The 57,671-nt window shown below is 64.8% G+C and carries 51 protein-coding genes, 1 tRNA gene, 1 other RNA gene and 1 pseudogene (1 of these 54 running past the window's edge); 15 read left to right on the top strand and 39 right to left on the bottom strand.

What is annotated here, in order from left to right; genetic code table 11:
• From K8I04_04300 to K8I04_04260, 9 genes and pseudogenes are all read right to left on the bottom strand, one after another.
• A protein-coding gene (locus K8I04_04300; protein ID MBZ0070934.1) for a DUF3683 domain-containing protein crosses the window boundary here: on the bottom strand, positions 1–3,362 show its 5' portion. Its footprint begins 487 nt before the window's first position; the window shows 3,362 of its 3,849 coding nt (coding positions 1–3,362); it begins with the start codon at positions 3,360–3,362; its stop codon lies beyond the left edge, outside the window.
• Between the two features lie 491 nt (positions 3,363–3,853).
• Positions 3,854–4,401: pseudogene (locus K8I04_04295) on the bottom strand (transposase).
• Positions 4,402–4,791: 390 nt separating this feature from the next.
• Complete coding sequence (locus K8I04_04290; protein ID MBZ0070933.1) at positions 4,792–5,838, bottom strand: porin; 1,047 nt, start codon at positions 5,836–5,838, stop codon at positions 4,792–4,794.
• Between the two features lie 717 nt (positions 5,839–6,555).
• Positions 6,556–6,689, bottom strand: a non-coding RNA gene (locus tag K8I04_04285) — RtT sRNA.
• A gap of 31 nt (positions 6,690–6,720) precedes the next feature.
• Positions 6,721–6,794, bottom strand: a tRNA-Gln gene (locus K8I04_04280).
• Positions 6,795–6,869: 75 nt separating this feature from the next.
• Positions 6,870–7,229, bottom strand: coding sequence for a four helix bundle protein (locus K8I04_04275; protein MBZ0070932.1), 360 nt, complete (start codon positions 7,227–7,229; stop codon positions 6,870–6,872).
• A 74-nt stretch (positions 7,230–7,303) separates the two neighbouring features.
• Positions 7,304–7,696, bottom strand: a complete 393-nt coding sequence (rpsI, locus tag K8I04_04270; protein MBZ0070931.1) for a 30S ribosomal protein S9 — start codon at positions 7,694–7,696, stop codon at positions 7,304–7,306.
• Positions 7,697–7,724: 28 nt separating this feature from the next.
• On the bottom strand, positions 7,725–8,153 hold the full coding sequence (gene rplM, locus K8I04_04265) for a 50S ribosomal protein L13 (protein MBZ0070930.1): 429 nt from the start codon (positions 8,151–8,153) through the stop codon (positions 7,725–7,727).
• Positions 8,154–8,991: 838 nt separating this feature from the next.
• Complete coding sequence (locus K8I04_04260; GenBank protein ID MBZ0070929.1) at positions 8,992–9,300, bottom strand: (2Fe-2S) ferredoxin domain-containing protein; 309 nt, start codon at positions 9,298–9,300, stop codon at positions 8,992–8,994.
• A gap of 316 nt (positions 9,301–9,616) precedes the next feature.
• Here K8I04_04260 and coq7 point away from each other — a divergent pair, with 316 nt between their 5' ends.
• Entirely contained in the window at positions 9,617–10,258 is a 642-nt protein-coding gene (gene coq7 / locus K8I04_04255; GenBank protein MBZ0070928.1) for a 2-polyprenyl-3-methyl-6-methoxy-1,4-benzoquinone monooxygenase, read from the top strand.
• 27 nt (positions 10,259–10,285) lie between these two features.
• Here coq7 and speD read toward each other — a convergent pair whose 3' ends face one another.
• Positions 10,286–11,098, bottom strand: a complete 813-nt coding sequence (speD, locus tag K8I04_04250; GenBank protein ID MBZ0070927.1) for an adenosylmethionine decarboxylase — start codon at positions 11,096–11,098, stop codon at positions 10,286–10,288.
• Between the two features lie 295 nt (positions 11,099–11,393).
• Positions 11,394–11,813, bottom strand: a complete 420-nt coding sequence (locus K8I04_04245) for an OsmC family protein (protein ID MBZ0070926.1) — start codon at positions 11,811–11,813, stop codon at positions 11,394–11,396.
• A gap of 125 nt (positions 11,814–11,938) precedes the next feature.
• On the opposite strand from K8I04_04245, the gene crp reads away from it, so the two are divergent.
• The gene (gene crp, locus K8I04_04240; protein ID MBZ0070925.1) at positions 11,939–12,577 is read left to right on the top strand and encodes a cAMP-activated global transcriptional regulator CRP; all 639 of its coding nucleotides are present in this window, start codon (positions 11,939–11,941) and stop codon (positions 12,575–12,577) included.
• Positions 12,578–12,880: 303 nt separating this feature from the next.
• On the opposite strand, the gene trpC is transcribed toward crp, so the two are convergent.
• The 6 genes from trpC to rpe all read right to left on the bottom strand — a co-directional run bounded on the left by trpC (position 12,881) and on the right by rpe (position 18,872).
• A complete protein-coding gene (gene trpC / locus K8I04_04235) occupies positions 12,881–13,678 on the bottom strand; it encodes an indole-3-glycerol phosphate synthase TrpC (protein MBZ0070924.1) in 798 nt (265 codons plus the stop codon).
• Between the two features lie 133 nt (positions 13,679–13,811).
• On the bottom strand, positions 13,812–14,828 hold the full coding sequence (trpD, locus tag K8I04_04230) for an anthranilate phosphoribosyltransferase (protein ID MBZ0070923.1): 1,017 nt from the start codon (positions 14,826–14,828) through the stop codon (positions 13,812–13,814).
• Positions 14,829–15,230: 402 nt separating this feature from the next.
• Entirely contained in the window at positions 15,231–15,815 is a 585-nt protein-coding gene (locus tag K8I04_04225; GenBank protein ID MBZ0070922.1) for an aminodeoxychorismate/anthranilate synthase component II, read from the bottom strand.
• Positions 15,806–17,305 (bottom strand): anthranilate synthase component I, encoded by a 1,500-nt coding sequence (gene trpE / locus K8I04_04220; protein ID MBZ0070921.1) that lies wholly within the window; start codon positions 17,303–17,305, stop codon positions 15,806–15,808. Before trpE ends, K8I04_04225 begins: the two co-directional genes overlap by 10 nt.
• A gap of 99 nt (positions 17,306–17,404) precedes the next feature.
• Positions 17,405–18,082 (bottom strand): phosphoglycolate phosphatase, encoded by a 678-nt coding sequence (locus K8I04_04215; protein ID MBZ0070920.1) that lies wholly within the window; start codon positions 18,080–18,082, stop codon positions 17,405–17,407.
• Positions 18,083–18,179: 97 nt separating this feature from the next.
• A complete protein-coding gene (rpe, locus tag K8I04_04210) occupies positions 18,180–18,872 on the bottom strand; it encodes a ribulose-phosphate 3-epimerase (protein MBZ0070919.1) in 693 nt (230 codons plus the stop codon).
• Positions 18,873–19,024: 152 nt separating this feature from the next.
• Between rpe and K8I04_04205 the strand changes: the two genes are divergently transcribed.
• Positions 19,025–19,888, top strand: coding sequence for an alpha/beta hydrolase family protein (locus K8I04_04205; protein MBZ0070918.1), 864 nt, complete (start codon positions 19,025–19,027; stop codon positions 19,886–19,888).
• A gap of 8 nt (positions 19,889–19,896) precedes the next feature.
• Positions 19,897–20,352, top strand: a complete 456-nt coding sequence (locus tag K8I04_04200; GenBank protein MBZ0070917.1) for a CopD family protein — start codon at positions 19,897–19,899, stop codon at positions 20,350–20,352.
• A 475-nt stretch (positions 20,353–20,827) separates the two neighbouring features.
• On the opposite strand, the gene djlA is transcribed toward K8I04_04200, so the two are convergent.
• Positions 20,828–21,658 (bottom strand): co-chaperone DjlA, encoded by an 831-nt coding sequence (djlA, locus tag K8I04_04195; protein ID MBZ0070916.1) that lies wholly within the window; start codon positions 21,656–21,658, stop codon positions 20,828–20,830.
• Between the two features lie 21 nt (positions 21,659–21,679).
• On the bottom strand, positions 21,680–22,330 hold the full coding sequence (locus tag K8I04_04190) for a MarC family protein (GenBank protein MBZ0070915.1): 651 nt from the start codon (positions 22,328–22,330) through the stop codon (positions 21,680–21,682).
• Positions 22,331–22,541: 211 nt separating this feature from the next.
• Here K8I04_04190 and K8I04_04185 point away from each other — a divergent pair, with 211 nt between their 5' ends.
• The 3 genes from K8I04_04185 (at position 22,542) to K8I04_04175 (ending at position 24,078) form a co-directional block, all read left to right on the top strand.
• Positions 22,542–22,838 carry a hypothetical protein gene (locus tag K8I04_04185; GenBank protein MBZ0070914.1) on the top strand — a complete coding sequence of 99 codons (297 nt, stop codon included), beginning with the start codon at positions 22,542–22,544 and terminating at the stop codon, positions 22,836–22,838.
• A 157-nt stretch (positions 22,839–22,995) separates the two neighbouring features.
• Positions 22,996–23,679 carry a deoxyribonuclease V gene (nfi, locus tag K8I04_04180; protein ID MBZ0070913.1) on the top strand — a complete coding sequence of 228 codons (684 nt, stop codon included), beginning with the start codon at positions 22,996–22,998 and terminating at the stop codon, positions 23,677–23,679.
• Between the two features lie 174 nt (positions 23,680–23,853).
• Positions 23,854–24,078: a hypothetical protein gene (locus K8I04_04175; protein MBZ0070912.1), complete on the top strand. Its 225-nt coding sequence runs from the start codon at positions 23,854–23,856 to the stop codon at positions 24,076–24,078.
• Positions 24,079–24,145: 67 nt separating this feature from the next.
• Here the strand turns inward: K8I04_04175 and K8I04_04170 are convergent, their stop codons facing one another.
• The 3 genes from K8I04_04170 to K8I04_04160 form a co-directional block, all read right to left on the bottom strand.
• Entirely contained in the window at positions 24,146–24,913 is a 768-nt protein-coding gene (locus K8I04_04170) for an ABC transporter permease (protein ID MBZ0070911.1), read from the bottom strand.
• Between the two features lie 55 nt (positions 24,914–24,968).
• The gene (locus K8I04_04165) at positions 24,969–25,709 is read right to left on the bottom strand and encodes an ABC transporter ATP-binding protein (GenBank protein MBZ0070910.1); all 741 of its coding nucleotides are present in this window, start codon (positions 25,707–25,709) and stop codon (positions 24,969–24,971) included.
• A 566-nt stretch (positions 25,710–26,275) separates the two neighbouring features.
• Entirely contained in the window at positions 26,276–31,045 is a 4,770-nt protein-coding gene (locus tag K8I04_04160; GenBank protein ID MBZ0070909.1) for an SUMF1/EgtB/PvdO family nonheme iron enzyme, read from the bottom strand.
• Positions 31,046–31,557: 512 nt separating this feature from the next.
• Here K8I04_04160 and K8I04_04155 point away from each other — a divergent pair.
• Positions 31,558–31,920, top strand: a complete 363-nt coding sequence (locus tag K8I04_04155; GenBank protein ID MBZ0070908.1) for an HU family DNA-binding protein — start codon at positions 31,558–31,560, stop codon at positions 31,918–31,920.
• 109 nt (positions 31,921–32,029) lie between these two features.
• Here K8I04_04155 and K8I04_04150 read toward each other — a convergent pair whose 3' ends face one another.
• From K8I04_04150 to K8I04_04130, 5 genes are all read right to left on the bottom strand, one after another.
• Entirely contained in the window at positions 32,030–32,494 is a 465-nt protein-coding gene (locus K8I04_04150) for a TerB family tellurite resistance protein (GenBank protein MBZ0070907.1), read from the bottom strand.
• Positions 32,495–32,657: 163 nt separating this feature from the next.
• Entirely contained in the window at positions 32,658–34,187 is a 1,530-nt protein-coding gene (locus K8I04_04145; GenBank protein ID MBZ0070906.1) for a S8 family peptidase, read from the bottom strand.
• A gap of 140 nt (positions 34,188–34,327) precedes the next feature.
• Entirely contained in the window at positions 34,328–35,023 is a 696-nt protein-coding gene (locus K8I04_04140) for a general secretion pathway protein GspB (GenBank protein ID MBZ0070905.1), read from the bottom strand.
• A 3-nt stretch (positions 35,024–35,026) separates the two neighbouring features.
• Positions 35,027–36,793: an AAA family ATPase gene (locus tag K8I04_04135; GenBank protein MBZ0070904.1), complete on the bottom strand. Its 1,767-nt coding sequence runs from the start codon at positions 36,791–36,793 to the stop codon at positions 35,027–35,029.
• Between the two features lie 303 nt (positions 36,794–37,096).
• Entirely contained in the window at positions 37,097–37,792 is a 696-nt protein-coding gene (locus K8I04_04130; protein ID MBZ0070903.1) for an alpha/beta fold hydrolase, read from the bottom strand.
• A gap of 296 nt (positions 37,793–38,088) precedes the next feature.
• On the opposite strand from K8I04_04130, the gene K8I04_04125 reads away from it, so the two are divergent.
• Entirely contained in the window at positions 38,089–38,907 is an 819-nt protein-coding gene (locus K8I04_04125; GenBank protein ID MBZ0070902.1) for an alpha/beta hydrolase family protein, read from the top strand.
• Between the two features lie 36 nt (positions 38,908–38,943).
• On the opposite strand, the gene K8I04_04120 is transcribed toward K8I04_04125, so the two are convergent.
• From K8I04_04120 to K8I04_04110, 3 genes are all read right to left on the bottom strand, one after another.
• Complete coding sequence (locus tag K8I04_04120; GenBank protein ID MBZ0070901.1) at positions 38,944–39,168, bottom strand: hypothetical protein; 225 nt, start codon at positions 39,166–39,168, stop codon at positions 38,944–38,946.
• Positions 39,169–39,286: 118 nt separating this feature from the next.
• A complete protein-coding gene (locus tag K8I04_04115) occupies positions 39,287–39,991 on the bottom strand; it encodes an NrdJb (GenBank protein MBZ0070900.1) in 705 nt (234 codons plus the stop codon).
• Between the two features lie 134 nt (positions 39,992–40,125).
• Positions 40,126–42,279: an adenosylcobalamin-dependent ribonucleoside-diphosphate reductase gene (locus K8I04_04110; GenBank protein MBZ0070899.1), complete on the bottom strand. Its 2,154-nt coding sequence runs from the start codon at positions 42,277–42,279 to the stop codon at positions 40,126–40,128.
• A 632-nt stretch (positions 42,280–42,911) separates the two neighbouring features.
• Here K8I04_04110 and K8I04_04105 point away from each other — a divergent pair.
• The 6 genes from K8I04_04105 (at position 42,912) to K8I04_04080 (ending at position 47,289) form a co-directional block, all read left to right on the top strand.
• A complete protein-coding gene (locus K8I04_04105) occupies positions 42,912–43,358 on the top strand; it encodes an Hsp20/alpha crystallin family protein (GenBank protein MBZ0070898.1) in 447 nt (148 codons plus the stop codon).
• Positions 43,359–43,424: 66 nt separating this feature from the next.
• Entirely contained in the window at positions 43,425–44,399 is a 975-nt protein-coding gene (locus tag K8I04_04100) for a DnaJ domain-containing protein (protein MBZ0070897.1), read from the top strand.
• Positions 44,386–44,709 carry a chaperone modulator CbpM gene (locus K8I04_04095; protein ID MBZ0070896.1) on the top strand — a complete coding sequence of 108 codons (324 nt, stop codon included), beginning with the start codon at positions 44,386–44,388 and terminating at the stop codon, positions 44,707–44,709. The genes K8I04_04100 and K8I04_04095 overlap by 14 nt, the downstream gene beginning before the upstream one ends.
• A gap of 68 nt (positions 44,710–44,777) precedes the next feature.
• Positions 44,778–45,290, top strand: a complete 513-nt coding sequence (locus K8I04_04090; protein ID MBZ0070895.1) for an Hsp20/alpha crystallin family protein — start codon at positions 44,778–44,780, stop codon at positions 45,288–45,290.
• Between the two features lie 26 nt (positions 45,291–45,316).
• Positions 45,317–46,699, top strand: a complete 1,383-nt coding sequence (locus K8I04_04085) for a DegQ family serine endoprotease (protein MBZ0070894.1) — start codon at positions 45,317–45,319, stop codon at positions 46,697–46,699.
• Between the two features lie 143 nt (positions 46,700–46,842).
• On the top strand, positions 46,843–47,289 hold the full coding sequence (locus K8I04_04080) for a ligand-binding protein SH3 (GenBank protein MBZ0070893.1): 447 nt from the start codon (positions 46,843–46,845) through the stop codon (positions 47,287–47,289).
• Positions 47,290–47,762: 473 nt separating this feature from the next.
• On the opposite strand, the gene K8I04_04075 is transcribed toward K8I04_04080, so the two are convergent.
• The 9 genes from K8I04_04075 to K8I04_04035 all read right to left on the bottom strand — a co-directional run bounded on the left by K8I04_04075 (position 47,763) and on the right by K8I04_04035 (position 57,584).
• Positions 47,763–48,527, bottom strand: a complete 765-nt coding sequence (locus tag K8I04_04075) for a hypothetical protein (GenBank protein ID MBZ0070892.1) — start codon at positions 48,525–48,527, stop codon at positions 47,763–47,765.
• 25 nt (positions 48,528–48,552) lie between these two features.
• Positions 48,553–49,950 carry a sigma-54 dependent transcriptional regulator gene (locus tag K8I04_04070; protein MBZ0070891.1) on the bottom strand — a complete coding sequence of 466 codons (1,398 nt, stop codon included), beginning with the start codon at positions 49,948–49,950 and terminating at the stop codon, positions 48,553–48,555.
• 193 nt (positions 49,951–50,143) lie between these two features.
• Positions 50,144–51,607, bottom strand: coding sequence for a PAS domain S-box protein (locus K8I04_04065; GenBank protein MBZ0070890.1), 1,464 nt, complete (start codon positions 51,605–51,607; stop codon positions 50,144–50,146).
• 104 nt (positions 51,608–51,711) lie between these two features.
• Positions 51,712–52,887 carry an OprO/OprP family phosphate-selective porin gene (locus K8I04_04060; protein ID MBZ0070889.1) on the bottom strand — a complete coding sequence of 392 codons (1,176 nt, stop codon included), beginning with the start codon at positions 52,885–52,887 and terminating at the stop codon, positions 51,712–51,714.
• 4 nt (positions 52,888–52,891) lie between these two features.
• Positions 52,892–53,455: a hypothetical protein gene (locus tag K8I04_04055; GenBank protein ID MBZ0070888.1), complete on the bottom strand. Its 564-nt coding sequence runs from the start codon at positions 53,453–53,455 to the stop codon at positions 52,892–52,894.
• Positions 53,456–53,480: 25 nt separating this feature from the next.
• A complete protein-coding gene (locus K8I04_04050; protein MBZ0070887.1) occupies positions 53,481–53,768 on the bottom strand; it encodes a hypothetical protein in 288 nt (95 codons plus the stop codon).
• A gap of 136 nt (positions 53,769–53,904) precedes the next feature.
• Positions 53,905–55,161 (bottom strand): cytochrome c family protein, encoded by a 1,257-nt coding sequence (locus K8I04_04045; GenBank protein MBZ0070886.1) that lies wholly within the window; start codon positions 55,159–55,161, stop codon positions 53,905–53,907.
• A 519-nt stretch (positions 55,162–55,680) separates the two neighbouring features.
• Complete coding sequence (locus K8I04_04040; GenBank protein MBZ0070885.1) at positions 55,681–57,000, bottom strand: sulfurtransferase; 1,320 nt, start codon at positions 56,998–57,000, stop codon at positions 55,681–55,683.
• Positions 57,001–57,371: 371 nt separating this feature from the next.
• Positions 57,372–57,584, bottom strand: a complete 213-nt coding sequence (locus tag K8I04_04035; GenBank protein ID MBZ0070884.1) for a hypothetical protein — start codon at positions 57,582–57,584, stop codon at positions 57,372–57,374.
• Positions 57,585–57,671 lie beyond the last annotated feature (87 nt).

Genomic DNA, 57,671 nt, shown 5'->3' with positions numbered 1-57,671 from the left:
GGGAAGATCCGCTCGAACTCGTAGCTCAGGAGCTGATCCATGCAGGTGCCGCACGACACGATCACGGTCTTGATGTCCATGTAGTTGAGCGTGTTCGCCACGCGATGGAACAGCACCCGGTTGTCGGTGCTGATCTTGCGGCCGCGCTCGATGTCGCCAGCGGCGTTCTGCGGATACCCGCAGCACAGATAACCCGGTGGCAGCACCGTCTGCGCGCCGACCTCGTAGAGCATGGCGAGCGTCGCCAGACCGATCTGGGAGAACAGCCGCTCCGAGCCGCAGCCCGGGAAATAAAAGACCGCGTCCGAGTCGTCCGCGACCTTGGCCGGGTCGCGCAGGATCGGCACCAGCTTGCTGTCCTCCACCCCGAGCAGCGCGCGCATGGTCCGGGTCGGCAGACCACCGGGCATGGGCCGCTTCACGAAGTTGATGACCTGCTCGCGGACCGGCATGGCGCCGGTGGTCGCGCGCGGCGGTGCGCCGCTGTCGGGCAGCAGACGGCGCGCGACCCGATAGGCCAGCCGCTGACCGGCATAGCCCCACTCGATCATCGCCTTGCGCATGAGCCGGATGCTGCGCGGGTCGGTGATGTTCAGAAACGCCATGGCCGCCCAGGTGACCGGGTTGGTGCGCTTCTGGCCGCGCTCGCGCAGGATGTGGCGCATGCGGATGGTCACGTCGCCGAAGTCGATGTTCACCGGGCAGGGATTGAGGCACTTGTGGCAGATGGTGCAATGATCGGCCACGTCGTTCATCTCATCGAAATGCCGTAGCGAGATGCCACGCCGGGTCTGCTCCTCGTAGAGGAAGGCCTCGATCATCAAGCCGGTGGCGAGGATCTTGTTACGCGGCGAATACAGCAGATTCGCCCGCGGCACGTGAGTGGTGCATACCGGCTTGCACTTGCCACAGCGCAGGCAGTTGCGGATGTCGTCGTTGAGCGCACCCAGCTCACTCTCCTCGAGCAGCAGCGCCTCCTGCTGCACCAGGCGCAGCGACGGGGTGTAGGCATTGTCCAGGCCCGAGCCGGCCAGCAGCTTGCCGGCGTTGAAGCGGTTGTCGGGGTCGACCTGACGCTTGTAGGCGGCGAAGGCCTCGATCACGGCCGGATCCAGATAGCGGATCTTGGTGATGCCGATGCCGTGCTCGCCCGAGATCACCCCACCCAGCGCGGTCGCCAGTGCCATCACCCGGTCGACGATGCGTTCGGCGGCGTGCAGCATCGGATAATCACTGGAGTTTACCGGGATGTTGGTGTGCACGTTGCCGTCGCCGGCGTGCATATGGGTGGCGACGAACAGGCGGCTGGAGCGGACACGCCGGTGGATGCCGTCCAACTGCGCCGCCACCCCGCCCCACTCGCGCCCGGCGAAGATCTGCTTCAGCGGCCGCTCGACCTCCTGCCGGTAGGAGATGCGCAGCTCGCGCGTGAGCAGCAGCGACAGCAGCGTCTCGTCCGGTGGCAGACGAGTGGCGAGCTCCTCCGGCAGCAGATCGGTATGCGCCGCCGCGGCCTGATCGAGGTGGTCAAGCAGGCGACTCCAGCGCCCCGCCACGGCACGCAGGTGCTCGCGCGCGGCCTCGGTCTTGGCGGCGACGATGGCGCGGTTCTCGGCGCTGTCCTCGTAATCGGTGCCGGTGCGCAACTCGGGCAGCCCACCGTCGAGGTACTCCAGCACCGCGGCGATCATGGCGAGCTTGTTCTGCGTGGAGTGCTCGATGTTGATGCGCTCGATGCCCTCTTCGTACTCGGCCAGGCGCTCCAGCGGGATCACCACGTCCTCGTTGATCTTGAAGGCGTTGGTATGGGCGGCGATGGCAGCGGTGCGGGCGCGGTCCAGCCAGAAGCGGCGCCGCGCCTCGGGGCTGACGGCAACGAAGCCCTCGGCACCACGCGCGTTGGCCAGGCGCACCACGGCCGAGCCTGCAGCGGCCACGGCATCCTCGTCGTCACCGGCGATGTCGATCAGCAGCACCATCTTCGGCAGCTCGCGCCGCGGCGCCTTGGTGCTGTAGTTCACTGCCTTGATGTAGCGTTCGTCCAGGTGTTCCAGACCGGCCAGCAGCACGTCGGTGCGGGCATCCAGATAGTCCTTGGTCTCGACGATGGCCGGCACGGCGCGCCGCAGATCGGCGCCGAAGAATTCCAGGCACAGGGTCCGCGTGAACTTCGGCATGCGGTGCAGCACGAACACCGCCGAGGTGATCAGGCCGTCGCAGCCCTCTTTCTGGATGCCGGGCAGGCCACCGAGAAATTTGTCGGTGACGTCCTTGCCCAGACCCTGCCGGCGCAGCGAGGCACCCGGCAGCTGCAGGATCTCCGGCTCGCCGACGCGGCTACGGCCGTCGCGCCCATAGCGGGTCACGCGAAACGTCACCGTCCGCTGTTCGTGGATCTTGCCCAGGTTGTGGCCGAGGCGCTCCACCTCCAGCCACTGGGCGTCGGGCGTGACCATGCGCCAGGACACGAGGTTGTCCAGCGTCGTCCCCCACAGCACCGCCTTCTTGCCGCCGGCGTTCATGGAGACGTTGCCGCCGATGGTCGAGGCGTCCTGGGAGGTGGGATCGACCGCGAAGACATAACCGGCCGCCGCGGCGCGCTCGCTGACGCGGCGGGTGACCACACCCGCGCCGGCGCGCAGCGTGGCGACCTCGCCGTCCACACCCTCCAGACGCCGCCGCTCCACCTGGCCCAGTGCCTCCAGCTTCTCGGTGTTGATCACCGCACTGTCGCCCGACAGCGGCACGGCACTGCCGGTGTAGCCGGTACCGCCGCCACGCGGGATGACGGTCAACCCCAGTTCGATGCAGGCCGCGACCACGGCGCAGACCTCCTCTTCGGTGTCGGGGCTGACGACCACGAAGGGCATCTCGACGCGCCAGTCGGTGGCATCGGTCGCGTGCGAGACGCGCGCCAGCCCGCCGAAGTCGATGTTGTCGGTGCGCGTCACCCGGCCCAGGCGACGGCGCACCTTGCGGCGCAGCTCACGGGTGCGGGGGAACCAGGCCTCGAAGTGCTGCACCGCCGCATGGGCCGCATCGGCCAGCTGCAGTGCCAGTGCATTGCCCTCGGCGCGCGCGACGATCTGATCCAGGCGCAGGCGCAGCGCTTGCGCCAGCGAGGCCCAGCGTTTCTGATTGTCGAGCAGGTCGTCCTGGATATAGGGGTTGCGGTCGATGACCCACATGTCGCCCAGTACCTCGAACAGCATGCGCGCTGAGCGCCCTGTCTTGCGCGAGCCACGCAGCCGGTTGAGCACGTCCCACATCTCCGCGCCGAGATAGCGGATCACGATCTCGCGGTCGGAGAACGAGGTGTAGTTGTAGGGGATCTCGCGGATGCGGGCGGTGGACTGGGTCATCGGGGGCGGTCGGGGCACGGCGTCGGGTAGCGACTGGGACGCGCTATTCTAGCACCAGCCGGGGCGCGGGATGGGCCACGGAATGCACGGGAAAACCAAGCTGGCCAGGGCGCGAGGGCCCAGGCAAAACCCGGCCACGGAAGGCACGGACAAAACCTTTTTGGCCACGGAAACACACGGAAGAACACGGAATGTAAAACCCGCCCGATCGCCGCCTCCCGTGTCTTTCCGTGTGTTGCCGTGGCCAGTTGCCTTTTGCAGTTTCGCCGCTGCGCCCTGCGTAGGGTGCGTCGAGGCGCAGCCTGACGCACCGTCCCGCGGCCGCCATGGTGCGTCGCTGCGCCGACGCACCCTACGCAACGGAGAATACAAGGCGCGTCGATGCCAGCAACGCAACCGGGGTGACGTCGCGACGGCAACGAAAAGCGAAGGTAGGGTGCGTCGAGGCGCAGCCTGACGCACCACGCCCTAGCACCGTAACGACCCGGGCATCACTCCCGCCCGACGTCGTCACCCAGGGGTGGTGCCGCCAGACCGCCCCAATCCGGCGGATAGCGTCCCGCCCGCACCCAGCGATGGAAGGTCGAATGCACCAGTCAGCCGGGGCCGCGCACAGCCCGTGTCTGACCGGGTTGTAGTGAATGTAATCCGCGTGCGCCGCGAAATCGCGCGCATCGCGGATGGTGTGCTCCCAGTAACGCCGCTGCCACAGACCGCGCTCCTGCCGCAGGCGATAGCTCGCCGACAACCTCCGCTCCGGAAGCTGCTCACGACAGGCCTTCGCCACCAGCATCTTGATCAGGCGCCAGCGCGTCGCGTAGTCCCGATCCAGACGGGGCAGGGTCCAGATACAATGCAGATGGTCCGGCAACAGCACCCAGGCATCGATCGCGAAGGGGTGCAGCCGTCGGGTGTTCGTGATCGCCGCACGCAAGGCCATGCGCGCCCACTCTTCATACAGCCACGGCCGACGTTCGAACGTCACGAGCGTGAAGAAGAAGGTACCACCCGCAATCCAATTGCGTCGGTAGTCAGACATATCCATTCCTTGGACAAGCCGCCAGTGCACATTGACTGTAATGCGCACCAGAGAACATCGCAAGCACGGCACACTGTAGGGTGCGTCGGCGCAAGCGACGCATCACGACGATACGGGATGGTCGCACGGCGGGATGGTGCGTCAGGCTGCGCCTCGACGCACCCTACGATTACGCCGACCGCACGCAAAAACTGCAATGCGCACCAGAGAGCATCGCAAGCACGGCACACCGTAGGGTGCGTCGGCGCAAGCGACGCACCACGACGATACGGATGACCGCACGGCGGGATGGTGCGTCAGGCTGTGCCTCGACGCACCCTACAGCGCCCACGAAACAAAAAACGGGGCCCGAAGGCCCCGTTCCCGGTTCAAATCCGTCTGGCGACGGGATTAGAACTTGTGGCGGATACCCAGACCGAAGTGGTCGGTGTCGCCGCAACCGGCGCAGTCTTCACTCACCTGCGTGTAACCGGCATAGGTCATGGTGCGCTTGCTGAAATTGTACATGCCAGCAATCGTCCAGGTGTCGTACTCGGTGTTGCCGACGGCATCGTCGTCGTCACCCTGGCCGTAGGCGCCATAAATCATGGCATTGCCCATGGTGTAGGACGCGGCCAGATGCCACACATCGGCACCTTCGTTATTGGCACCCGACGAGTCGCCCGGCACGCCGTTGGCGATCAGGCCACCGTCTTTCTCGTACTGACCGTAGACGGTGATGTCACCGAAGCCGTACTTGCCGCCGACCTTCCAGGCGTCGTCCGAGCCACCCTGATCGGAGGTCACGTAGTCGACGAACACCAGGGCCGGACCGTTCTTGTAACGGGCACCCAGGCTGTAGGAGTCGTCATCGGCGCAGGTCGCCGATACCGTACCGACGTCGCACTGATCGTCGAACGAGTAGGTGAGCGCACCGCTCAGACCGTTGAAGTCCGGGGTATCATAGCCGATGGCGTTGGTCGCGCGGCCTTCACCGTTGGCGCCGGCGCCCAGGTGCAGGTCGGACTGCAGGCCGTTCATACGACCCTGGAAGCTGGTGCGGTAGAAGGGGTCGATCATGGCACCCGAGGACTTGTAGGTGGTGCTCATGGTGCCGAAGCGGACCTTACCGAAGCCGCCCTGCAGGCCGACCCACTGGTCACGGCCGCCGAAGCCGCTGGCAGCGCTGTCGCTACCACTCGGATCGATCTGGTATTCCAGCAGGAAGATCGCCTTCAGACCGTTGCCCAGGTCCTCGGAACCCTTCACGCCGATGGCGGACTGGTTGGAGTTCATGTTGATGTCGTCGCCGACCAGGCCGGCAGGCATGTTATCGACGTCGAGGTAGTCGAGAGACAGGTCGACCTGACCGTACAGGGTCACGTCGGCGTTGGCCGCGAAGGCCATGGAGCCTGCCAGCGCACCGGCGATGGCAGCGGAAAGAATCTTCTGGTTCATTGCGTATTCCCCTTATCCAGGAATGGAGTGGTTTGAAGCAGTGGTGAATCTAGTCCACCCTCAACATGAATGCAACACCTATTCGCAAAAAAACTACAATCCGTTCAGATTGTAGTTTTTAGGCAACACCGCATGTAGTAGCGCCTGCGGCCAGCAACGGCCGCCACCCCCAGATCTTGAGGGGCCGGTCACAAAAAATATTTTTCGATATCCGGAGTGAAGCCATGAGGAAACCGGCCCAAGACCCGGATTGACCACGGATTGGCCATGGAAACACACGGAGCTACACGGACAAAGGCAAACCCGTTATGGCTGCGCCACACACGAAGCAAACCGACGCGGAGGGAACGCCCCGGGGCTCGCGGAGGCTGTTGGGTTTACGTCACGCCGCAGCCGCGGCCGGACGGGGGCGGCTCAAAGAGCCCATTCATTAAGGAACTGAGTAATTCGTCATTACGAGCGCAGCGAATAACCCCCAAGCTGTTGATCTGCCGTCGAAGGAGATTGCTTCGCTTCGCTCGCAATGACGGTACGATGAATTAATCAGAGGTTTCTCACATGTTTTCCTGGCAAAAAAGGTTTTGTCCGTGTAGTTCCGTGTAGTTCCGTGTAGTTCCGTGTAGTTCCGTGTAGTTCCGTGTAGTTCCGTGTGCTTCCGTGGCCAATTTTTCTTTTCCCAAACACAAAACCCGCCACAAGGGCGGGTTCCGTGTTTATTGGCTGGGGGACTAGGATTACTCGCCGCTGACGCGGCTCGCCCTGCGGGCCGCCTCCGCTGCGCTGCGGCGTTCAGGCTCGCTGCGCTCGCCTGTCGAACCTGAGGTTCTCATCCCAGTCCCCCATAAACACAAAACCCGCCACAAGGGCGGGTTCCGTGTTTATTGGCTGGGGGACTAGGATTCGAACCTAGATTAGAGGAGTCAGAGTCCTCTGTCCTGCCGTTAGACGATCCCCCAAAATCACGGCGCAGGCGTCGTGAAGATACGAGTTGCAAGCAGCAAGATGCAAGTATTCAGGGCGTCTTCGGTACCTCAGCTCTTGACTTCAACAGCTGCGATGCTTTTGATCAAGGCGTAGATCATGCGTGACAGCTCACAGGTCTCGCTGATGAAGCGCCTCGATTGGATCACATCCAGATAACCCAATCGACAACCGATATACAGCTGTGTGCGCAACTCGCCGCACGAGCCCTTGGCGATTCGCAGGAAGCGCATCAGCTCCCGCCGCGAATCCCGCTCATAGCCTTCCGCAATGTTGGAAGGCATTGATAGCGCGGCGCGCGTCACCTGGTCCTTGAAGCCCAGATCCTTGCAGCGGCTCAATGCGGCATACAATTCGACGCATAACCGCGAACTCCGCTTCCACACTTCGAGGTTCTCGAAGGCATCCATGCCCTCCCCTCCCAAAAGACAAGAACTTGTATCCTGCCTCTTGTATCTCGTCTCTGCGCGGCGCGCAGATGACCTCAACGCTTGCTGAACTGTACTCCGCGCCGCGCTTTCCGCAGCCCGACTTTCTTGCGCTCGACCTCGCGGGCGTCGCGGGTCACGAAGCCGGCCTTGCGCAGCGGCGAGCGCAGCATCTCGTCGTGCTTGATCAGGGCGCGGGTGATGCCGTGACGGATGGCGCCGGCCTGACCGGTGGTGCCGCCGCCGACGACGGTCACGTAGATGTCGAACTGGTCACCCAGGCTGGTCGTCTCCAGCGGCTGGCGCACGACCATGCGCGCGGTCTCGCGGCCGAAATAGACGTCGAGCGGCCGCTGGTTGACGGTGATCTGGCCGGTGCCCCGGCGCAGGAAGACCCGCGCGGTGGAGGTCTTGCGACGACCGGTGCTGTAGAGTTGTTGCTGCGCCATATACGCGTTCCCGTGAATTTGAATCGAGTTAGAAGTCGAGCGGCTTGGGCTGCTGGGCGGCATGCTGATGCGCCGGTCCCGCATACACCTTCAGCTTGCGGAACATCGCACGGCCCAGGGGATTCTTCGGCAGCATACCCTTGACGGCGTGTTCGATGATGCGCTCCGGTGCCTTGGCGCGCAGCTTGTCGAGGCTGATGGTCTTGAGGCTGCCGACATAGCCGGTGTGGTGATGGTAGAGCTTGTTCTGCTCCTTGCGACCGGTCACGGCGACCTTGTCGGCATTGACGACCACCAGATAGTCACCGGTATCGACGTGCGGGGTGTACTCCGCCTTATGTTTACCGCGCAGCCGGCGCGCCAGTTCGGTCGCCAAACGGCCCAGGGTTTTACCGGCGGCGTCGACGACGTACCAGTCGCGCTTGACGGTTTCCGGCTTGGCACTGTAGGTCTTCATGACAGACGTAACTCCACACACCGACACTTGAGAAGACGCGGAATGGTATAGAAGTCAGGGACGAGATTCAAGACCGGGGCGGCTGGACCACCCCTTTGCCACGGAAGATACGGATAAACGCCGACAAAACCCGGATCGCGGGCAAAAAAAAAGCGCGACAGGGGGGTGTCGCGCTGAAACCACCAAAGGAGGATGGAGGAGTACCTAAACTACCGGCGTTGTAGAGGGGGACCGGTAATTCAGTATGTGTGAATTGTCTAATACTCCAATATGCTTGTCAACCCCCTTCCCGGGGGTGATACACGAGGCCTGCACAGTGAGGCAGCGCAGGCGTGGGAAAGTTCCTGGCCCACCCGGTGGGAGCTCGTTGGAGGAGGCGTGGACGGTGAGGTATGGGCGGCGGGAGGAGTCGGTGCGCCGCTCCCGCCGAGGGTGACACGGAACCCGTGGCCAACCAGGCGGTGTCCGCAATAACCCTCTCTTAAACCCTTCTTGGCCACGGAAGCACACGGAAGTACACGGAAAAAAGCTGATTACCGAAAACCCGGAGACCCAAGCACGGGCCGATGATCCTGGAATTTACGGATTGGGTTCTTTCCGTGTTGTTCCGTGTGCTTCCGTGGCCATAAGGGGTTTGCTTGCGGCCGTTTGTTTCCGTGGCATTCGCCTGACGGGGTGCACCACGTAGGGTGCGTCGGCACAACGACACACCGAGGGCGACATGGAACCCGGTGCGTCAGGCTACGCCTCGACGCACCCTACATGCAGTGCTTTCGTCCGTGGGCTCCGTGGCCGAGTTTGATCTTTCCGGGTGCCCGCACCACCACCCGCCCCGCCGTCAGATCCTGAGGCGTTCGACCGGGCGTCCGTTGACCAGGTGTTCCTCGATGATCTCGTCGATGTCCTCCCGGTCGACGTAGCGGTACCAGACGCCTTCGGGATATACGACCACGACGGGGCCTTCGGCGCAGCGGTCCAGACAGCCGGCGGTGTTGATGCGCACCTTGCCGGGACCGGCCAGCCCCAGTTCCTTGGAGCGCTGCTTGGCGTACTCGCGCATGGCCTGGGCATCGAAGCGTTGACAGCAGGCGCGGCCGTCCTCGCGCAGGTTGGTGCAGAAGAAGACGTGGTGTTTGTAGTAGTTCATCGCGACCGCTCCTTTCGTCGGGAGACACGATACAAGAGGCGCGCCGGATAGGACATAGCATGCCTTCCCTTAAACCCTCTCTTGGCCACGGAAGCACACGGAACAACACGGAAAAAGGCTGATTGCCTGAAACCCGGAGACCCAACCACGGGTTGATGATCTTGGGGTTTACGAATTGAATTCTTTCCGTGTTGTTCCGTGTACTTCCGTGGCCATAAGGAGTTTGCCTGTGGCCGTGTGCTTCCGTGGCCATAACGCAGAGTCCACCCGGGCCACGCGCTTGTCTCCGGCGACCCGGCTCTTGTATCGTGCCGGCATGGACCGACACTACTCCCCCTTCGATCACCTGCTGATCAACTTCGACCAGGCTTTGCGCACGGTGTTCGGCCAGCCGCTGGGCACGGACCGCGCCAATCCCGCCGACGCCGCCCCGGAGGCGGAATTGAGCGCCCGGGAACGCACGGCGTCGGCGCGGATGATGCGCGTCAACCATACCGGCGAGGTCTGCGCCCAGGCCTTGTATCAGGGGCAGGCGCTCACCGCCCGGCTGGAGGCGGTCCGTGACGCCATGGCGCGGGCGGCGCAGGAGGAGAACGACCACCTCATCTGGTGCCAGCAGCGCGTCGAGGAACTGGGCAGCCATACCAGCTATCTGAACCCGCTGTTCTACGTCGGCTCGTTCAGCCTCGGTGCGCTGGCGGGGGCGGTCGGCGACCAATGGAGTCTGGGCTTCGTAGCGGAGACCGAGCGTCAGGTGGTCGAGCACCTCGATGGGCACCTGCGGCGCATGGCCAGCGCAGACCGGAAGAGCCGTGCCATCCTGGAACAGATGAAGATCGACGAACAGCGCCACGGCACTGCCGCCCTGGAGGCCGGCGGCGCGGCGCTGCCGTACCCGGTCAAGGGGCTGATGCGGGCGCTGTCGAAGGTAATGACGGGGACGACGTATTGGATCTGAGGTCCTAGCACCTAGGACCTAGGACCTTTATTTCAACCCACCCTTGAGATTGCGGCCGTAGAAGATCTCCGCCATCTCGCGCTGCAGGCGCGCGCGGACCAGCTTCTCTTCCTTGGCCGTCAGTTCGTCGGCGCCGGTCCCGAACAGGTAGTTGTCCAGGTCGAACTCCTTCAGAAGCATCTTGGTGTGAAAGATGTTTTCCTGGTACACGTTCACGTCGATCATCTGATAGTTCAGGCGCGTGTCCCGGGACAGGAAGTTCTGGATGGAGGTGATCTTGTGGTCGATGAAGTGCTTCTTGCCACGCACATCGCGGGTGAAGCCGCGCACGCGGTAGTCCATGATGACGATGTCGGACTCGAAGACGTGGATCAGATAGTTCAATGCGCGCAACGGCGAGATGCGCCCGCAGGTCGACACGTCGATGTCCGCCCGGAAGGTGCTGATGCCGTTGTCCGGGTGGCTTTCCGGATAGGTGTGCACGGTGATGTGGCTCTTGTCGAGGTGCGCGACCACGGAATCCGGCAGCGGGCCGGGGGCCTCGGAATTGGACAACTTCTCGGAGAGTTCCTCGGAAATCACCGGCTCCTCGGAGATGAGCATGGTGACGCTGGCGCCCTGTGGTTCGTAGTCCTGGTGGGCGATGTTGAGGATGTTCGCGCCGATGATGCTGGAGACCTCGGACAGGATCTGCGTCAGGCGCTCGGCGTTGTAGGCCTCGTCGATGTACTCGATATATTCCTTGCGGTGCCGGCGGGTCTTGGCATAGCAGATGTCATAGATGTTGAAGCTCAACGTCTTGGTCAGGTTGTTGAACCCGTGCAGCTTGATCTTTTTCATCGCGGTTTTTTTCACGTCGCAGTACACCCGTTATCGTCAGGGGCCGGCCGGCCCGTCATCCACCGCCATTCGTTGAACCCCCAGGCGCGGGGCGCGCGATTATCCCACATTCGCGGCGACGGGTGGGTGATAAATCATCCGCACCACCGTTCCCTCGGGCCCCTAGACCTCCTCGGAATCGGCGCAATAGAAGCTGCGGGCGCCGTCGTGGCGCAGCGCAGGATTCACCTTTCATCCTGAAAACCGAAGATCTGGGGTGGCGCGACAAGCAAGAGGGCGTGGCCGGGTGTCGCCCTCAGGGCGACTCGACTACCTTGAATTCATGGGTGATCTCGGCGGCCTTGCCGAGCATGATCGATGCCGAACAGTACTTCTCCGCCGACAGCCGCACGGCACGCTCGACCTGCTTTTCGCTCAAGCCGCGCCCGCTGACGATGAAGCGGACATGGATCTTGGTGAACACCTTGGGCGGTTCGGTGGCGCGCTCGGCCTCGAGTTCGACCACACAGTCCAACACCGGCTGGCGGGCACGTTTCAGGATATACACGACGTCGAAGGCCGTGCAGCCGCCCATACCGAGCAGCAGCATCTCCATCGGCCGGGGGCCGAGGTTGCGGCCACCGCTGTCCGGCGGCCCGTCCATCAGCAGCGCGTGGCCGCTGCCGGCTTCACCGATGAAGGCAGCATCCTCCACCCATTTCACCCGCGCTTTCATCGCCCCTCCGTGCCGTCGCGATTCCGGGGGAAGCCTAGCACAGATCATTCCCCCTGGACCTCGGGGCAATGGTATAGTATTTATTATCTTGGGTCCGCCAGAAGACCCGAGGCAACAGGATTGCCATGAGTATCATCAAAGCCAAAAACACCGGCAACCCGTCGATCGACCGCTTCCTGGAACACTGCCATCGACGGCGTTATCCGACCAAGAGCGTCATCATCTACGCCGGGGACGCACCCGATGTCCTCTATTACATCGTGGATGGCTCGGTCACCGTCCTGATCGAGGACGAGGAAGGGCGCGAGATCGTGCTCGCCTACCTCAACCGCGGCGATTTCTTCGGCGAGATGGGCCTGTTCGGCGAGAGCAGCAAGCGCAGCGCCTGGGTGCGCACACGCGCGGAGTGCGAACTCGCGGAAATCAGCTACGCCCGCTTCCGGCAGCTGGCCGAGGAAGACCCCACCATCCTGTTCGCCCTGGCCTCGCAGATGGCAGCACGCCTGCGCACCACCAGCCGCAAGGTCTCGGACCTGGCGTTTCTGGACGTGACCGGCCGCGTGGCCCGCACCCTGCTCGACCTCTGCAAACAGCCCGACGCCATGACCCACCCCGAAGGGATGCAGATCCGCATCACCCGCCAGGAGATCGGTCGCATCGTCGGCTGCTCGCGGGAGATGGTCGGCCGAGTGATGAAGAACCTCGAAGAACAGGGCCTGATCCGCGCCAAGGGCAAGACCGTCGTCGTGTTCGGGACGCGTTAGATCAGGTTCTAGGCTCTAGGTACTAGGTTCTAGGGAAAACCTTCTACCTCACCTTGGCCCTAGAACCTGGCACCTGGCACCTGGCACCTAGAGAACCTCTGCTTAATCCGTCGTAGCGTCATTGCGAGCGAAGCGAAGCAATCTCCTTCGACGGTAGATCAACGAGTTGGAGATTATTCGCTGCGCTCACCCCTGCGGGGCCGCCCTGCGGGCGTTCTGCGCTCGCAAGCTCGCTGGTGCCGCGTCGCTGCGCTCCTCGCAATAACGGATTAAGCAGCGGTTCCCTAGTACCTAGGATTTGGTCTACCCAAACAACTCCGCCAGCTTCTGCCCTGGATCGTCGGCTTTCATGAAGGCCTCGCCGACGAGGAAGGCGTGCACGCCGTGTGCGCGCATCAGGGCCACGTCCTCGCGGGTATGGATGCCGCTTTCCGTGACGATCAGGCGCCCCGGCGGGATCTTCGGCAACAGCTCCAGGGTCGTGTCCAGGCGCGTTTCAAAGGTCCGCAGGTTGCGGTTGTTGATGCCGATCATGCGGCAGGGCAGATGCAGGGCGCGGTCCAACTCCTCGGCATCATGCACCTCCACCAGCGCATCCATGCCCAGCTCAGCGGTCAACCCCGCCAGCTCCATCAGCAGGGCATCGCCCAGGGCCGCGACGATGAGCAGGATACAGTCGGCGCCCAGCGCGCGCGCCTCGTGGATCTGGTAGGGGTCTACCACAAAATCCTTGCGCAACACCGGCAGCCCGCCGGCCGCGCGGGCCTGACGCAAATCGTCGTCGGTGCCCTGAAAGAAATCGATGTCGGTGAGCACCGACAGGCAGGCGGCACCGCCCGCGGCGTAGCTGCGTGCAATCGCCGGTGGATCGAAGCGCTCGCGCAGCACCCCCTTGCTCGGTGAGGCCTTCTTGATCTCGGCGATGACGCCGGCCTGCCCCGCTGCGATGCGGTGTTCCAGCGCGGCGGCGAACCCGCGCGGTGCGTCCACCGCCGTGGTCTGCCGCCGGAGCTCGCTCAGTGGCACGCGCGCCGCACGTGCCGCGACCTCCTCGGCCTTGCGCGTGAGAATCTTCTGCAGAATGTCGGGGACGCCGGTCATGAATATCCTGAAATCGTAGTTGCCACGGAAGCACACAAAAACACACGGACGAGGTCACACGCCCCCTCAGACACCCGTACCGCCTGGAAGGGGGTGCACCCCCACGTAGGGTGCGTCGGCGCAGCGACGCACCCTACACGCGGTTGCTCACCCGCACCAGTGCCAGCAGTTTCTCGTACGCCGCACCGCTGTCGATCACGGCGGCGGCCTTCTCCACCCCGGCGGCCAGTGTATCGACCAGGTCCGCCGCATAGATCGCCGCGCCGGCGTTCAGTACCACGATATCGCGCGCCGGGCCCGGCCTGCCGGCCAGCACACCTTCGATGATCGCGAGGCTCGCCTGGGCATCGGCCACCTTGAGCGCCGTCATGTCGCCGCGCGGCAGGCCGAAATCCTCCGGCGCGATCTCATAGGTGACGATCCGTCCGTCCCTGAGTTCCGCAACCTCGGTCGGCGCCGCGACGCTGATCTCGTCCATGCCATCCCGCGAATGCACCACCAGCGCATGCACGCTGCCGAGCCGCTGCAGTACTGCGGCGATCGGCCGGACCCACTCGCTGCTGAACACGCCCAACACCTGATGCGCTGCGCCGGCCGGGTTGGTCAGCGGGCCGAGCAGATTGAACAGCGTGCGCACGGCCATTTCCTTGCGCGGCCCGACGGCGTGCCGCATGGCGGCGTGATGCATGGGCGCGAACATGAAGCCGACGCCTACTTCGTCGATGCAATGCCGCACCTGCTCCGGGTGCAGGTCGAGCCGCACGCCGGCCGCCTCGAGCAGATCGGCACTGCCGGACTTGCTGGAGACCGCGCGGTTGCCGTGCTTGGCGACCCGCCCCCCGGCCGCCGCCACCACGAAGGTGCTGGCGGTGGAGATGTTGAAGGTACTGCTGCCGTCGCCACCGGTGCCGACGATGTCGACCAGGTGCAGACCACCCATCTCGACCTTGAGCGCGAGTTCACGCATCACCGCCGCGGCGGCGGCCAGCTCATCGACCGTCTCCCCCTTCATGCGCATACCGAGCAGGAAGCCGCCGATCTGCGCCGGCGTCGCCTGCCCGGTCATGATGAGGCGCATGACAGCGGTCATCTCCGCATGACTCAGATCGCGACGCTCACTGATCGCGTGTATGGCTGACTGCATGTCCATCGTTGTCATTCTCTTGTTACCGCTATTACTGCTATTACCGCCAAGACACCAAGACTATGTTGGAACCGCCAAGGCGCCAAGACGCCAAGAAAATCTGTACGAACTGTAAAGGCGCGGCGATGCAGAAATCCTCAGTAGGCGCTGCTACCGCCACGACACCAAGATCATATTGGAACCGCCAAGGCGCCAAGACGCCAAGAAAACCTGTACGAACTGTAAAGGCGCGGCGATGTATAAATTTTCAGTAGGCGCTGTTACCGCCACGACGCCAAGATCATGTTGGAACCGCCAAGGCGCCAAGACGCCAAGGAATAATCGATACAAACCCATAACCAGCCTTTTTCATTTTTCTTGGCGTCTTGGCGCCTTGGCGGTTTTAAAACGGTCCTGGCGTCTTGGCGGTTAAACACGCCCCTCCAGGAAATTGCGCAGCAGGTCGTGGCCATGCCGGGTCAGGATCGACTCGGGGTGGAACTGCACGCCCTCCACTGCCACGGTCCGGTGGCGCACGCCCATGATCTCGTCGGGCTCGCCGTGCGCATCCTGGGTCCAGGCCGTGACCTCCAGACAATCCGGCAGACCTTCTCTGTCGATCACCAGGGAATGGTAGCGGGTCGCCTCGAAGGGGTTTTCCAGACCGTGGAAAACCCCGGTGTTCAGGTGATGGATCATGGAGGTCTTGCCGTGCATGATGGCGCGCGCGTGCACGATCCGCCCACCGAAGGCCTGGCCGATGCTCTGATGGCCGAGGCACACGCCGAGGATCGGGATCTTGCCGGCGAATGCGCGGATCACCGCCACCGACACCCCGGCCTCATTGGGTGTACACGGGCCTGGCGAGACGACGATGTGGTCGGGTTCGAGGGCAGCGATCTCGCCGATCGTAATCTGATCATTACGGTACACGCGCACGTCCTGCCCCAGCTCACCCAGGTATTGCACCAGGTTGTAGGTAAAGGAGTCGTAATTGTCGATCATCAGCAGCATGACACCACATCCAACCCGGCTTCGGCCATGGCCACCGCACGGAACATTGCGCGCCCCTTGTTCATGGTCTCGTTCCACTCATTACGCGGCACGGAATCACTGACGATACCGGCACCGGCCTGGATGTGCAGCTGACCATCCTTGATGACGGCGGTACGGATGGCGATGGCCGTGTCCATGTCGCCGTTCCAGGCCAGGTAGCCGACCGCGCCTGCGTAGACCCCGCGCCTGACCGGCTCCAGCTCGTCGATGATCTCCATGGCACGGATCTTCGGTGCGCCGCTCACCGTGCCGGCCGGGAAGGTCGCGCGCAACACGTCCAGCGCACTCATGCCCTCTTTGAGGACGCCGGTGACGTTGGAGACGATGTGCATCACGTGCGAATAGCGTTCGACGACCATCTTCTCGGTGAGCTGCACCGTGCCGGTCCTGGCGACGCGACCGACGTCGTTGCGGCCGAGATCGATGAGCATCAGATGTTCGGCGAGCTCCTTGGGATCGGCGAGCAGCTCGCGCTCCAGTGCCTGATCCTCGGCCTCGCTGGCGCCGCGCGGGCGGGTGCCGGCGATGGGGCGCACCGTGACCACGCCATCCTCGAGACGGGTGAGGATCTCCGGTGAGGAGCCGACGATATGAAAATCACCGAGATCCAGATAGAACATGTACGGCGAGGGATTCAGGCTGCGCAGGGCGCGATAGATGTCCAGCGGCCGTGAGCTGACCGGGATCGACAGCCGCTGCGACAGCACCACCTGCATGATGTCACCCTCGGCGATATAGTCCTTGCTGCGCACGACCGCGGCCTCGAAACCCGCCTGCGTGAAGCCCGAGACGAAATCGGCCTCGCCGACGCTGCTCGCCACCGGCTGCCCGTGCCGGGGCGCCGCACGGCGCAGCAGGTCGTCCAGACGATCGAGACGTGCCTCTGCCTGCACCAGGGCATCCGCTGCAGACGGATCGGCATGCACAACGATATAGAGCTTACCGCGCAGATTATCGAATACCACCACCTCGTCCGACACCATCAGCAGGATGTCCGGGGTGTCGAGTACATCGGGGAGCGGCTCGGGCCGGGCGCACTGCGCCAGGCGCGGCTCGATGTAGCGGATGGTGTCGTAGCCGAAATAGCCGACCAGACCGCCATTGAAGCGCGGCAGGCCTTCGATCTCGGCGACCCGGTAGCGTTGCTGGAAGTCCTCGATCCAGGCCAGCGGGTCCGCGACCTGATGTGATGCGGTGATCGCGCCATCCTGCAGCACGTCGATCTGCCGCCCGCGGACCCGCAGCACCGTGCGGCATGGCAGACCGATGATGGAGTAGCGCCCCCATTTCTCGCCACCCTGCACGGACTCGAACAGATAGGAGTACGGCCCGTCGGCCAGCTTCAAATAGGTACTGAGGGGGGTATCCAGGTCGGCGAGCACTTCGCGCGCGACCGGGATGCGGTTGTAGCCCTGGCGGGCCAAAGCGGAAAAACGCGTGGCATCCATGTAATCACCCTTGTGAATCGAAACCGGAACGAACGACAGCTGCGGCCTTCAGCCGCGCCATCGCCAGACCCGCATCGAATCGCTCAGGGTGCACATATCTCAAGCCGCCGCTTCGAGGAGCGGCTGGATCTCCGTCAGGGCGTCGAGCACCGCGTCCGGGTTGGACATGCGGATGTCTTCGCCGTGGTTGTAGCCATAACTCATACAGACGATCTGGAAGCCCGCGGCACGCGCGGCCTGCACGTCGCTGACCGAGTCGCCGATCATCAGTGCCTGCGCCGGATCGACGCCGAAGAACGCGGCGGCATGCAGCAGCGGCGCCGGATCGGGCTTCTTCTGCGGCAGGGTATCACCGCTGACGATGATGGAAAAGACGTCCGCCACGCCCAGCTCGGTCAGCAGTGGCACGGTGAACTGGGCGGCCTTGTTGGTCACGCAGCCGAGCCGGTAGCCCGCCGCCTGCAGATAATCCAGCCCCTCACGGACGCCGGGATACAGGCGGCTGCGCGTGGCGGTGTTGTCGGCGTACAGGTCCAGAAAGATCGGGTAGGCCCGCTGGAACTCGGCCGCGTCAGGCTCGCCATCGAGCTGATCGATGAGCGCGCGCGCCACCAGGCGCTCGACGCCGTTACCGACCCAGTCGCGCACCTTGGCCTCGCCACGGGCCGGCCGCCCGAGTGCGCGCATCATTTCGTCGACGCAGAACGTCAGGTCAGGCACGCTGTCCACCAGTGTGCCGTCCACGTCGATCAGGATCATGTGTGGTTTTTTCAGCATGAATCTCTGCACCCTGTAGACGCGGCCTTGGCCGCGAACAGGCTGACTCTCCGAATGTACTCGCGGCCAGGGCCGCTCCTACAGGGTATTGGGTTGTCTATTTGACGGCCTTCGCCAGCTCGTCGCGCATGGCCTTGACGACGCTGTCATAGCGGTTGGGATCCCCCTCTTTCGCGGCATTGAAGATGGCCGAGCCGGCGACGAAGGTATCGGCGCCCGCCGCCGCGATCTCGCGGATATTGTCGACCTTCACGCCGCCATCGATCTCCAGACGGATGTCGCGCCCGGAGAGGTCGATCAGCTTGCGTGCCTCGCGGAGCTTATCGAGGGTCGCCGGGATGAAGCTCTGGCCGCCGAAGCCCGGGTTGACCGACATCAGCAGGATCATGTCGACCTTGTCCATGACGTACTTCAGGTAGTCCAGCGGGGTGGCGGGGTTGAACACCAGGCCGGATTTGCAGCCTTCCGCCTTGATGAGCTGCAAGGTACGGTCGATGTGCTCGCTCGCCTCGGGATGAAAGGTGATATAGGTCGCGCCGGCCTTGGCGAAGTCGGGGATGATGCGATCGACCGGCTTGACCATCAGATGTACATCGATATCGGCCTTGATGCCGGCCTTGCGCAGGGCGTCGCACACCAGCGGCCCGATGGTGAGGTTGGGGACGTAGTGATTGTCCATCACATCGAAGTGCACGATGTCGGCACCGGCGTCCAGCACGTTCTTGACCTCTTCACCCAGACGCGCGAAGTCTGCCGAGAGGATGGAAGGGGCAATCTTGTAATCCGCCATGGTCTTGGCTCTCCGAATGCGTTGCCGGGGGCTCGTCCGAGCGCGTAAAGTTGCGCAATGTACCGTATCGCGGGCTGATTTTCAGCCTTCGTGCGCGACGGCCGGCAGTACCGGCCCGCACGCGGCGTGCGGGCCAGCGCAAGGGGACCACCATGAGACTGCAAAAACGCTTGAGCCTGCTTGTTTTTTTAGCGGCGATCACGGCGGCGGCCGGGGTCCGCGCCTCCGACACGGACAAGGAACAGCGCTGGGCCGATCAGATCGTCGATGCGCTGCTGGTCGGCGAGGCGGAATGGCTGGAGGCCGACGGCCACAAATTCCTCGCCATCTTTACGGAAGATCGGAGCGGCACCCCCAAGGGTGGCGCCATCATCCTGCACGGCATCGGCGTGCATCCCGACTGGGCGGAGGTCATCTACCCGCTGCGCACCGGGCTGCCGGACTATGGCTGGGCGACACTGTCCATCCAGATGCCGATCCTGCCCAACGAGGCCGGGGTACAGGACTATATCCCATTGATCGCCGAGGCGGGGCCGCGTATCCGGGCGGCACAAACCTTCCTGAAGACCAAGGGTATCGAGCCCGTTGCACTCATCGCCCACAGTCTGGGCGCCACCATGGCCAGCGCGACGCTGGCGGACCAGGGTGACCTGGGTCTGGGCGGTTTCGTCGCCATTGGCATGAGCGGCAGCGCGCTCGACCCACAGCTCGACACCACGGCTCAGCTCGCCAGGCTGGCACTGCCCATTCTGGACCTGTACGGTAGCCGGGACCTGGATACCGTGCTGACTGCGGTACCACCACGCGCCGCTGCCATGCGCAAGGCCGGCCATGGACGGTTCCGTCAGATCGAGGTCGAGGGCGCGGATCATTTCTTCGTCGGGCTGGACGATGAGCTGGTGCGCCGCGTGCGTGGCTGGCTGGAGCAGAACGTCACGGCCGGCGCCGGAAAGTCGCCCCGGAAACCGGCAAAACCCGCATCTCCTGCAAACGACAACGACAAGGCCGCACCATGAATAACCTCATGTCCCTGCTCTTCCCCTTGCATCTGCTGGCCGCCGTCGTCTGGGTCGGCGGCATGTTCTTCGCCTACATGGCGCTGCGCCCGGCAGCGGCGACCGTGCTGCCGCCGCCGCAGCGGCTGCCGTTGTGGACGCAGACCTTCCGGCGCTTCTTCCCGTGGGTGTGGATCACCGTCGTGCTGTTACCGGTCACCGGCTACGGGATGATCTTCGGCGCACTCGGCGGCATGGGTCAGGTCGGCCTGTACGTGCATCTCATGCAGGGCCTGGGGTGGCTGATGATCCTGCTCTACATGCACCTGTACTTCGCGCCGTTCCGGCGCCTGCAGCGCGCCGTGGTGATCGAGGACTGGCCGGCCGGCGGCGCCGAGCTCGCCCGTATCCGCCAGACCATCGGCATCAATCTCATCCTGGGACTGATCGTCGTCGCCATCGCCGGCGGCGGGCGGTATCTCTAAAAAGCGACTTCAACCGCAAAGGACGCAAAGGCGCGCAAAGGAAAATCATCAACGAGTACTGAACCCAAAACTTATTTCAGCCACGGAAGCACACGGAAATACACGGAATGCAAAACCCACTGCATCCCCATCTTCCGTGTATTTCCGTGTGTTTCCGTGGCAAATACGGGTTTTGGGTTTATTTCAGAATTTCCTTCGCGCGCCTTTGCGTTCTTTGCGGTGAAAATCCGGTTTTTGAATTCCTACCCGGCCTCAAACCCCAAACCCCACTTTTACCGCAAAGGACGCGAAGGGGCGCAAAGGTAGATCATCAACGACCGAAAGAAGCTCATTCCAACCACGGCGGCACATGGAAGGTGGGGACGTGGCAGATTTTGCATTCCGTGTCCTTCCGTGTGTTTCCGTGGCAAATCTGGTTTTTGGGTTCTTTAGCAGAATTTCCTTCGCGCACCTTCGCGTCCATTGCGGTAAAAAATCACCTGGTCCCGCGGGCCGCCTTGACGGTCTCATAGGCGGCCTTGATCTCCTGGGTCTTCTCGGTCGCCAGCGCGATCATCTCCTCGGGTAGCCCTTTGGCGACGAGCTTGTCGGGATGATGTTGATTCATCAGCCGCCGATAGGCCGTCTTGATCTCGGCGTCGGTGGCAGCGCGCCCTACGCCCAGCACCTGGTAGGCGTCGGCCAGGCGGTCGCGCGAGGGCGGCGCGCCGGGACGCGCCCCCCACGAACCGGCGCCGGCACCCGCGCCGGCACCCGTGAAGGTGCGTGCGGCGCGCACCAGCGCCTCCAGGTGGGCGAACTCCCGGGCGCTGAAGCCGAGCCGGTCGCAGATGTGCCGGAGCACACGGTCCTCCTCGGCATGGATGGCGCCGTCGGCGTAGCAGGCATGCAGTTGGATCTCGATGAACATCTGCAGGAGATGCCGCCGGCCGCGACATTCGCGGCGGAACTGGTCGAGTACGGCGTCCAGATCGAAGTCCGGCGCCTTGCCTTCGTCGAACAAGCGGATGGCGGTACGACGCATGTCGGCACCGAGCTGCATGCGCGCCATCACCGATTCGGCCAGCCGGATCTCGTCTTTCGTTATCTGCCCGTCGACCTTGGCGAGATGCCCCATTACGGCGAAGGTCGCAGTGAAGAAGGCCGTCTGCACCCGTTCCTGGTCGCCGGGATCGGCGCCGAGCAGACCGATGCGATCGATACCCTTGTCGAACCGCCGGCCCAGTGCCGCGCCCAGCAGCGCCCCCAGCGGACCACCCAGAAGAAAACCGAAAGCCCCACCCAGTGCAGTACCCCACCAACCCACGCTATGCTCCCCTCGCCGTTGTCAGCCGATGCCCGCGTCATGCAGCACGGCGATCACCCCATCGACCATGAATTGTACCGCCAGGGCCGCCAGCAGCAGTCCGAACAGACGGCCGACTACATTGGTCCCGGTCTCGCCCAGCAGACGCAGTAACCGTCCCGACAGCAGCAGCGCGAACCAGGTCATCACCAGCACCAGGCCCAGCATCGCCATGACCACGGCCAGTACGAGCGGCTCATCGCGGTGCCCGGACGACAGCAGCAGAATAGTGGTCAGTGCGCCGGGCCCGGCCAACAGCGGAAACGCCAACGGGAATACCGAGATGTCCTGGCGATGGCCCGCCTCATGCAATTCGACCCGGGTCGTCGACCGCAGCCCTGAACGGCGCGCGAATACCATCTCGACCGCCAGCAGAAAGAGCAGGCTGCCACCCGCAATGCGGAATGCCGGCAGCCCCACACCCAGGGCGACGAGCAGAGGATCGCCCACCAACGCAAACACCACCAGGATGGTGGCGGACAGCCACACGGCCCGGGTCGCGACACGCCGGCGCGTCGCGTCGGACAGGTTCGCCGCAAGCGTGCCGAATACCGGCGCGATACCGATCGGATCAATGGTGACGAACAGCAGCAGTAAACTGTTCACCCCCGTTTCGAGCAGCCCATTCATCATCTCACGTCCGCTTCAGCGCACCCCGTCCGACCATCGCGGCGGTGCCCTGTCGGAGCCGCCATTACTTCGACACGCAGTGTATTCCCTGCGCGGGATCATACGCTTGCAATCTACCTGGGAACAACGCACGGCATTGCTTGCCAAGGCCCGGCGATACCCCTATAACTACCCTGTCCGCTGGAGACGTTGGGCAGCGCAGGAGACTACCGACATGGCGACCGAATACGAACCGCGCATCGGGGATTGGTATCGCACGGCGACCGGCGACAACTTCGAAATCGTCGCGTTGGATATCGACGATGACACGGTGGATCTTCAGTATTTCGACGGTACGGTCGAGGAGATCGACCTGGACACCTGGTACGCACTCGATCTCGAGGCCATCGAACCGCCGGAGGACTGGTCCGGCTCGCTGGATATCGAGCGCGATGATTACGGCGTCGACCTGGAACTGCGCGGCAGCGACCAGCGGGGCAATCCACTGGACAGCTTCGACCGCGAAGAGTGAATCCGCCTTTGCCTCGTCGGGTTTGTGGTTGAGCCGCCATCACCTTGCCCGCCACCCTGCCCGCTATCCTGACAGGCATCTTCTATACTGAGACATGACCTCGCTACCGGCGCCGGATCGGACGTGTACCGTCGGCGGTGCCGCGAATGGATCGCCCATGAGAAACGAGCAGCTGGACAACCTGCATCCCTGGCATGTCACACCCGCCTACGCGCGTCTCATCCAGGCGGAACTGGCCCCCGAGGTCGAGCGCAAGGATCGTCTGGGCAGGATCCGGCATGTGGCCGGCGTCGACATCGGTTTCGAAGATGACGGTCGGACCACACGAGCCGCGGTGGTGATCCTGCGCCTGTCCGACCTGGCGCTGGTCGAACAACTCGTCGTACGCCGCCCGACCTCGTTCCCCTATGTCCCGGGCCTGCTATCGTTCCGCGAATTACCGGCGGCACTGCGGGCGCTGGCGCAGGCCCGGATCGATCCCGACCTGATCCTCTGCGACGCCCAGGGCTACGCCCACCCGCGGCGTTTCGGTCTGGCCTGCCACCTCGGCATTCTCGCCGATCGGCCGACCATCGGCGTGGCCAAGCGACGCCTGATCGGCGAGTTTCAGTCCCCGCCGCAGGTACGCGGCGCCTGGACGCCGCTGATCGACCACGACGAGATCATCGGTGCGGCGGTGCGCAGCCGTCCGGGGACAGGCCCCCTCTTCGTCTCGAGCGGCCACCGCGTCGGGCTGGAGACGGCCATCAAACTCGTCATGGCATGCGTCACGCGCTATCGCCAACCTGAAACCACACGCCGGGCCCACCACCTCGCCTCGCATCCGGAACGCGCCCACTGAAATTCCTTATGCCGGCATCAGGCACGGCGGATATACCGATTAAAAGGCTGTTTTTCAGCGTTGTTGCGCCATGATCAGGAGCAACTCCACACAGTGTTAAACGTTGCCCTGAGGGCGCCGCTACTCTAGGGTACGAGGTGAAGACGGCACTTCCGCCGTCACAGGAGGTGAACCATGGTGAAGGTCTACGATATGGTCACTTACGAGGTCGATACAGCGGGCGACGAGCTGTCTGTCATCCAGAACTCCCCGGCACGCAGTACCGGCCATACGGACCTGTGTCTGGCGATCGGTCTGTCGCCGTCGGGACACGCGCCCCCCCGGCGTGAAGACCCGTTACCGCCATCGATGCGGGGTGTCGACATCACGGCATTCCTGGCCGACATCGACGCGAGCTGACCTCCGCGACCCGACGTGACGCGCCTGCGGACCCCGGTCCGCAGGCGTTTTTGTGTCCGCGCAGGCGTCACTCGCCGATATGCAGCAGGGTCCCATGCCGGCGCGCGACCTGAAAGGCATAGAGAAACAACCCAATCCCGACCGAGATGTACAACAGGTTCAGGCCGATGGCCGCCGCCAGGTGATCGTAGCGGACCTGATGCTCCATCAGCACCGCCCGCATCCCCTCGAAGACATGGCTGGCCGGCAGCGCCCAGGCCACGGGGTGCAACCATTCCGGCAGGGTCGCGATCGGGTAATAGATCCCACTCACCGGCGCGAGCGCAAAGATCGCCACCCAGGCCAGTGCCTCGGCACCCAGCCCGTAGCGCAGCACCAGCGCCGCCACCATCAGACCGATGGCCCAGCCCATGACCAGCAGATTGAAGAAGAAGCCCAGCAGCGGCAGCCCCAGCGAGAAGATGGAAAACCCGAACAACGGTATCGCCAGGGCGGCGGCGGCACCGACACCCACGAGCGTGCGGATGAGGCTGATCACGAGCAGTGCACAGATCAGCTCATAGGGCCGCAGCGGGCTGACGAACAGATGGCCGAGGTTGCGTGAATACATCTCCTCGAAGAAGGCCAGCGACACACCCAGCTGACCACGGAACAGGACGTCCCACAGCAGCACCGCCGCCAACAGCACGCCGGAGGCCTGAGCCAGCCAGCTGCTGTTGGTGACGAAGAACTCGGTGATGAAACCCCACAGCACCAGTTGCACGGTCGGCCAGTAGAACAGCTCCAGCACCCGCGGGCCGGAACTCCGCAGCAGATAGAGATAGCGCAGCACCATCGCGCCGACCCGGCGCAGGGCGAACGACGTCGCTGTGGTGGTCAAACCCGAGCCCTCAGGCCACGCCCGCCGGGGCGCGGGCGATATCCAGAAACACCTCTTCCAGCGTGCCACGGCCGTAGCGCGCCAGCAGGCCCGCGGGCGTCCCGCGATCCACCAGGCGCCCGGCACGTAGCATGATCACATCGTCACAGATCCGCTCGACCTCGGGCATGTTGTGCGACGCGAGCAGCAGCGTCGCACCACTGCGGCGCTGATAGTCCAGCAGATAGCCGCGGATGCGGTCGGCGCTGTCCGGATCGAGCGATGCGGTCGGCTCGTCCAGCAGCAGCACCTCCGGCGTATTCAGCAACGCCTTGGCCAAGGACACGCGCGTGCGCTGACCCGCCGACAGTGTCCCGTACGGCCGTTTGAGGAACGCACCGATATCGAGGTCGTCAGCCAACTCGGCGAGCCGGCGGCGGACCCGCGGGATGCCGTAGAGGTGCGCGTACACAGACAGATTTTCGGCCACCGTCAGACGCTGCGGCAGATCGACATAGGGCGAGGAGAAATTCATGCGCCCCAGCACCCGATAGCGGTGCGCGAGCATGTCCTCACCAAGGATACGGATGCTGCCGGCCGACGGCGTCAACAGCCCCAGCAACATGGACAGCGTCGTGGTCTTGCCGGCGCCATTACCACCCAGCAGCGCGCAGGCCGAGCCGTATGGCACAGCAAACGTCAGGTCCTTGACCGCATGGATGTCGCCAAAGCGCTTGCTGAGATGTCCGACTTCAATGGCCTGCCGCTGCATGCCGGCAGCATGCCAGTCGCCGGGAGACGAGACAAGGTTCTTGGGGAGTGAGGGGTGAGGCGTGAGGCGTGAGGGGTGAGGAGTGAGGTGTGAGGTGTGAGGTGTGAGGTGTGAGGTGTGAGGCGTAAAAGACAAACCCTTATTGGCCACGGAAACACACGGAACAACACGGAAAAAATAATAATGTAAAAGCCCAGTGCTCAAACTGAGCGATCACTGGGCGGGGTCTGTCGATTAAATTCTGCTGTGTAATCCCGGTGCTCATTTGGGGCCTATGCCTTGGTGGGGCATCAAGATACTGCCTGCTGCACCGGGCCATTACCTTCGGCGCGTCGCGACGCCGCAGCACCATGTACCGGGGCTAAGGTGCGAGACCCGCATTATGGCCTTCCATGACCAGGGTTCTGTGCAAGGCTCCCAGAGGTCGCGTCCACAACTGTCACGTTTTACCCGCTGACTCCGAACGGGTTTTGCAATAGCATTTTTCCGTGTTATTCCGTGTGTTTCCGTGGCCAATAAGGGTTTTTCGCCTCACTCCTCACGCCTCACCCCTCACTCCTAACGCCTCACAGATCACGCGCGATCCGGAAACCGACATCATCCGCGGTCGCGGCGACCGAGCGTTGATCGCGCTTGCTGAAGTGCACGGAGGTGGCGGGGCTGTTGAAACCGCCGCCGCGGAGCACCCGGCCGGAACAGTCCGCCGACACCCACGCGCGGCCATCCGCAGGGGCCCCTTCGTAGTTTGCGTGATAGCAGTCCTGGATCCACTCGGCGACATTGCCGGCGGTATCGTAGAGGCCATAGGGATTGGGAGCGAAGCTGCCGACCGGCGCAGTGAAGCGCGCATCCCACGTGCTGCCGCAGTTGAAACAGTTGGCGTGCCCGTTGCCGCGCGGGTACGGGGTACTGCGGCCGCCCGCGGCGGCGTACTCCCATTCGGCCTCGGAGGGCAGGCGATAGCGCTTACCGGTCTGCTCGGACAACCAGTGGGCGTAGGCGGTGGCGTCCTCCCAGCTGACGTTGATCACCGGACGGTCGCCGCGACCCCAGCCTTCGTCATCCGACAGCATGCGCCCCGTGGCCCGCGCGAAGGTATCGTATTCATCAAATGTCGTCTCATAGCGTCCGATCGCGAAGCGCTGCAGCCGCACCTCATGCTGGGGACGCTCATCGAACTCCAGTGAACTGGCGCTGCCACCCATCGTGAAAGTCGCCGCCGCAATCTCCACCAGCACCGGTCCCGAACCACCGCTGAGGAACTCATCGCGGAAGGTCCGCACTATGGGTGGAGTCACCGCGGCGATCGGGTCGACCTGTGCCGGCTCCGCTACGGGCTCCGCTACGGGCTTCGGTACAGGCTTCGCTACGGGTTTCGTCACCGGCTTCGCCGCGGCCTTGATCTGCTCGTCTTCCACCGGCGCGGGCTGCGTCATCTTCTCTGCGGCCGGCGGCGGGGCGGCAACCGGCGGCTCAATGGCGACGATACCGGACAGCACATCCAGACCACCGCCATACCAGAACAGGCCGGCGGCACCCAGCAGGCCGATCAGCAGACCGACGGCCAGCCCGGCCCACAGACCACCACCTCGGGTGGGTTCCGGCCGGGCCGGCGGCACGCCGGGTGGAGACACCGTGAGCGATGGCCCGGTCTGAGCGCCCTGTGTACGCTGGTCCTCGATCTGCCGGCGCAGCCCGGACACCTCCTGCTGCGCTGCATCGCGCAACCGCAAGGCATCATCGATACGGACCTGTACATCCGCCAGCTGGATGCGCAGGGCATCGAGTTCGTCACTCGGGTCCGGTTGGGACTGGCCGGCTGCAAAGGCCTGCTCCCGCCATTGCTCGGCATCGCTGTGTGCGGAACTGGCCTCCTCGCGGGCCTCGTCGAGCAACATGCGCAGGCGGGACAGCTCATTGTCGGCGGAGGACTCCGCACGGGCCTTGCGCGCGATGTCGAGCTCTTCCTGCAACGACGCCATCTGCCGACGGGTGGCGTCGATATCGGCAGACGTCACCATCCGCAACTGCTCGAGTTCGGCGGTCAGCGCCTGGCGCTGCGTCTCTGCCTCGTCGCGCACGGCTGCAACGGTGTCCTCCAGCGCGCGCCGCTCCCTCTCGTTCTGTTCCAGACTGTGACGGGCGGCGTCGAGATCGGTCTGTACCCTGTCAAGCTCTTCTGCCGCCCGCACCAGCGCGGCATCCCGTTCGGACTGATCCGCTGCCGCGAGATTGTGTCGCAGGGACTGCTCACGGGCCAGGGCGGCCCGGGCACCATCCAGATCGGATTTGAGATCACGCAACTGTACCCCAAGCTCGGTACGCAGCCGCTCTTCGGCCTGCGTCACGGCCTGCTGCCGCTCCCGCTGCGCCTGCTCCAGCTGTGCCTGCGCCTCTTCGGCCGCCGCGGACATCTCCGCCAGTCGCGCCTCGATCTCGGTCCGGGCGGTGCCGGCTTCCTGGATGAGTTCCGCCTGACTCGCCAATTCCCCGTGCAGGCGGTCACGCTCCTCTTCGAGTGCCGTCAGTCGTGCCGCCTGCCCCGCCAGCTCGCCGGCAGCGGCCTGGGCGTCGTGGAGCGCCTGCTCCAACCCGGCAATGCGTGCTGTCTCCGCCGCTGCGTCCGCCAGCTGCCGCTCGTAGGCTGCAATCGCATCCTGCTGCGTGGCCCCCTGATCGGCCAGCGCCCGTGCATGCGCCGCCGCAGCCTCCGCCAGTTGCGCTTCGAGCTCTGCCCGAGCCGCTTCCAGGTCGGCACGGGCCACCTGTAGCTCGGCCTGTAGTGCCGCATGCTCGGCCTCCAGATCGGCACGTGCGCTGGCCCGGCCGGCCTCGGCGTCGGTAAGACCTGCCCGCTCCTCGGCCCATGCGGCCTGGGCCTGTTCGAATTCCACCCGGGCGGTGTCCAGCTCACGGCGTACCGCCTCCAGGCGGCCCTCGACAGCGTCGGCCTGGGCCTGCGCCGTCTCTTCCAGCTCGGCAATGCGCGCTGCGGACTCTACCTCCGCGTCCGCCAGACGCCGCTCGTAGGCCGCAATGGCGTCCTGCTGCGTGGCCTCCTGGTCGGCCAGCGCCCGTGCATGCGCCGCCGTGGCCTCCGCCAGCTGCGCTTCGAGCCCTGTCCGAGCCGCTTCCAGGTCGGCTCGGGCCACCTGCAGCTCGGCCTGCAGTGCGGCGTGCTCGGTCTCCAGGTCGGCGCGTGCGCTGGCCCGACCGGTCTCGGCGTCGGTAAGACCTGCCCGCTCCTCGGCCCATGCGGCCTGGGCCTGTTCGAATTCCACCCGGACGGTGTCCAGCTCACGGCGTACCGCCTCCAGGCGGCCCTCGGCAGCGTCGGTCTGGGCCTGCGTGGCCTGTTCCAGATCGACCACCCGAGCCTGGGCCGCGGCGGTCTCGGCCTGCAGCCGGACCAGGGTGTCCTGCAGCACCGAACGTTCCTGCTCGGTGGCCGCGACAGTGGCCCGCATGGTGTCCAATTCGGCGGCCAGCCGCTGCGCCTGCTCACCGCCATCGCTTGCCAGCTGCTGTGCGTGCCCTTGTGTCTCGGCGAGTGTCCGCTGCAGGGCGTGGTGATCCTCACGCAGCTGTGCCAGCTCGGTGGACGCCGTGGAGAGCTGCTCCTGTACCTCGCGCGCAGCCGCCTCGGCCGAGGCCTTGGCCTCTTCCAGCAACTCGCGCTCACTGCGCTGCGCCTGCAGCTGTTGTTCGAGGGGTTCGAGTGCGGCGATGCGCTCCCGGAGTGCTGCCAGTTCGGCAGCTGCGTCGGTGTGCGCCTGTTCATTTCCAGCGACAGCGGCCTCGAACTGTGCGCGCTGCTCGTGCAGCGCGCTGATCTCGGCGCGCAACGCCGTTTCGCGCTCACGCCGCTCCGCCACCTCGGCCTCGAGTGCCTCGGCCTGTTCACGGCTCGCCTTATCCGCCTGCCGGAAGCCACGCAGCTCCTCTTTGAGCCGCTGCATCTCGACCGACAGGGCGGTGCCTTCGGTGCGTGCCTCACTCAGTGTCTGCTCCAGCTCGAGCGTCTGTTCGCGGGCGGTCGTGCGCACCTGTTCCAGCTCGCCCTGCAGCTCGGCAAGCCGGGCCTGGGCTTGATCGCGCGCCGCCTCAGCGGCCGTCTGTGCGGCCTGGAGTGCCTCGATCCGTGCCTCCAGCTGGGTCGCGGTCTCGGCAGATGCCGCCGCACCTTCAGGTGGTGCTGGTGCCGGGGTCGGGACCGACCGCAGTGTCACGACCGGCGCGGGAGGCGTGTCCGGCAGTGCGCCGCCCGGTGTCGGTGCATCACCGATCTGGGCCTCCGGCGGTACGGAGGCGAATCCGTCTTCCAGCACGAACACGTCGAAACCGCGCTGCCCCAGGATGAAGGCGGCACTGGCACTGCGGCGGCCGGTATCACAACAAACGATGTACTTTCTGGTGCGCGCCAGCGAGTTCGCCTCCAGCCGCAGGGCCGACAGCGGGATATTGCGGCTGTCGGCGATGTGGAAGTTCTCGAACTCGCCGGGCAAGCGCACATCCAGCAGTTCCGCACCCTTGGTGAGCAGTGCTCGCGCTGCCTCAAACTTCACCTTGGCCAGCAGCGGTTCTTTCAGGAGCTCGTTGAAATTCGCTTTGGCCAGGCGCATGAGCACGCCGTCGGTCAGCATGGTGACAGTGGCATTGCGCTTGGCGTCCGAGACCAGGGCGTCCTCGCCGAAGGCGTCTCCATCCGTCAATTCCGCCAACTTCACCTCCTTGGCGTTCTGGGATGGTCGCCGGGTCACCATGCAGCGACCGGTCTTGATGATGTAGAAATAATCGCCCTCGCCCCCCTGCTGGATGACGATCTCGCCGGCGCGGACCGGCATGGACTCCACACTCATCAGGAGCCGCTGGATATTCGAGGGTGGGAGCTTCAGAAAGGCCTGCGACTGCAGGATGCGGGTCATCCAGTCGCCGTCTTCGTCATCGTCGATCTCGGCCACCTCGTACCCGGATGACTGATCCCAGGTGAGCATGATGTCGAGCAGACTGGAGTCCACGCGGGCGACGATCACGCTGGTCTTGGCTCGCGCGGTGACCTGGCGCGGCTGCTGCTGGGCCACGGGATGGCGGGCGGCATCGCTGCCGGCCTTGACCATACCGACAATGTCGTTGCCGGCGAGCAGATTGAGTTCGCCCTTGAGCAGATAGACCGACTGGTTGTCGCGCTCGCCTTCCTTGAAGACCACCCGGCCGGCGCGGTACTCATCCACCTGGGTCTTCTGCATGACCTCGTTGAAATGCGCCGGCGAGAGCGCATTGAAGGGCACGAGGACTTGAAGGGATTTCTTATCGATGCTTTTGGGTGCCGCACTCATTCCAGACCAACCGTTTGGAATTCCTGAAAATCAATCCTTTAGTGCGAAGGATGTGCCTGAAGACTCTAACGGGGGCTAGCGGCCGGCGACGGCCGATGTTTAAGCCCGAACGGGCCACCGACACCGGGGCGCCGCGTACCGTTGCGGGCCGCTCCGCCAGTGGCTCGGGGGCTACACCGGAGGTACCGCGTCGCGCGGACGCTCACGCTTCCGACATGACTTTGCCTCATCGGCATGACGGTCCGCAGCTCCGCATGCGGCGTCGATGCACGGTGCGTGACGACCGATCGACGCAGGAGAATCGACGCCGGAGAATCGGCCGTGGACACCGCCCGATCAGTCGTGCCGTCACGGTCAGGGGCACACCGCCTCGGAAAAATACGCCCCCGGCACGATGAGGCGACGATAAAATACTGCTATTCCAGACTCAAAAGCCTTCCACCGAAAATTTATTGTGCTATCTTATGCGGCGTTGCAAACCCTATGCTGGAAACATACGAGGAGCGTATTGAATGGCTGCGAAGAAGAAAGCTGCTGGTAAGACCGCCAAGAAGAGTGCCGCCAAGGCATCCAACAAACCCACCACCAAATCCGAAACCCTGAGCTACATCGCCGATCAGACCGGCCTGACCAAGAAGGATGTCGGCACCGTATTCGACACCCTGAGCGGGCTCATCAAGCGCGATCTGAAGAAGAACGGCCCGGGCGTGTTCTCCGTCCCCGGCCTGATGAAGATCAAGGTCGTGCGCAAGCCGGCGACCAAGGCGCGCAAGGGCATCAACCCGTTCACCGGGGAAGAGACCATGTTCAAGGCCAAGCCGGCCCGCAACGTGGTCAAGATCGCTGCCCTGAAGGGTCTCAAGGATATGGTCTGAGCCGGAGTCCGGCGACGACACGACGGCGCAGGGATGCGCAGGTATTGCGGGGCGGGAGAACTGCGTGGCTCTCCCGTCCTGATTTCAACTCAGTCCGCGCCGCGCCGCATCAGGCACCCTGCACGTCCAGCACCCGCTGTTTCGCCTGCATGAGCTGGCGGTGGCTGAGATGCAGCAGATCGGCGATCCGGCGCACCAGATACTCCTCGTACTTATCCAGCGCACCATCGATGTAGGCGACCCGCCACAGCATCTCGACCACCCGGAGTTTCTCGCCCGGATCGAGCAGCGTGTCGATCACACGGGTGTATTCGAACAGCGATACCGACGCCCGCATCTCCTGGGCGCCCAGGTCGGCAAGACGCTGCGCCTCGGTCGCCGTCAGCCGGAACTCGGCCCTGAGCAGGTCGAGAACGTATTCGCGCTCCTCCGGCCGCGCCTCGAAATCGGCGTTGACCATCTCCATGAGCAGCACCGCGGTCGCGAGATGCAGGCGATGCTCCTGTGATTCGGCGCTCGGCTGGGTACCCGGCGAGAGAAACTCGTCGATGAATCCTTGCAGTGCTTTCAACATGGCCATACCTGATGAATAGCTTCGACTCCGCACACCCCTGCCAGTCTTGGTCACGACCCGGTTCAGTCACGACAGGCGGGGTTGTCGGGTGCGCGGCGGGCCCGATCCAAACCCGGCCCACACCCGCCCCCCACCTGATCGAGGTGCCGGCTTCCGTTTGACCTCATCTTGCACGACGAATTCCGTGAAAATCACCCGCGACGCACTGATGTCCAGTGTCGAGGCCTCTCAAATTTTCTCTGCGCCTACACCACATCCGCGACACGCTTAAACACAGAAGTACGAGCCCCAGCGCAATGTCGCGCTCCAACGGGACTCCGGAGGAGGCCCCGCGACCGCTGCGCAGCGCGCAGCCACCACCGCCACCCCCGCTGCCGGCAGCCGTGCCGGAGGTGTCGGGAGTGAACACCGCCGTCCCCGCCAATCTCACCGCCTCGGCCGCATCGAGGATGCCCGCACCGCACAGACCGGAGAGGCAGCCACCGGCGGGATAGGGCTGCGCGGACTGCTGCAGCAGCGCACGGGTATCGGCGGGGCTCAAGGTCGGCCGCGCCGAGAGCATCAGGGAAACGGCCGCCGAGACCTGGGCGGTGGCCATACTCGTCCCGATCAGGCTTTGGTAGTCGTCTCCGCCCGGCGACGGCAGCGGGGCGGCCGTGCCCACATTCGAGAGCGAATAGATCCCGACAGGCCCGCTGCCACCGGGCGCACTGAGCAGCACCCGGCTGCCGACGTTCGAGTAGGAAGGCACCGCACCGCCGCGATCGGTGGCGGCGACCGTGATGACATTGTTGCAGCCGGCGGGGACGACATTGGCGACATCGATACCGTCATTGTTCCCGGCCGCCACCACCACCACGGCACCGGCGGCAACGACCCGGTCGATGGCATCCTGAACGGCCGGCGTACAGGTGCCGGGTGCGCCAAAGCTGAGATTGATGACCCGCGCCGGCGTCGGATTGATTTCAAGCTTGTCCACCGGCAGGCCGGCGGCCCAGAGGAGGGCGGGAATGATGTCGCTGAAGAGCCCGCCGCATTTGCCCAGCACCCGCACCGGCAGCAGGCGCGAGGCATGATTGATCCCGGCGATACCGACAGCGTTGTCAGTGGCCGCCAGCATCACGCCGGCGAGGTGCAGGCCGTGCCAGGAGCTCGGCTGATCCTTGGAGGGGCTCCCGTCGGGACAGGTCCCGGCGGTGACAGCGTCGCCGGGATCGCTCGGGTCAGCGTCCCAACCGTCGCCGTCATTCGAATAGCGCGTGTCGGTGATGAAATCCCGACCCGGCAGCACCCGCGACCCGTCCAGATCCGCATGCCGGAGAATGCCGGTGTCGAGCAGCGCGATCACCAGGCCGGCAGCGCCGCGTTCCTGATCCCAGGCCGCCGGCGCGCGGATGCCGTAGGTGTCCCAGAGATTCCATTGCTGCATGTGATAGGCGGCATCGTTGGGCACCAGCTGCGGGCGGACACGGCGGTCTGCCTCGATGTAGACCACCTCCGGCTGCGTATGCAGGCGTTCGATGCTGCGCTCGACGACCGCCCCGGCAACCGCCGCCTCGAACCGGAGTGTCACCAGCGCCGGCCCCAGTTCCCGCTCGAAGGCCAGCCCGGAGATGCCGGCGGCACGCAGCACCTCCTTGGTCCGGCGCTCCACACCCACGGTGGCGGACGGCGGGACATCGACCAGACGCATGATCAATCGCTGCGGCGGCTCCCCCGCGGCCGCGCCGTGCGCTGCGCACAGCAGCAGCGCTCCGACTAGAAACCACAGCCACGCGAGGCCGGCGCGAGGGGGACTACGATCACGGGATACTGATGCTGAGAAAGGAGACACTATGGACGATCCACCCGGTAACGCTGCCCCTGATAGGACAGCACGACACCCTCGGCGAGAATGGCGTCAAGGGTCACACCTTGATCGAGCCGATCTCCCTCCTGGTACTTCTTCAGATTGACCAGCACGAAGCGCCGGGACGGTTCCTGTGCGAACACATGGACGTCGAAGCGCGGTACCGGCAGCCGGCTGCGCTCCTCCACCGGCAGGTCCTGCCAGCGCGGCGTCGTCGCGCGCCAGTCGGAGGGGCTGCGTGCGGCTGTCACCGGGCGCTCCTCCGGCGCAGGTACTGCAGCGACACGCGCGGTCGACCCCGGATCGATGGGTGCGCTGGCCGTGATGGACGGCGCGGCGGATGCTGCCGGCTCGATCAGCGCGGGCGCTGCGGCAGCGGCTGCGGGCACAGACGCAGCCGCGGTCGTGGACCCGATCGGCACCGGCGAGACACCCTCGCCGGCCGCGGGCCGGGGGTCGCGTTCGGCCCCCACGACCACTGGCACCGGCGTCTGCCACGGCCGCCAGACCAGCAGACCGATGACCGTGGCATTGAGCAGCAGGATGACGGCCAGCAGCCATGGCCAACGGGCGGTCACGCGTGTCGCCGGCGCCGGTTCCTGCGTCACGGTGAGGTCCGGCACATGGCCGATATGCCGTTCCTGCTCGGATTTTTTCAGTGCCTCGAGAATGTAGGACATGGGTCAGCCGTCCCTCGCCAGCGCAGCGCCCGACAGCCGCGGACCGCCGGACCGCCGGTCGGCGGAATTCAGATGGATCAGGGTCAGGGTACCGACGACGCCGTCCGCCTCGAGCGCGTGGGCGGCCTGGAAGCGCCGGACGCGCTCGGCCAGGGCGGTATCGTAGACATCGGCTGCCCCGGCGCCGCCCGCGGCATCCGGCTGCAGCCGGTCGAGCAGATCGTGCAGCCAGGCCACATCGGCGCCGCGCGCGCCCGTGCGCAGGACCTCGTGCCCGACCGGCGGGCGCCACAAGAGCACGAACTGGCCATGCCAGTACCGTTCGATCCCCGCCAGCGGCGTATGGAGCAGCTCACCGCCGACCTCGATACCGGCCGCATCCGTATCGAGGCTGCGCAGTAACGCGGACACGCGCCGACCGTCGGGCGCGATCATCTGCAGCACGGCCGGACGGTCGAGGCTGCGCAGCTGCGTCCAGTTGCCGGCGCGCACCAGGCAGCGCAGCCCCTGGTGCGCGGCCTGATCGCACGGCTGTAATTGCCCGTCCAGATAGAGCGCGGCATCCCACAACTTGAACAGACCGCTCCACGTCAACAACTCGGAGCTCTCATCGGCCGCGGCGGTCAGCAGTGCAGCGCCCAACGCCGCCACGGGTGGCGGCGACTCCGCGTCCATCGTAGTAGGCGGTGGCAGCAGTTCGGCGTCATCTTGCAGCGGGTCCGGCGACGTTGTCCCAGCGACCGTGCCAAACGCCGCGAGCTTATCGGGCTCACCGGGCTCACCGGGGCCGGCATGGGGGGCATCCGTCGCGGCCGGCCGGGCCTCTTCCGAGGCGACACCGCCGAACGACAAAAGGTCCTGCGGGTGATCGCCCACCCGCCAGCCCAGTACCGCGGCGCCGGCGACGAGCGCCACGCCGGCGACCCAGGGCCAGATGCTCCGCGCACCGTAGCCGGCCTGGACCTCGGGCAATACCTCCCGCGCGGCACGCCGCACCAGCCTGGCATCCACGCGCTGCCGGTCCTCGACATAGGCCCCCAGCAAGGCGCGGTCACAAAGGACATTGATCAGCCGCGGCGTGCCGCCCGACAGGCGCTGCACAGCGTCGATGGCCCCGCGCGTGAACAGGTTACCGTGACCGCCGCTGACCTTCAGACGGTGGGCGATATAGATCTGCGTCTCGGCGCGGCTGAGCGAGCCCAGGTGATAGCGCGCCGTGATGCGCTGGGCGAGTTGACGCAGTTCGTTGCGCGCCAGCAGCGCCTGCAGCTCCGGCTGGCCGATGAGGATGATCTGCAGCAGCTTGGCCTGGGCCGTCTCGAGGTTGGTCAGCAGCCGGATCTGTTCCAGCACCTCGGCGCTCAGGTTCTGCGCCTCGTCGATGACCAGCACGGTGCGACGGCCGGCGGCATGCGCGCGCAGGAGGTGTTCGTTGAGATGGTCCACCAGCACCTTGAGGCTCTGGGTGTCGCGCGGATAGTCGACCTTGAGCTCGTCGCAGACCGCCGCCACCAGCTCCAGGCCGCTGAGTTTGGGATTGAGGATGAGGGCGATGTCGACCGATTGCGGCAACTGTTCGAGCAGCGCGCGGCACAAGGTCGTCTTGCCGGTCCCGACCTCGCCGGTGAGCTGCACGAAACCACCGCCTTCGCCGACACCGTACAACAGGTGCGCGAGCGCCTCGCGGTGACGCTCGCTCAGGAACAAAAACCGGGGATCGGGCGTGATCGAGAACGGCTTTGCATCAAGGCCGAAGTGTCTGCAATACATAGTGGCGCTAACGCTGGGCGGTTCCCTGGATGATCGGATCAGACACATGCCCGGGTCGACGGTGACGCAATCGCCTTGATCGCCGTCGCGCCCCGGCAGGGGCCGGCCAAAAGGATAACAAGAAACTGCGCGCGGTGAGACGAATTCCAAGTAATCCCTGATCAACCCGAAAACCGTGTTGGCCACGAAAGCACACGGAATCCAAAACCCCGCGACACCACTTTCCGTGTGTTTCCGTGGCTAAAACAGCTTTGTCTCGCCGGACATCCCTCCGGACACCCCGGCTGCCGGGCCAGGCGCCACTCAGCTTACGGTGTCGGCGGCACGGATGCGGTCCACGAGGCGGTCACGCAACTGATTGAGCTGGCCGTGGAAGAAATGCCCGATACCCGGCATGCGGATGATGTCGGGCGCGGCGTCCTGGCCTGCCAGCCACTCGAATACGGCCTCGGCCGGCACGATTTCGTCGGCCTCGCCCTGTACCACGATCCAGGGGCAGTCGGGCGGCGTCAGGGTGGAAAAATCGAAGAAGTTCACCGGTGGCGCCACCGTGATCAGTCGCACCAGGGGGAACTCGCGCGCGACCTTCAGGGCCACATAGGCACCGAAAGAGAAGCCGGCCAGCCACAGCGGCTGGCCCGGTCGCAGCCGCTGTGTCCAGGTCAGGACCGCGCGCAGGTCGTCGGCCTCGCCGTCGCCGTTGGCGTAGGCGCCTGCGCTGCCCTCCACACCGCGGAAATTGAAACGTACCGTCGCAACGCCCAGGGCGTTGAGGGTGCGTGACAGATAATCCACCACCTTGTTGTTCAACGTCCCACCGTAGAGCGGGTGCGGGTGACAGACCACCCCGACACCGTGTATGGGCACGCCCTCGGCGGGACAGGCGGTCACACCTTCCAGGGCACCCGCCGGACCGGGAATCCACACAGATTCGCCGACGCAGCTGGTGACGCTCTCGGTACCGTCATACCAGTGGTGGCCGGGCTCGACTATATGCATGATCGGTTACTCCAGGAACGGCATTGGCCACGGAACCCACAGACCAACACGGAAAGAACTCCATACGTAAACCCGGGATCATCACCCGCGGTACAATTTACGGGCCTTATATAATGGCTCTTTTCCCGTGTTGTTCCGTGGCCAGGGAGGGTTTCAGTGAGTGCCATTCGATTCTGTCCATGCGTTCCGTGGCGGGTTTCAAGTTCCGTGGGTCCCGTGGCTGAAATGAATGCCTCAGGGTTACTCGGCCGCAGCGAAGGGCTATAGTCTACCAAACTCACCGCGCAGGACCTCGCATGCCACGCCCGTCCCAGGTCACAGCCCCGTTCATCGCCGCACTCTGTGGAGCCGCGTGGCTGTTGGCCAGCGGTCTGGGGGCGGCGGAATCCGCCGGTGGCGCGGACCGGGACCGGGAGGCGCGCCTCGCCGCGGAGATCGAAGATGCCATCCTGGAGGGCGAGCCCATCTACCTCGAGGCCGGCGGACAGCGCTTCCTTGGCATCCATACCGCCAGCGAGACGGCTGAGCCACACCAGGCCGTGCTGATTCTGCACGGGCGCGGGCTGCACCCGGACTGGCCGAACATCGTGCATCCGCTGCGCACCGCGCTGCCCGCTGACGGCTGGGCCAGCCTCGCCATCCAGCTACCGGTCCTCGGCAAAGACGCCAAGTACTACGATTATGTCGAGATCTTCCCCGAGGCCCTGCCGCGCATCGACGCCGCACTGCAGTATCTGCATGCGCAGGGCGCCACACGCGTCGTCATCATCGCCCACAGTTGCGGTGCACACATGGCCATGCGCTGGATTGCCGAACGCGGCGATGCCGCAATCGACGGCTTCATCGGTATCGGTCTGGGCGCCACCGACTACCGCCAACCCATGCGCCAGCCCTTTCCCCTGGAAGGCATGCACGTACCGGTGCTGGACATCTATGGCAGCGAAGATCATGCGGGGGTACAGCGCATGGCCCCCCGACGTCTCGCTGCACTGCGGTCGGCGGGCAATGTCCACTCGGACCAGCGGCGGGTAGCCGGCGCGGACCATGACTTCCAGGGTGCCGGAGAGCTCCTGCTCACTGAGATTCGGGCCTGGTTGGCGGCCCTGCCGCGCTGACGGCAGCCGTATACCGGGGTGGTCGACCCGCGCGCCCTACAGGTCGCGTGCGTGCCCCTGGCGTTGCAACCGTGGCGAATGCAGGGCCAGGTCGAGGTAATACCAGCCGCGCATATCGACGAACTCGCGCTTGCCGTTGGCGTACTCCAGGACCACGCAGGACACGCGCCTGCCGTTGTACATCAACGCGCGGACCTGGATGAGCTGCCCGACGATATTCGTGTACCAGTAACCGGGTAACGGTGTTTGTTGTAATAGCATCGTATTACCGTCCCAAACAATGGCTTGTGTGATTCTTCGCACGCCGCCGGCACTGCAACGCTCCCCCGCCGCCGGGCCCTGACCCACAATCGTGTCCGAACACCACCCCGCTACGGGCCTAACCGCACTTCGAATCGCCGCAGTTCAGACAGGTCAGGCAGCCGTCCATCTGGATGGCGGCCTTAGTATTGCACTTGGTGCACAGCTGCGCACCTTCCGGAAAGTCGTCCGGGTCCTGGGTCGATGCGGTCTTGACGGTCGCCTCGTATTGGGCGCGCTTTTCGGCCATGAGCTTCTTCTGGTGCTCGTCCAGACCATCGTCCTTGAGCAGACCGATCAAACGCAAGTGACACTCGATGGCATCACCGATCTCCGCGACCAGCGACGGCATGTACTTGCCGCCCCGCTTGAAATAGCCGCCGCGCGGATCGAATACCGAGTGCAGCTCCTCCACCAGGAAGGTCACGTCGCCACCCTTGCGGAAGACCGCCGAGATGATCCGCGTCAGCGCCACGATCCATTGAAAGTGGTCCATGTTCTTCGAGTTGATGAAGATCTCGAACGGGCGGCGCAGCTCATGCTCGGTGCCGGCGTTGAGAATGACGTCATTGATGGTCACGTACAGTGCATGCTCGGACAGTGGCGTCTTGACCTTGTAGGTCGAGCCCAGCAGCATCTCCGGACGCTCGAGCTGCTCAGTCAGATGCACTACGTTGTCTGTGGTGGTGCCCGGCTTCTCCACGCTCGCCGGCTTGGGCACCTCTGTCTTGTCTTCCTTGACGACACTGCAGCCGACGATCTTTTTGTCGATCCTGATGGACATCTGCTACACCTCTGGTGAGTTACAAGATACAAGTGTCAAGATACAAGTGAAAAAACAATCCTCCCCAGGCCGCTGTACCGCGACCGCCATTCCGCAGGGTTTTTACTTGCCGCTTGCCTCTTGTATCTATTTTGTCAGAATTTTCCGTAATACCCTTCCTTTAGGGCATCGTAGAGATTGGCGGCGGTATGCATCTCGCCGTCGTACTCGATCTCCTGGTTACCCTTGACCTCCAGCGTGCTGCCGTCGTCGAGGGTGAACACGTAGGTGGTGTTCTCCAGGTCCTTTTCCTTGACCAGCACGCCCTGGAAGGCCTCGGGGTTGAAACGGAAGGTGGTACAACCCTTCAGACCCTGCTCGTAGGCGTAGAGATAGATATCCTTGAACTGCTCATAGGGATAATCGGTCGGCACGTTCGCCGTCTTGGAGATGCTGGAGTCCACCCACTTCTGCGCCGCCGCCTGGATGTCGACGTGCTGCTCGGGGCTGACGTCCTCGGCCGTGATGAAATAGTCCGGCAGCCGGGTATCGTCCTCTTCGCCGTGCGGCATGGCCTTGGCGTTGATGAGCTCGCGATAGGCCAGCAGTTCATAGGAATAGACCGGCACCTTCTCCTTGCTCTTGCGACCCTCGCGGATCACATTGCGGAAATAGTGGTGCGCGAACGAGGGCTCGATACCGTTGCTGGCGTTGTTGGCCAGTGACAGTGAAATCGTGCCGGTCGGCGCGATGGAGCTGTGATGGGTGAAGCGCGCCCCCACCAGCGCCAGCTCCTCGACCAGGTCGGGCGCGACCTCGGCGACGCGCTGCATGTAGCGGCTGTACTTGGCATGCAGCAGCCGGCCCGGGACGCGATCGCCGACCACCCAACCGTCGACCGTCATGTCCGGACGCCGCCGCAGCATCTCCTCGGTCAGCGTGAACTCCTCTTCCATGATCGGTGCCGCACCCTTTTCCTTGGCCAGGTCCAGCGCGGCGCGCCAGCCCTCGATCGCCATCTCGCGCGCGACGCGCTCGGTGAACTCCAGGGATTCCGGCGCGCCGTACTTCATGCGCAGCATGGTCAGCGTCGAGCCCAGACCCAGGAAGCCCATGCCGTGGCGGCGCTTGCGCAGGATCTCGTCGCGCTGGCCTTCCAGCGGCAGACCGTTGATCTCGACCACGTTGTCGAGCATGCGCGTGAACACCGCGACCACCTTGCGGTATTCCTCCCAGTCGAAGCGCGCCCGCTCGGTGAAGGGCTCGAGTACGAACTTGGTCAGGTTCACCGAACCCAGCAGGCAGGAGCCGTAGGGCGGCAACGGCTGTTCACCACACGGATTGGTTGCGCGGATGTTCTCGCAGAACCAGTTGTTGTTCATCTCGTTGACCTTGTCGATCAGGATGAAACCTGGTTCGGCAAAATCGTAGGTCGAGGCCATGATCACGTCCCACAGGCGCCGCGCGCGGATGCTGCGGTAGACCTTGCAGGCGGTCTGTCCGACGGCATTGGTCACGTAGCCGTCCGCGACCGGCCAGTCGCGCCAGAGCACCTGTTCGGGATCGTCGAGGTCCAGCGGCTCGGCCTCCAGTTCAGCCGGCTTCAATGGAAAAGCGAGCTTCCACTGCGCATCGGCCTTGACCGCCTCCATGAACTCCCGCGAGATCAGCAGGCTCAGATTGAACTGGCGCAGGCGGCCGTCCTCGCGCTTGGCGCGGATGAAATCCATGACGTCCGGGTGACCGATGTCGAAGGTCGCCATCTGCGCGCCGCGGCGGCCGCCGGCGGACGAGACGGTGAAGCACATCTTGTCGTAGATATCCATGAACGACAGCGGACCCGAGGTATAGGCCCCGGCGCCGGCGACGTAGGCACCGCGCGGTCGCAGCGTGGAGAACTCGTAGCCGATACCGCAGCCCGCCTTGAGGGTCAGACCGGCCTCGTGCACCTTCTCCAGGATGTCGTCCATGGAGTCGCGGATGCTGCCGGACACCGTGCAGTTGATGGTCGAGGTCGCCGGCTTGTGTTCCCAGGCACCGGCGTTGGAGATGATGCGGCCGGCCGGGATGGCGCCGCGACGCAGCGCCCAGACGAACTGCTCGTACCAGGTCTCGCGCAGCTCGGGGGTGACCTCGACCTCCGCCAGGGCGCGCGCGACGCGCTTGTAGGTGTCATCGATCACATGGTCGACCGCCTGGCCGGTCTTGGTCGTCAGGCGGTATTTCTTGTCCCAGATGTCCTGGGACGCGGGCTGCAGAGGAATTTCTCTGGCCGTGGTGGCGACGGCCTTGAGGTGTGCGGGCTTCATCGAACCTCCTGGTTCCCTTTTGTTTTCGTTTCGCCCGGGGCGTGCGGCGAAACGGGAGTCGGGTCGGCACCAACATCTCGATCGGGGGTGCCGGGAGACCCAACCGACACACAACATATTGTGTCGTGCCGGTGTAGGTTAGGTGGCCGCAAGTGGACTGTCAATAGGCCGGACGTGTATTTATTATATATATAATTCAATAAGTTAATATCGATGCAGCCGCCCTATACCAGTTTGCAGCGGCCCTGCCAAGCCCTTCATCGTACAGAAGCGAACCACTATATATTGTGGTTCTAATATACCCACCAACGACCTCCGTAAAGCCTTGAAATCTACCATGCCAGCGGATACCAAAACCTGGATGGCGCTTACTGAAACCACCTTGGCCACGGAAGCACACGGGAAAGACTCATTGATAAAGCCCGAAAACCACACCACGAGCGCAGCACCGGGTTTGGTCAGGATTTGTCGGGGTTCAGCCGACCTGCGGCGAGCACAGGTGACCCTGGATGAAGCGTAGTCCCCTCCAGCCGCCGCCTCAACCCCGCCCCTTGATGTTCGCCCGCGCCGCTCCCATATGAGTTGCAGACCGCGCTTCCAGCGAAGCGCCAATCCAACCGAGGACAACGACTATGAGCATGGTCCGTTATGAACCCTGGGGGCTGCTCAATCAGCTCCACAGCGAAATCGATCAGATGTTTTCACCGCAACACCGCCGGGCGGGCGCGGAGGACGGCAGCGTCGCGGCCAGCGACTGGGCGCCGGCCGTCGATATCAAGGAAGAACCCGAGCGCTTCGTCATCCACGCGGACATCCCCGGTGTCGATCCCAAGGACATCGAGGTACGGATGGAGAATGGTATCCTCACCATCCAGGGCGAACGCCTGTCCGAACAGAAGGAAGAGCGCGAAGGCTACAAGCGCATCGAACGGGTGCGCGGCAGTTTCTTCCGCCGCTTCAGCCTGCCGGACAGCGCCAACGCCGAGGCGATCAGCGCCAAGTGCCAGCAGGGTGTGCTGGAGGTGGTGATCCCGAAACAGGAGAAGGTGCAGCCGCGCCGCATCCAGGTCGAGGTCTGAGGGAACCGACCCCGCGCCGGACAGCCCGGCGCGGGGTTACCCGTCTGAACGGCAGATGATCGGACTATGGAATTCAAGGACTATTACGCGAGCCTCGGCGTCGCCAAAGACGCGACTGCGGACGAGATCAAACGCGCCTATCGCAAGCTGGCGCGCAAGTATCATCCGGACGTCAGCAAGGAACCGGATGCGGAGGCCCGCTTCAAGGAGATCAACGAGGCCAACGAGGTCCTGAAGGACCCCGAAAAACGCGCGGCCTACGATCAGCTCGGCAGTCAGTGGCGCAGCGGCCAGGAGTTCCGGCCACCGCCGGACTGGGACGCCGGCTTCGAATTCAGCGGCGGCGGCCCCACCGGTGCCGACGCCCACCAGTTCAGCGATTTCTTCGAGACGTTGTTCGGCATGGGCTCGCCGTTCGCCGGCCATGGCGCGCATCCAGGCCGCCATGGCCGCCATGCCCTGCGCGGCGAAGATCATCATGCGAAGATCCTCATCTCACTGGAGGACAGCTTCAGCGGCGCGCAGCGCAGCATCCAGCTGCAGGCGCCCGCAGTCGATGCGCACGGGCGGGTGAGCCTGCGCCCGCGCACGCTGAATCTGCGCATCCCCAAGGGTATCGGTGCCGGCCAGAAGATCCGCCTGGCCGGCCAGGGCGGGCCCGGCGGCAGCGGCGCAACCGCCGGCGATCTCTATCTCGAAATCGAATTTGAACCTCACCGGCTGTTCCAGGTCGAAGGACGCGACTTGTATCTGAGCTTGCCGCTGGCACCCTGGGAGGCGGCGCTCGGTGCACGCGTCCAGGTCCCGACGCCGGCCGGGCGCGTCGAGGTCAAGGTGCCGGCCGATGCCCAATCGGGCCAGAAGCTGCGCCTCAAGGGCCGTGGCCTGCCGGCGCAACAGCCGGGCGATCTGTTCATCATCCTGAAGCTCGTCAATCCGCCGGCGAGCGACGCCCGCGCACGCGAGCTCTACCAGCGTATGGCGGACGAAGTACGCTTCGATCCGCGCAGCGCCTGGGAGTCGACCGATGCCAAGAACTGATCTGCCGGACATGCTGTTACTGGACCAGCGCCTGGAATTGACGCTGCTCGATCTGAGCGAGGCCTGCGGCCTGCACGCCGAGCGCCTCATCGAGATGGTCGAGGCGGGCGTGCTCGAAGCGCACGGTGCCGCACCCGCTGCCTGGCGCTTCGATGCCATCGCGCTGGAACGCATACGCATCACCCAGCACCTGCAGCGCGATCTCGGCATCGACTTCGCCGGCGCGGCGCTGGCGCTGGATCTGCTCGAGGAGGTACGCACGCTGCGACGTCGCGTGCAGCTGCTGGAACAGTTGTTCGATCCGCTTTGACGCCCCGGGGGCAACCGCCACAGCCGCCCCCTGCGGGCAAACGCTTCACCGCCAGGAGGACTGTCATCATGAGCACCTTTGATACGGTTACGGAGAATCTCGGCCGCGCCTGGGACAACCTTGCCGAGGGTTGGGCCGAGGGCTGGCGTGAGCTGCGCACACGCGCCGGCTCGGCCATCACGCGCTTCAATCCACTCGCCCGGCGCGGCACGCTCGAGACCGCCGAGGAGCAGATCATGCAGCGTGCCCCACGCTGGGGATTCATGGCCGCGGATGTACGCGAAACGGCGACCGAGGTGCACGTGCGCATCGAGGCGCCAGGCATGGAGGCCGATCAATTCGACCTCAGCGTGGACCACGGTGTGCTGCGGGTACGCGGCGAAAAGCATGTGCAGCGTGAATCCCAGGAAGGGCGTTTCCGCGTCCTGGAATGCGCCTACGGCAGCTTCGAACGCACCATCGCCCTGCCTGCCGAGGTCGACGACAGCCGCGCGAAGGCCCGCTACCGGCGTGGTGTGCTGGAGGTGACGCTGCCGCGGACGCGGGCGGCGGGCCGCAACCGCATCGACGTACAGGGATGAGGGCTGCGTCTGTCAGGCCGCAGCGGATGCGCCGCGCCCGCCGGCTGCTTCTGAGTGTGGCGCTGACGTTGATTCCGACCCTCTCCCTGCCACTGGGCGCCACCGCTGCGCTGCCCATGGCCGTGGACGGCCAGCCGCTGCCGACGCTCGCCCCCATGCTGCAGCAGGTCACGCCCGCGGTGGTCAACATCGCCACCGTTGGCCGCGTGCGTATCCAGCAGAATCCGCTGTTGAACGACCCCTTCTTCCGGCGCTTCTTCGAACTCCCCGACCAGCCGCGCGAACGCCAGACCCAGAGTCTCGGCTCGGGCGTGGTGGTCGACGCCGAGCAGGGCTATGTGCTCACCAACCATCATGTCATCGACAAGGCCGAGCAGATCCGCGTCATGCTGAGCGACGGCCGCAGCTTTGAGGCCGAACTGATCGGCACCGATCCGGAGTCCGATGTCGCCGTCATCCACATCCCTCCGGAGCACCTCACCGCCCTGCCGCTGGCGGATTCCGACGCACTGCGGGTGGGCGATTTCGTGGTCGCCATCGGCAATCCCTTCGGCCTCGGCCAGACGGTGACCTCCGGCATCGTCAGCGCCCTGGGCCGCAGTGGCCTCGGTATCGAGGGCTACGAAGACTTCATCCAGACGGACGCCTCCATCAATCCGGGCAACTCCGGCGGTGCACTGGTGAATCTGCGCGGTGAACTGGTCGGGCTGAACACGGCCATCATCGCGCCAGGCGGCGGCAACGTCGGTATCGGCTTCGCCATCCCCGTCAACATGGCGCACGAGATCATGACCCAGCTCATCACCCACGGCGAGGTCAGCCGCGGCCAGCTGGGCATCACCGCCCAGGACCTCACCCCCGAGCTGGCCCAGGCCTTCGGCCTGCAGCCACAGCGCGGGACGGTCGTCGCCGCCGTCACCAAGGACTCGCCGGCCGCGCAGGCCGGCGTCCGTGTCGGCGACGTCATCGTCAGCGTCAACGGCCGCGGCGTGGAATCCGCCGCCGATGTGCGCAACCGCATCGGCCTGTTGCGGGTCGGCGAACGGGTCACGCTCGAGGTCCTGCGTGACGGCACCCGGAAGCGGATCGAGGCCGTCATCAAGGCGCCCGACCTGACCCGGCTGGACGGCAAGACCCTGCACCCGCGCCTGGCCGGCGCGCAGTTTTCTAATATTGAGGAAGGCATGCCGCAGTACGGCCGCGTTCAGGGGGTGTTGCTGGCCGAACTCGATCCCCGCGGGCCGGCGGCCCACACCGGTCTGCAACCGGGTGACGTGGTCGTGTCGATCAACCGCATACCTCTAAGCAATATCAACGAGATGGAAGAAGCCGCCCGGCGCAGCAGGGGCTCCGGTCTGCTGCTCAACGTGCAGCGTGGTGGGGCCGCGATGTTCCTGCTGATCCGCTGAGCAACGGCCCGGGCCGCCGACCCCGGTACCCGCGCATGTCATTAGTTTATTTTATGGGGTCGCTAAAGGTTGACTAAATTGGTCAGATAATCTATATTAGCAACCACTAAACAACCCAACCAGCGACCATAGGAGGCACCATCATGGCTCAACTGATTCCTGGCTTCCCCGGCGACGGCATCGTGACCGTCAACCGTGTCATCCTGAAGGAAGGCTATACCCTCGACGAGCTGCAGGAGCGCGTTGCGGTGCTGTGCGAAAACGTCAAGACCTACCACTCAGAGACCGGCTTCATCGGCGGCTTCGTCTGTCTGAACAGTGGCACCATCTCCAACGAGGGTTCCACGATCGGTCAGGCCGTTGCCAATCCCCTGAAGGACAAGGAGGCGCTGATCATCACCTTCTGGGATACCTTCGAGAACCACGAGAATTCGCACAAGAGCGAGACCTTCCAGCCGCTCTTCAAGCATGTGCTGGAACTGTGCGAGAACGGCAACGAAGAGACCGTCTACACGATGATGTGGTCGGGTAAGGCTTATGATGCCGCGACCGCGAAGGCCGCGCAGGAAGCGAAGCTGAAGTACGCCTGACCTGCTGCACCCCGGGCCAGGGCCCGGAGTGGCAATGACGAGGGGGACAGATTTTCCGATCTGTCCCCCTGTTTGTTTGCGCACCGGGCTGCGGCGTTGCGCAACCACCCTGGAGCGTTCGTTTCAGCTACGCAATCCACGCAGGATTCTTTGTCCTGAAAACCCAGTGGCCACGGAAGCACACGGAAGTACACGGAATGTAAAACCTGCTCCAGACCCGCCTTCCGTGTTTTCCCGTGTGTTTCCGTGGCAATGAAGTTCTTTATCCTGAAAATCCATTTGCCACGGAAACACACGGAAGTACACGGAATATAAAACCCGCCCCATCCCCGCCTTCCGTGTTTTTCCGTGTGCTTCCGTGGCGATGAAATCTTTTATCCTGAAAAGCCATTTCAGTCGCGGCGGTCGTGGTGCGTCAGGCTGCGCCTCGACGCACCCTGCGGGGTGTCGCCTGTGTGAGCGATACGCCGTAGCTACTCGGCGATGCGCAGATCACGCAACGGTCGTGGCGCCGCGTCGCCCGGTCCCTTGACCGCCACCAACAGCCGGCTGTCCGTGGGGCTCGGACCGAAGCCGTCGGAGGACACGACTGTCCACAGGCGCACGCGATGCAGGCCGGGACTCAGGCGCATCTGGCCGCGCTGGGCCCGCCAGCTCGACTGGTCGCGGAACTCGAGTACCGGCTGATCGTCGACCTGCAGCCAGGCGCTCATGCGCGTGGCTACGTTGAGGCCGCCCTCGCGGGCCGGCTTCGGATGCAGGACGAACTCGTACTCGCCCGCCGCCCGCACCGGCAGTTCCCCCTCCAACAGCAAGCCGACATAGCGATAGCTCGCCGGATCGCGATAATTCGAGAACAGGCCGGCGTCCGGCACGTCGTAGGCAGATGGATCGAAGGACAGTTCTTCCGTATCCGAGATCCGCCCCTCCACTGTCGCCGCAGCGGCCGGCGGGCGCTCACCCAGGGGTTCGTTGCGGATGTAGTAGCGGACGTGGGCGCCGTTCTGCACGGGCGCGGCCTCGACATAGGGGACGGCTGCCACGGCGGGCGCAGGCGCGGCGGCAGGTGCCGGTGCCGGCGGCGCGGCCGTCTGCTGCTCGCGCAGCAGTTGCCGCAGCTCCTGGATCTCGTTCTCCAGGCGCTGCAGCCGCTCATCGGCAGTCTCCGCCATCACGGCCGGCAGCTGCAGACCCACCAGCAACGCGACCGCCCAGCCCATCCCACGCACCCGGTCCATGCCCATCGTCACTCCTCGTCGGTTGTCATTCGTCCAGCTGGTAGCGCTTGATCTTGCGCCACAGTGTCGACTTGTCGATCCCCAGGATCTCCGCACTCAGCGCCCGGTCACCATCGGTCTCGCGCAGCGTCTTCTTGATGAAGTACGCCTCGATCTCGTCGAGGCTCTGCGGCGCCATGTAGTCCAGTGCCTTGCCGATCGGCTCACCGCTGTTGGCGATCTCGGGCGGTAGCAGGTCGACATCGATCATGTCGCCCTCGGAGAGGATGATCATACGCTCCAGCGTGTTTTCGAGTTCGCGCACGTTGCCCGGCCACTCATAGCGCATCAGCGCCCCCAGCACGCGCGTGGTCACGCCACGTACCTGCTTGCCCAGGCGGGCCGAGATGCGCGCGGTCAGATGATTCACCAGCAGCGGGATGTCGTCGCGCCGTTCATGTAACGGCGGGATATGGATCTCGATGACCTTGAGGCGGTAATACAGGTCCTCGCGGAACTCACCGGCGGCGATCAGGTCCTGGATGATGCGGTTACTGGCGGCCAGCACGCGTACATCGACGCTGCGCGGCGTAGTGTCGCCCATGCGGTAGAAGGCCCCGTCCTGCAGCACCCGCAGCAGCTTGGCCTGCAGCGACAGCGAGGCATTGTTGACCTCGTCGAGAAGCAGTGTACCGCCGTCGGCGGCCTCGAACAGGCCGGGCTTGTTGCGGTCGGCGCCGGTGAACGCCCCCTTCACATAACCGAACAACTCGCTCTCGATGATATTCTCGGGGATGGCGGCGCAGTTGATGGCGACGAAGCGCTTGTCGCTGCGCTTGCTCTGGGCGTGGATCTGCTGCGCGACCAGCTCCTTGCCACAGCCGCTCTCGCCGGTGATCAGCACGGTGCAGTCGTACGCCGCCGCGGCATCGATCAGCCGGCGCATGTGTACCACCGCCTGCGAGCGCCCGATGAAGCCCTCGCTCTCGCGGATCAGCCGGTTCTGTTCACGCAACTCGCGGTTCTCGCGGCGCAGCTGATAATGCTCCAGGGCACGTTCGGCGACGCAGCGCAGCTCCTCGTTGTCGAACGGCTTGCGGATATAGTCGAAGGCACCGGCCTTGAGCGCCTCCACCGCCGACTCGACGGTGGCGTAGCCGGTGATCATGGCCACCTGGGTAAGGGGGGAGTGCGCCCGGGCGAAGCGCAGCAGCTCCAGGCCATCGATGCGCGGCATGCGCAGATCGGTGACCAGCAGCGCGACATCATGGTTCTCCAGATAGTCGAGCGCATGCTGCGAACTGTCCGCCTGCACCACCTCGACATCGAGTTTCGCGATGACGCTCGCCACCAGTTCGCGCATGGCCGCGTCGTCCTCACAGACCAGCACCAGCGGGCGTGTGCCGCCCGCCACCTTGATCTTTTCGACGGGCGCCGCGCTCATCCTGAACACCCCTTTCCGGCCACGGAAGACACGGACAAAATCTTTTCAGGTACGAAACCCACGCAAGATTTTTTGTCTTGAAAAACCCGTTTCGGCCACGGAAGCACACGGAACAACACGGAAGGCGGGGCTGGGGCGCATTTTACATTCCGTGTCCTTCCGTGTGCTTCCGTGGCGAATACGGTTTTTGAGCTCATTGCAGTGCCGCCTCCGCCCGCACATGGGGAAGCTCGACGACGAAACGCGCGCCGCCCTCGAAATCGCCGTCATAGCGGATGGACGCGCCGCGCCGGATCAGCATGGCGTGGCAGATGGCCAGTCCCAGGCCGGTGCCGCTGCCCACGTCCTTGGTAGTGAAAAAGGGATCAAAGATGCGGCCGCGGATGTCGCGCGGAATGCCGGGGCCGTTGTCCTCGACGCTCATGACCACCCGCCCCTGGTCGCCCAGGCGCGTGCGTATGGCGATGGCCGGACCGGGACGTCCCGCCAGCGCCTGGATGGAATTCGACAGCAGATTCACCAGCACGATCTCCAGCTGCCCGCAGCCTCCCTCGACGAGCGGCTCGCCCGGCAGCAGATCCAGTTCGATCTCGATGTTGTAGCGCTTCATCCGGCAGCTGACGAAGGTCTCGATGACGCTGCGGATGGTGCTGTTGATGTCGCACACCTCCTTGGTGCACTTGTCGCGGCTGCGCGCATAGTGCAGGAGATCGTCGATGATGCGCGAGCAGCGGCGCGCCTCGTCGCAGATGACGCGGGTCCATTCGAGGAGCTTCTGCTCGTCGCCGACGGCATCGCGCAGCAGCTGGGCGTAGCCGAGGATACTGCCCAGCGGCGTGTTCAGCTCGTGCGCCACGCCGGCCGCCAGCTCGCCCATGGCGACCAGCTTCTCCTGGTTGTAGACGTTCTCCTGCAGGCGCTTGTACTCGCTGATGTCCTGCAGGGTGATGACCGCGCCCATGTCGGCGCCGGTCTGGGTGATGAACGACAGGTTCAGCGACAGGTTCCGCAGCGCGCCGCCGACGCGGGTCTCGATCTCCTGGTTGGCGATGCGGCGCTTGTACAGGAAGGCGTCGCGCAGCAGATCGCGGTCGGTCTCGGACAGCGTCAGCAGGTCGAACAGGCTGCGCCCCACCAGCTCGTCCTCGGTCATGCCGAACATGGATTCGGCCAGCGAGTTGACGGCATTGACGCACAGGTCGTCGTCCACGCTCAACAGCGTTCCCGGCAGGCTCTGCAGGATCGCGTTGATGCGGTTGCGCTCCGTCAGCACGCGGTTCTGGCACTCCTCGACGGTGGAAAACACCCGCCGCAGGGCCGACACCATGAGGTTGTAGTCGCCGACGAACTGGCGCAGGTAGGGGTCCCGCAGCTGGCCGACATCGACCTGCTGCAACGTGCCTTCCTGCGCATCCAGCATGTTGGCGTGCATGGCCGTCAGCACCTGGCGGTAGCGGACCATGCGGTAGGTGAGGAACAGCAGGCCGAACAGCAGCAGTGCGACCGGCACGATGACCACCACCAGAGGCAGCTGCACGGCGCCGCCCGAATGGAACAGCAGCAGCGCGGCGACCACCAGGCCGGCCGCGCCCACCAGCCAGCCCAGCGCGCAGTCGATACGCGCCCGCCGCTCGCCGGAGGCATTGCCGCTATGCATGACCGTTGAAATGGCGCACCTCCGCTGACAGCACGGCAGCCGGCCGCGCGCGGCGGCCGGCTGCCCCATCGATCATGCCGTCCCTGGCGATGGATGCGTCGTCGTCAGAAGATCAGCTGCAGCCCCAGGGTGGCCTGGTCGTAGTCGCGCAGCGACTGGATGGTCGGATGCTGGCGGTCGAATTCGACCGTCGCATACTCGAAGGTCACCTTCAGCTGCTGACCGTTGATGTAGTAGTTGGCGCCGACGCTCTTCCACTTGTTGTCGTAGAAGCCGTCGTCGATGCCGTAGTCCAGATCCTCGTAGCGGGCGAAGAACTGCAGGCGGCCGAGGCCCACCTTGTTGGGAAGCAGGTAGCCGAACTTCGCGTAATAGCCTTCCAGCTCTGTGGTCACCGGCAGCAGCGGATCGGGATCCGCGTTGATGGCGTCATCGACGCTGTAGTCCATCTTCGCCGCCGAGGCCGTGAACGTGCCCGCGGTCGTAGGATACTCGAAGAACGCGTCGGCGGTCCATGCGGTGTAGTCGCGCGAATCCCGGCGGTTGGTGAAATCCGCGTAGGCGACGTCGGCCTGGTAGTCGTAGGCCGCCCCGACGGTGAAGACCTTGCGGGTGCCCAGGTAGGTGCCGCGGTAACCGTAGTCGAATTCCGGCTCCAGCAGCGACACATGGGCGCGCGCGGTCAGGCGCGGGGAATCCTTCACCACTTCGTCGGCCTCGCGGCCGTCGGAGGCCATCAGGCGGTACTGGAACATGCCGTCGGCCAGGTTGCCCCACATGGCCACGCCGGTGTCGCGGGTACCGCCGAAGGGCGTGTAGGCGATGGTCTCGGCACGGTCCAGGGTCAGCGGCTCCAGGCAGGCCTCGAGATTCTCGCGGGTGAAGGTGTTCTTGAAGCGGCCGGCGATGAAGCGCAGGCTGTCGGTCCAGTCGAAGGTCACGTAAGCGTCGCGGTAGTAGACGTTGCGGTCGTCCTGGCCCGCGCGGCTGTCGCTGCCCGCCTCGAGCTGGGCGTAGAAGCCGACGTAGTCGTTGTACTGTCCCGACAGCGTGATGCGGTTGCGGCGCAGGAAGAAGTCCGTGGTCTGGCCGGAATCGTTCGCCGAGGTGTAGTCGCGGCCCTGCGCCCAGATCTGCACGGCGTAGTTCAGCGTCACGAAACCCTCGTCGCCGTAGTTGATGGTCGGGCCGGCGTGCGCGCCGCCCGCGGCGGCGGCCGCCGCGACGGCCAGCGGCAGGATACGGCGGTGGATGCGGCGATCGGATGTTGTGCTTGTCATGTGTTCACTCCCCCGTGGTGTTCGACAGCTTCTGGTAAGCATCGACCATGCTCTGGGCGTCGCCCGAGGTATGGCAGCTGAAGCAGGTCGTCTCCGGCTTGCCGCGCGGGTTGGCCACCAGTCCCGAGTGGGCGATGTCCTGCTTCATAAGGCGCGGATTGCCCTGGTGGCAGCCCACGCAGGAACCGTTGACGCTCTTGTGGTCGACGTGCCAGGGATTCTTGGCGGCGTCGGTGGCGGGCGCCTCGGCGCGCTTGCCGTTGTGGCACTTGAAGCAGGAGGAGGCCCCCAGGCCGCAGGCGTTGGCCACGCGGATGGGCAGGCCGTTGATCACGTGCTCGTGGATGTCCGCCAGCATCTCGTCGCCCCAGGCGTAGGTCGCGTCCCCGGAGACCCGATCACCCGCCCGATCACCCCCCGGGCCACTCATGGCCACGGCCGGATCGGTCGTGTCGTAACCGGCATTGGTCAGGTAGGACCACGCGGTACCGCCCAGCACCGTGACGGTCGCCAGGACCGCCAACAGACGCAACTGCCGGATGATGCCGGTCCACATTGTTTTCAACATAACGTTCTCCTCCTGCTTGAAAGACTCACTGATCCTGGATGATGGTCCGCAGCCCGGCCGTGGGATCCTTGCGCTGCTGCTCCCCGGCCTGGATGTCCGCCTCGCTCAAGCCCCCGGCGCACATGCAGATGGGGCCGCCCGAGCGGAACTTCAGACGTGAGGAGCGCGGTGGCTGTGCCGATGTCTGCGATGCCGCCGGCGACGGCTCGGCCCCCGCGGCCGGCGCGGCGCGGGATTCGGCCACCATGGCGGACAAACCCGCCAGCAGCACTGCCGCCATCATCGCCTTCGCCGTTGCACCGCTGATTCGCACGATCCAACCCTCCCTCTCACGCAGGGTATCATGCAGGTTGCGCGCCATCCACGTTAACGTATTGTATATACACATTTTTATATTGATTTGAGGGGGCGCCACAGATTGCATATCAGGGAACGGTGCGCCGCACGTCTCAATTTGCAATCGCCATCAGTGGCAGCCGCTCGCTCAGCGCCGTATAGCGTGTGGCACGCGCCTCGACCAGCGCCGTCTCCAGCACCCCGCGGGTCAGGGCATCGAGGCGCGCGCCACTGTCACGCAACACACTGGCGAACACGCGCTCGTAATGCTCGCGCGGCGCGACCTCGATGCGCAGTTCGATCTGCCAGCCGTCTTCCGACGGCGTCGCCAGTTCCGCCTCGAGCACCCGCTCGGCATCGGGTGCCAGCCGCGTGTCGCTACGCTCCTCGGTGAGCCAGACATCGGCCTCGCGCCCGATCACGGCCTCGGCCAGCCGGGCCTGTTCCTTGCCGGCAGCGTCGACCACAACCAGCCGCAGCCAGACACGGGGCACGAGGTAGGTCGGGAAATAGTGACCGGCACCGCTGTTGCGCACCACGGCACGCGCCCGCAGCCGGCCCGCGGCGGCGGGCTCCACCGACAGCTCGGTGGTCAGCGCCTGGCGCACCATATCGGCATCGTGGATACCGCGCCACAGATGCCGCCGGTCCGGCATGTGGCAGGATTGGCAGGCGCGACCCTCGGCGGCGTGGCGTGAGGCCTGCCATTCGTTCAGGGTGTTCTCCAGCAGTTTGCCGTTGAGCGCCGGGCCGCCCTCGGGGAACTGATGGCAGGTGGCGCAGAAGCGACTGTCGGTGAAGGCGGTCGCCGCGTGATAGCCGGCGTGCGGCAGCCCCGGTGTATCGCCGGCCGGCTTGCCCGGCCCGGGTGGCGGGCCGTAACGCTCGTGCGCCCGCACATGACAGGCGGCACATACCAGACCCTGCCGGTGCAGATCCGGCGGCACGTAGGCGGGTGGCGGGGCGGGCGGCGCACCCGCCCAGTTCAATTCCTGCGCCAGCAGGGCCCGCTGCTCGGCGAGCGGTGCATGACAATCGAGGCAGCGCGCCATCTCCGCCGCCGACTGTACGCGGGCCTGCCAGAGGATGCCGGCACCCATGGTCTGGTGGTGCAGGCTGGTGCTCCAGTCGCGGTACTGATCGGCATGGCATTCGGCACAGGCCTGCGGCGCCAGCGAGGCCTCCAGAGTCGTGAAGTGTGCGGGCGGCGTGCCCTGGGCGGCGATCGGCATGGCCCAGTGGCGCGCGAGGAAGGCCGCCACCGGATCCTCCGGTACCGGCGCCACCGCGCGCCACAACCACCAGCCTGCCCCGGCCAGCAGGGCGCACAGCAGCAGCAGAATGATCCGGCGGGTCGTGGCAGTGGTCATGGCAGGTTCCAAGCGCACCGTCTACCCGTCACGCGTGCAAGGTGCAGACCGCGACAAACCCATGGTGCTACGGAAGACACACACTGGAATGCCCCTGAAAAAACCATTTTGACCACGGAAGCACACGGAAGCACACAGCAGGCGAGACTGCGGCGGGGTTTGTATTCTGTGTGCTTCCATGTGTTTCCGTGGCAGATTGCAGGTTTCATGGGCTCCGTGACCATGCTCACGAGTGTGTCCGACCACTGGGCCGGACCCGATCGATCCGCCGCAAGGTTACCGGACCGCAAGGCAGATCGCCATGGAAGCACACGGACCTCCAAGCCCCGCACGTCACCCCCTTCCATGTTCTTCCGTGTGTTTCCGTGGCCAATGAATTAGGTTATGTAGCGGTGCTGTGGCCACCGGTCACGCGGCACGCGCGCCTCCTTGACAAAAAAAACCCGGCCGTGGGAGCGGCCGGGGACGTGTGGATCACGACGTCAAAGGTTGCCCGGAAAGGGACCGGGCAAGGAGGAGTCAACCACCACAGGGGCTGGGAGGCAGCAGTCCGCCGCCACCACCACCGCTGCCGCCACTCGTGGCGCCGGTCTTGTAGGCCTTGTCCGCGTCGATGATGGCGTTGGTGACGCGATAGCGAGGTGCGTCATAATACGCGTCATCGATGATGCGTGGGTCGATCGTCGCGGTACTGAGGGTGAACACGGAACGTGCCAATGTGTCGGTCCGCCAGGGAGAATCTACCGGCAGGATGAATTCCCCGAACTTGTCTTGGATGTGCGTCATGGCATTCCACTCGACCATGGCGCCGTCGTAGAAGCGCGTCGGGATGCCGAGGATCACACCCGCTACGGTACCGGTCAGCATCGCGCGGAAGGTCGTCTCGCAATAGGTGATGATCGTGCCGGACCGGTAGGCATTACCGGGCCCGACCGGGACCGCAGCCCCGCCCACATCGGTCTTGAACTGAGAGGTGGCGCCTGCGGGGAGTTCACCATTCAGATAAGCGGCGAGGGTTGCCTTGTCTTTGTAACGCCCGATTGCATCGACCATTTCCGTATGCTCGAGCAGCAGGGCACCGTTCGGGTGCCCAGCCCTTGAACCATTATTCTGGAAGCCGGTCCCGAGGTATTGCGCATTATTGCGTGCATCCCACAGCAAGGCCGATGCGCGTCCCTCGACCACATCGATCACATCACTCATGGTCGCCTGCAGCACGGTGTTGTCCTGCGGCAGACTGCGTACCGAGACACGACCCGAGCGCGGCAGACAGTTGGGAGCCGGTGGAGTCCCCAGCATGGTGTTCTCGTCGCAGGTCGCCGTCGGGCCGACATAACCGAGCATTACCCCGGTACCCGCATTGGCTGCACCGCCGTTGAGCTGCGCGAGATGTTCCTTGACCACGCCCCAATAGCGCAACATGTACCAGCAGCGGCCCATCGACATCGCGGTGCCGGCGCTTCCAGCACCCATGGCGCACACCAGCATGTCCCGCGTGGGGTCGATGCCGTAGTCGGACAGGAAGGCATCCATCGTGGTGCCGTCCGGCACCATGCTGCGTGTGGTGGTCACACCGTTGCTGCGATCCATCGTCAGTCGCGAGCCGGGCACGCTGTAGGTGAGTACGCCGCCTGCCGGGTTGGGCGTGATGTATTCGCTGCCTGCCGGGCCGTTGTTCACCTGCAGAATGATCAGGCGCCCGGTGATACCTGCCGGCCGGTTGACCTCCCAGTTATCGATCCAGCGCTTGAGCGTCGTACCGGTAATCAGGCCGTTGACGTTGTCGTCGTAATTGTCCGCCGACACCTGCGCGATCTGCGCCGGAGTGTTGATGACGATTGGCGTCGGCGTGCCGCCGGGCGGCGTGACGTAGCCGACGGTGCTGTCTTCCCCACCCCCGCCGCAGCCGGCCAGGCCGACTGCGGCCAATAAGAACACGCCAGCCGTGAAACCGGATTGCGGCCAACGCGAAGCTCTCAACTGTGTGCTCATGTGCTCTCCTCCGCGAGCTGTTGTTCGAATCCGCCACGGGCGCCGACTGAGTCGAGACGCGTGCACGGCCTTAGCACCAGCTGTGATAGCAGTGTTCATGCCATCACAAATAACACTCTAATTACAATTACTTACCAATACAGGCGCCGTGCACGGGCATTGCAGACTACCTGCGGCACAGGGGTGCGGTGGAATTTGCAATGCGCGCCTCATGTGCCTCATGCACCGCGATCGCCGCGCAGGACCACCGGCACGGCGCCGGCCGCGAGGTGGTCAAGCAGCGTGGCAGGGTCGGCATCCAGCTCGAGCGCCTCGACCTCGGCGCCACGCGCGCGCAGGGCGGCCTCCAGCTTCGTCACGTCCAACGCCGGCCCCGCCTTGGCGGGACGTTGGGTGGATGTCACCAACAGTATTTTTCGGGTTTGGGTCATGGTGTGTCCTCATTCGGGATTCGGGATTCGGGATTCGGGATTCGGGATTCGGGATTCGGGATTCGGGATTCGGGATTCGGGATTCGG

Source organism: Gammaproteobacteria bacterium (assembly GCA_019911805.1).
In the GTDB taxonomy this organism is placed as follows: Bacteria; Pseudomonadota; Gammaproteobacteria; order Thiohalobacterales; family Thiohalobacteraceae; genus JAHJQQ01.
This window is presented reverse-complemented; position numbering and strand designations above follow the sequence as displayed.

Coding starts and splice junctions, on each gene's coding strand:
- K8I04_04290 (MBZ0070933.1), bottom strand. CDS start 5,838: ATGAACCAGAAGATTCTTTCCGCTGCCATCGCCGGTGCGCTGGCAGGC.
- K8I04_04275 (MBZ0070932.1), bottom strand. CDS start 7,229: ATGGATGCCTTCGAGAACCTCGAAGTGTGGAAGCGGAGTTCGCGGTTA.
- rpsI (MBZ0070931.1), bottom strand. CDS start 7,696: ATGGCGCAGCAACAACTCTACAGCACCGGTCGTCGCAAGACCTCCACC.
- rplM (MBZ0070930.1), bottom strand. CDS start 8,153: ATGAAGACCTACAGTGCCAAGCCGGAAACCGTCAAGCGCGACTGGTAC.
- K8I04_04260 (MBZ0070929.1), bottom strand. CDS start 9,300: ATGAACTACTACAAACACCACGTCTTCTTCTGCACCAACCTGCGCGAG.
- coq7 (MBZ0070928.1), top strand. CDS start 9,617: ATGGACCGACACTACTCCCCCTTCGATCACCTGCTGATCAACTTCGAC.
- speD (MBZ0070927.1), bottom strand. CDS start 11,098: ATGAAAAAGATCAAGCTGCACGGGTTCAACAACCTGACCAAGACGTTG.
- K8I04_04245 (MBZ0070926.1), bottom strand. CDS start 11,813: ATGAAAGCGCGGGTGAAATGGGTGGAGGATGCTGCCTTCATCGGTGAA.
- crp (MBZ0070925.1), top strand. CDS start 11,939: ATGAGTATCATCAAAGCCAAAAACACCGGCAACCCGTCGATCGACCGC.
- trpC (MBZ0070924.1), bottom strand. CDS start 13,678: ATGACCGGCGTCCCCGACATTCTGCAGAAGATTCTCACGCGCAAGGCC.
- trpD (MBZ0070923.1), bottom strand. CDS start 14,828: ATGGACATGCAGTCAGCCATACACGCGATCAGTGAGCGTCGCGATCTG.
- K8I04_04225 (MBZ0070922.1), bottom strand. CDS start 15,815: ATGCTGCTGATGATCGACAATTACGACTCCTTTACCTACAACCTGGTG.
- trpE (MBZ0070921.1), bottom strand. CDS start 17,305: ATGGATGCCACGCGTTTTTCCGCTTTGGCCCGCCAGGGCTACAACCGC.
- K8I04_04215 (MBZ0070920.1), bottom strand. CDS start 18,082: ATGCTGAAAAAACCACACATGATCCTGATCGACGTGGACGGCACACTG.
- rpe (MBZ0070919.1), bottom strand. CDS start 18,872: ATGGCGGATTACAAGATTGCCCCTTCCATCCTCTCGGCAGACTTCGCG.
- K8I04_04205 (MBZ0070918.1), top strand. CDS start 19,025: ATGAGACTGCAAAAACGCTTGAGCCTGCTTGTTTTTTTAGCGGCGATC.
- K8I04_04200 (MBZ0070917.1), top strand. CDS start 19,897: ATGTCCCTGCTCTTCCCCTTGCATCTGCTGGCCGCCGTCGTCTGGGTC.
- K8I04_04190 (MBZ0070915.1), bottom strand. CDS start 22,330: ATGATGAATGGGCTGCTCGAAACGGGGGTGAACAGTTTACTGCTGCTG.
- K8I04_04185 (MBZ0070914.1), top strand. CDS start 22,542: ATGGCGACCGAATACGAACCGCGCATCGGGGATTGGTATCGCACGGCG.
- nfi (MBZ0070913.1), top strand. CDS start 22,996: ATGAGAAACGAGCAGCTGGACAACCTGCATCCCTGGCATGTCACACCC.
- K8I04_04175 (MBZ0070912.1), top strand. CDS start 23,854: ATGGTGAAGGTCTACGATATGGTCACTTACGAGGTCGATACAGCGGGC.
- K8I04_04170 (MBZ0070911.1), bottom strand. CDS start 24,913: ATGGTGCTGCGCTATCTCTATCTGCTGCGGAGTTCCGGCCCGCGGGTG.
- K8I04_04165 (MBZ0070910.1), bottom strand. CDS start 25,709: ATGCAGCGGCAGGCCATTGAAGTCGGACATCTCAGCAAGCGCTTTGGC.
- K8I04_04160 (MBZ0070909.1), bottom strand. CDS start 31,045: ATGAGTGCGGCACCCAAAAGCATCGATAAGAAATCCCTTCAAGTCCTC.
- K8I04_04155 (MBZ0070908.1), top strand. CDS start 31,558: ATGGCTGCGAAGAAGAAAGCTGCTGGTAAGACCGCCAAGAAGAGTGCC.
- K8I04_04150 (MBZ0070907.1), bottom strand. CDS start 32,494: ATGTTGAAAGCACTGCAAGGATTCATCGACGAGTTTCTCTCGCCGGGT.
- K8I04_04145 (MBZ0070906.1), bottom strand. CDS start 34,187: ATGCGTCTGGTCGATGTCCCGCCGTCCGCCACCGTGGGTGTGGAGCGC.
- K8I04_04140 (MBZ0070905.1), bottom strand. CDS start 35,023: ATGTCCTACATTCTCGAGGCACTGAAAAAATCCGAGCAGGAACGGCAT.
- K8I04_04135 (MBZ0070904.1), bottom strand. CDS start 36,793: ATGTATTGCAGACACTTCGGCCTTGATGCAAAGCCGTTCTCGATCACG.
- K8I04_04130 (MBZ0070903.1), bottom strand. CDS start 37,792: ATGCATATAGTCGAGCCCGGCCACCACTGGTATGACGGTACCGAGAGC.
- K8I04_04125 (MBZ0070902.1), top strand. CDS start 38,089: ATGCCACGCCCGTCCCAGGTCACAGCCCCGTTCATCGCCGCACTCTGT.
- K8I04_04120 (MBZ0070901.1), bottom strand. CDS start 39,168: ATGCTATTACAACAAACACCGTTACCCGGTTACTGGTACACGAATATC.
- K8I04_04115 (MBZ0070900.1), bottom strand. CDS start 39,991: ATGTCCATCAGGATCGACAAAAAGATCGTCGGCTGCAGTGTCGTCAAG.
- K8I04_04110 (MBZ0070899.1), bottom strand. CDS start 42,279: ATGAAGCCCGCACACCTCAAGGCCGTCGCCACCACGGCCAGAGAAATT.
- K8I04_04105 (MBZ0070898.1), top strand. CDS start 42,912: ATGAGCATGGTCCGTTATGAACCCTGGGGGCTGCTCAATCAGCTCCAC.
- K8I04_04100 (MBZ0070897.1), top strand. CDS start 43,425: ATGGAATTCAAGGACTATTACGCGAGCCTCGGCGTCGCCAAAGACGCG.
- K8I04_04095 (MBZ0070896.1), top strand. CDS start 44,386: ATGCCAAGAACTGATCTGCCGGACATGCTGTTACTGGACCAGCGCCTG.
- K8I04_04090 (MBZ0070895.1), top strand. CDS start 44,778: ATGAGCACCTTTGATACGGTTACGGAGAATCTCGGCCGCGCCTGGGAC.
- K8I04_04085 (MBZ0070894.1), top strand. CDS start 45,317: ATGCGCCGCGCCCGCCGGCTGCTTCTGAGTGTGGCGCTGACGTTGATT.
- K8I04_04080 (MBZ0070893.1), top strand. CDS start 46,843: ATGGCTCAACTGATTCCTGGCTTCCCCGGCGACGGCATCGTGACCGTC.
- K8I04_04075 (MBZ0070892.1), bottom strand. CDS start 48,527: ATGGACCGGGTGCGTGGGATGGGCTGGGCGGTCGCGTTGCTGGTGGGT.
- K8I04_04070 (MBZ0070891.1), bottom strand. CDS start 49,950: ATGAGCGCGGCGCCCGTCGAAAAGATCAAGGTGGCGGGCGGCACACGC.
- K8I04_04065 (MBZ0070890.1), bottom strand. CDS start 51,607: ATGCATAGCGGCAATGCCTCCGGCGAGCGGCGGGCGCGTATCGACTGC.
- K8I04_04060 (MBZ0070889.1), bottom strand. CDS start 52,887: ATGACAAGCACAACATCCGATCGCCGCATCCACCGCCGTATCCTGCCG.
- K8I04_04055 (MBZ0070888.1), bottom strand. CDS start 53,455: ATGTTGAAAACAATGTGGACCGGCATCATCCGGCAGTTGCGTCTGTTG.
- K8I04_04045 (MBZ0070886.1), bottom strand. CDS start 55,161: ATGACCACTGCCACGACCCGCCGGATCATTCTGCTGCTGCTGTGCGCC.
- K8I04_04035 (MBZ0070884.1), bottom strand. CDS start 57,584: ATGACCCAAACCCGAAAAATACTGTTGGTGACATCCACCCAACGTCCC.